Below are 54927 nucleotides of genomic sequence, written 5' to 3'. Positions count from 1 at the left end.
GCGAATCGCGCGAGCGTCCGGGCGGGGCTGGCACCGTGCAGGGCCTGCGTGCCCGAAAGGTCGAGAAAGGCCTCGTCGATGGAAAGCGGCTCCACCAGCGGGGTAAGCTGCTGCATCATGGCCCGCACCTGCCGGCCCGCCGTGCGGTATTTCTCCATGTTGGGCTTCAGCACCACCGCCTCGGGGCACAGGGCCAGCGCCTTGAACATGGGCATGGCCGAGCGCACGCCCTTGATGCGGGCGATGTAGCAGGCGGTGGAGACCACCCCGCGCTTGCCGCCGCCGATGATGAGCGGCACGTCGACAAGGCTCGGGTCATCGCGCTTTTCCACGGCGGCGAAGAAGGCGTCGCAATCCACATGGGCGACGCTGAGGGTGTCCAGCTCCCCATGGCGCACCAGGCGCGGGCTGCCGCAGGCCGGGCAGCGGTCGCCTTTTGGCGCGTCGGAAAGGCAATCGCGGCAGAAGCCCGGGGCGTTCATGACGGCTGTCCCGGACGGGCGGCTCGCGCCTTTCCTGATGTAGGGCGACTTGCGGTCACTCTGGCCATTCTTGATGTCGAGCGACCACAGGTGGCTCTCACCCTTGCTGATGTCGAGCGACCACAGGTCGCTCTCACCCTTGCTGATGTCGAGCGACCACAGGTCGCTCTCACCCTCGCTGATGTAGAGCGACCACAGGTCGCTCTACATGGGCCGGCGCACCGTGGCATCGGGGTCCGCCTGCGGGGCGAGGATTTCCAGCGCGCCCACCACGTGCCGGGGATCTAGCCCCTTCTCGGCGGCGAACGCCACCAGCATGGCCTCGTCGGAAACGAGGAAGGCCAGCACCCCGGCGCCGAAGCTGCGCCGGCCGGCGGCCTCGCGCAGGGTGGCCGGGGAGAGGCCGGTTTCGGCGAGGAATCGCACCAGCCGCTCGCCGTCGGCGGCGATGAAGGCGAGGGCGGAGGTGGCCACCTCCTGCGCCGCATCGCGCTGCGCCTTGAGGCCTCTTGGTTTGTCCTGAATAGGCATTTGCGCTTCCGCAAGGAATGAGGTCTAGGTGTCACCCCATTCCAGCACGTTCCGCGCGGGCTGCGAAGGGTGGACGGCGCAGGGCGGGTCCGGGGGATGGGGATGGCCAAGACGGTAATGATCGTGGAGGACAACGAGCTGAACATGAAGCTCTTCCACGATCTGCTTGAAGCCCACGGCTACCATACGGTGGAGACGCGCTCGGGAGTGGAGGCCGTGGAACTGGCCCGCGCCCACCGGCCCGACCTCATCATCATGGATATCCAGCTGCCGGAGATTTCCGGCCTCGACGTGACCCGCAAGCTGAAGGCCGACCCGGAGCTGAAAGCCATTCCCGTGGTGGCGGTGACCGCCTTCGCCATGAAGGGGGACGAGGAGCGCATCCGCGCCGGCGGGTGCGAGGCCTATCTCTCCAAGCCCATCTCGGTGGCGAAATTCCTCCAGACCGTGCGCCAGTTCGCCGGTGGCTGAAGCCGGAAAATGGTGAGCCGGCGGTCCACCGATTCGGCGGCTTTCGCTTTTGTCGCGATGTGCTAGTCTTCGATCTTCGGCGAGATACAGGCGGGAATGTCACGGTCGAACACGGCCGCTCAGATGGTGTTGTGCCAGCATGGCACCGCCATTCCCGCCATCAGAACAACCCTGCGGAGTGCTCAGGTCCGCCGCATCTCCTGGGTCCGTGGGGTTTGGCCGGTGGGTGAGCATGCGGGAGGCCTCCCCGCGTTCTCCCCACCGGCCAGCCTACCTTCCGCGCTCCATCCCAGTCATCGATCCACCCACCGGATTCGGTTGCGCGTCGGGCGGGGGCGTAACGGCCCCGCCCGGCCTGGCGCGCCATAGGAGTTGGGCGCCTTGCGGCGCGGCCCTGCGCCTAAAGAAAAGGGCGCCTCGCGGCGCCCTGGTCGGTCGAAATGAAGCCTGTTGCGCGAGGCGATCAGGTCCGGCGGCACAAACGGGCGCTAAGCCCGGCGCCGCCTGGAATCACTTGATCTTGGTCTCGCGGAATTCCACGTGCTTGCGCACCACCGGGTCGTACTTCTTGAGCACGATCTTGTCGGTCTTGGTGCGGGAGTTCTTCTTGGTCACATAGAACACGCCCGTGTCCGCGCTGGACAGGAGCTTGATCTTGATGGTTGCAGCCTTGGCCATGTCTTGATCCCTGGGTGCCGCGTGCGGCGCGCGACCGTCTGGTTTGCGAAAACCGTGAGGTTGCGAAAAGAAAAACGGACGCGCTGCCGGTCCCGGCGGCTCGTGGGGGCGGAAACTCTCCCACGACGCCCGAAATGTCAAGGCCGGGGCGGGGAACCCGTTCCCGGCCCGGTGTCCCACTCTTCCCTCAGCGCGCGCGCAGGGCGAGCCGGCTTGCGACCACGGCCGCATACATGGCGAGCATGCCGCAGATGACGAAGGCGAAGCCATAGGGGTTGTAGAGCCGCATACCGAGCCCCGCCACCGGTGGGCCGACGATGAGGCCCACCGAATACAGCATCACGAAGGCCGCATTGGCTGCCGCGAGGTCCGCGCCGTGGAATCGCTCGCCCAGATGCGCCAGCCCCACGGTGTAGAGCGAGCCCACGATGCCGGTGGCCAGGAAGATCATGGCCAGGAACAGCGGGCTGGAGACCGCCACGAACGGCAGGGTCAGCGCCCCCGCCGAACCCACCAGCGAGCACACCAGCAGCAGGATGCGCCGGTCCACCTTGTCGCTGATGAGGCCGATGGGGATCTGGAACGCCACGTTGCCCAGCACCGCCGCCGTCAGCAGCAGCGAGGCATTGGTCTCGGTCAGCCCAAGGCGCAGGCCGTAGAGCGGCAGGAAGGTCATCACCGCCGTCTCGATGGCGCCGAACACCAGAGCGGCCAGCACTGCCGAAGGCGAGCGGCGCACGAAGGTGAGCACGCCGTGATGGTCGTCATTGTGGATGCGGGGGGTGATTCCCCGCGCCAGCAGGATGGGAATGGCGCCAAGGCACAGCACTGCCGCCCCCGCGAGGTAGGGCGCCCAGCCCGAGGCGCCGAGCACGCTCAGGATGGCCGGGCCCAGCGCCGCCCCCAGCGACAGGGCGGTAGCATAGACGCCCATGATCAGCCCGCGCCGGTTGGGCGGCGCCAAAGCGTTGATCCAGAACTCGCTCACCGCGAACAGGATGCACAGCGCCGCGCCGAAGGTGAAGCGCAGCGGAAACCACATGAGGAAGGACGGCGCCGCCTTGAAGCCCACCAGGCTGGCGGCGGCCAGCGCGATGGCGCCCACCAGCAGCGCCCGCAGCCCCGCCTTGCGCACCAGCATGGGCACGAACGGCGCGGTGATGATGGTCGCCACCCCGGCCACCGCCGTGTTCACGCCGATCCAGGTGCTGGAGATGCCGCGCACCTCCAGTTCCAGCGCCAGCAACGGAATGGAGAGGCTGATGCCGACGCCGACGACGGTGATGGCGGAGATGGCGGCCGCAATGGAGGCCGCGCGGCTCATGTGGCCCAGCGGCCTGTCGGGTGCGTGCATAAGATCGGGATCAATCAAGCAGGGAGCGGACGAACTGCCCACGGTGCATGGCATAGAAGGGCACCGGCAGGCGCGGGCTCGATCCGGCCTCGATGCGCTGGGCCAGTTCCTCCAGCACCACGCGGGTGACGGTGGGCAGCTCCTGCGCGGCGGTTTCCGCGAAGGTAAGCCAGGCCAGCTCCACCAGCTCGGACTCCTCGCCCACGAGGCCGGCCACCTCGTCGCACACGGCGCGGGCGTCGGCGGCGAAGAAGCGGGTGTCGAAGCGCTTGGGCCGGCGCGGCGGGGTGATGGCCCGCGCCACATAGGTGAGGGCGCCGAGATCGGGAAACACCCCGCGCTCCTCGAACACGCGCCAGTCATCGGAGGGGGCCTCGGGGGCGCCAAGGTCCTTGGTGCCCACCAGAAGGCCGGTCTCCTCATACATCTCGCGGATGGCGGCGGCGGCAAGGCCGCGGGCGCGGGAGAGGGTGGGGCGCTGCACCTTGGTCATGAGGCGCCGCTCGCTGTCGGCATCGAGCACGCCATAGACCGGCATGGTCCGGTCGGCCTTCTCCAGCCGTCCGCCGGGAAAGACGAAGACGCCGGGCATGAATTTCAGCTTGGGGTGGCGCCGGCCCATGAGCACGCGGGGCTTCTTGCCCTTGTGGTCGATGAGGATGAGGGTGGCGGCGTCGCGCGGGCGGACGTTGGGCCAATCCTGGCGGCGCTCGGCCTGGGTCAGCCGCGTGGCGAAGTCGGTCATTGCGCGTCAGTGCTCATGAGGCGTGCTTTTGGAGCGTGCTTTCAGGGCCTGCTCTTTGGGGCCTGCTTTTGGGGGCGTCAATGCTGCCGGTGCCTCAGCGGATGGGCCGGACGGCGCGCACCACGGGCACCACCCCGTCGGGCGGTCCTTCCCGCTCGGCGCTCCCGGGGTCGAAACCGTGCATGCGCAGGGCCCATTGCAGGTTCACCAGCATGCCCTTGAGCGGTGGCAGCAGGCACAGGCACAGGGCCAGCGTCAGCGGCAGCCACAGGACGAGGTGCACCCACACTTCGGGCCGGTAAATCTCCTCCACCAGCACCATCAGCGGCACCACGATATGGCCCACCAGCAGGATGGTGGCATAGGGCGGGGCATCGTCGGCGCGGTGGTGATACAGCTCCTCGCCGCAGTCCGGGCAGTAGGGCGAAACCTTGAGATAGCTGGAGAACAGGCGGCCGGCGCCGCAGGCGGGGCACAGGCCGCGCGCGCCGTACAGCAGCGCGTCGGGAACCGAGCGGGGCGGCAGCGGCGGCGCGGGAGGATCTTGAGGCGCACGGTCCTGAGGCGCACGGTCCTGGGGCGCACGATCCCGCGCATCGCCCGGGCCGGAGCCGGCGAGCTTGGTCGTTACCGTCATGGTCGCAGGCGTGGTCACCGTCGAACCCCTCCAGCCTCCCGTCGCGAACTAAGGGCGCGACCGCCCCTTTCCCTGCGGGCCTTTTCCCGGATGGCCGCTACCGGCGGTCCGTCCGGCCGGACCTTGCCGGGAACCGCCCTTCGGCGCGCCGGATTTGGGTCCGTCGCCCTTGGCGCCACCCCGCCGGAGCGGGCCGGGACGCCCGCGCGGTCCCTTTACATAGGAGCCTTCCGTCAGAAGCTCAAACCGCAGCGCGCCGGCCACCGGCGCCGCCTCCACCAGCTTCACCTCCACCCGGTCGCCGATGCGGTGCATTTCCCCGGTCCGGTCGCCAACCAGGGCCTGCCGGGTTTCGTCGTAGCGGTAGTAATCCTGCCCCAGGGTTGAGGCCGGAATGAAGCCGTCCGCGCCGGTGACATCGAGCGCGACGAAGAGTCCCGCCTTGGTGGCCCCGGTGATGCGGGCGTTGAAGGTGGCGCCGATCTGGTCGGCCAGATGATGGGCGATGAGCCGGTCCACCGTCTCCCGTTCCGCCGCCATGGCGCGCCGCTCGGTGACGGAGATGGCGGCCGCCACTTCGCCCAGCGTCGCGGTGGTGGCGTCCTGCGGCAGGCCGTCCGAGCCGAAATCCATGGCGCGCACCAGGCCGCGATGCACCACCAGATCCGCATAGCGGCGGATCGGCGAGGTGAAATGGGCGTAGCGGCGCAGGTTCAGGCCGAAATGGCCGTAATTCTCCGAGGCATATTCCGCCTGGCTCTGGCTGCGCAGGATCACCTGGTTGACCAGCGGGGCGGCGTCCGTGTCCTTCACCTGCGCCAGGATGCGGTTGAAGTGCGACGGCCGCACCTGGTCGATCTTCGCCAGGGCGATGTCCAGGGTCTTCAGGAATTCCCGCAGGTTGGAGAGCTTCTCCAGCGTGGGGCCGTCATGGACGCGGTAGACGAGGGGGGTCTTCTTCTCCTCCAGCGTCTCGGCGGCGGCCACGTTGGCGAGGATCATGAACTCCTCGATGAGCCGGTGGGCGTCGAGCCGCTCCGGCACCACCACGCGGTCCACCGTGCCATCCGCCTTCAGCACGATCTTGCGCTCGGGCAGGTCGAGGTCGAGGGGCTGGCGGGCGTCGCGGGCGGTCTTCACGCAGGCATAGGCGGCATAAAGCGGCTTCAGCACGCCATCGAGCAGCGGGTCGGTGATGGCGTCGGTGCGGCCCTCGATGGCGTTCTGGGCCTGGGCATAGGCCAGCTTGCCCGCCGAGCGCATGAGGATGCGGTGGAAGCTGTGGTGGCGCTTCCTGCCGTCCGCGCCGATCACCATGCGCACCGCCAGCGCCGGGCGGTCCTCCTTCGGGCGCAGGGAGCACAGGTCGTTGGAGATGCGCTCCGGCAGCATGGGCACCACGCGGTCGGGGAAATACACCGAATTGCCGCGGATCAGCGCCTCGCGATCCAGCGGCGAGCCGGGGCGCACATAGGCCGCCACGTCGGCGATGGCCACGGTGACGATGAAGCCGCCTTCGTTGGCCGGATCGTCGTCGGCCACGGCGTGGACTGCGTCGTCATGGTCCTTGGCGTCGGGCGGGTCGATGGTGACAAGCGGCACATCGCGCCAGTCCTCGCGGCCGCGCGGGGTGACGGGCTTTGCCGCCTCGGCCTCCTTCAGCACCGCCTCGGGGAAGACGTGGGGAATGGCGTGGGCGTGCAGCGCGATCAGGCTCACCGCCTTCTCGGAGCTGAGCGACCCCAGCTTCTCCTTCACCCGCGCGGTGGGCAGGCCGAACACCCGCTGGCGCATCAATTCGATGGTGACGAGGTCGCCGTCCTTCGCCTCGTGCTCGGCGCCGGGGGGCACCTGAAGCTCGCGGCCCAGCTGCTTCTTGTCGATGGGGATGATGCGCCCGCCGCCTTCCCCGCCCGGCGCGGCGCGGAAGATGCCGATGGTCTGCTTGCGCGCCTTCTCCAGCACCTTGATGACGCGGCCCACATGGGCCACCCCATGCTCGATGGAGCCTTCCACGATGCGCAGCAGCACCCGGTCGGCAAGGCCGGGGGCCGGGCCGACGGCGCGGCGCGGCACCTGCACCAGGATGGGCGGGGCATCGCCCTGGGCCTCGGTATCCCATTCCACCGGCACGGCGATCAGCTCGCCGTCGGCGTCGCGGGAGACGATGTCGGCCAGCACCACGCCGGGCAGGGCGCCGGGCACATGCAGGCGGCGCCGGCTGCGCTCCACGGTGCCGGTCTCGGAGAGGTCGCGCAACAGGCTCTTCAGCTCGATCTTCTGCGCCGCGTTGAGGCCGAAGGCGCGGGCAATCTCGCGCTTGCCCACCTCGCCGCTCTGGGTGGCGATGAAGGCCAGCACCTGTTCTTTCGTGGGCATCTCGCCGGTGGCGTGGCGGGCGACCACCAGGGCCTCCACCCGCGCATGCTCGGCGGCCGCCTGCTTGCGCGAGGCGCGGGATTTACCCGCGCGCGCCTTGGGCGGGCGGGTGGCGGAGGGGGAAGAGGGGGGCTTGGTGGGGCGCTTGGGCAAATGGTCCGTCCGGTTTCCCGCGACGCTACCCGGAACCGGAGCCGCGGGCTAGAGCGCGCGCCGATCGCTGAAGCGGTCGGCCGTCCCTATCTGGCTTCTGAGGTCTGGCGCCGGTGGCGTCATGGCGGTCATACGCCGCCGCCCGCGAGCGCCCCCGGCGGATGACGCCCCACCGGCATCACCCTATTGCGCCACCGCCGATTTGTAGACGAAGCCGCGCTTGTCTCCGGCCGAGACCTCGCACCAGGACTTGCAGGAATAGAGGGTCACCTTGGTGCCTTCGTCCAGCGTGCCGATGGCGGAGGCCGAACGCTTGGGCCCGGAGCGGAGCGTCACAGCGGAGCGGATGCGGGCGGAGCGGCCGTCGTCATCGGGGGCGGCTTTGGCGGCATCGGCCGAAGCCACGGTGGCGGCGCGCGGCTTGGCCTTGGGCGCGCCGGTGGCCGGCGCGGTATCGGATACGGTCTGGGTGGCGCCCTCGGGCAGACTGGCCTCGTCGCCCGCCTCGTCGCCGTTGACCGGTTCGAGGAAGGCGGGGCGGGCGAAATCGGCGGCGGTGGGGGCCAGCTCCCCTGGGGCGGGGTTGGCGGATGACACCTGAAGCGCATCGGCACGGCCCGGCTGCGCGGGTGTGGTGGATGGCGCGGGCGCGCCGAGAATGGAGGCCACCTTGTTGGAAATCTGCGCGTGCCCCCCGTCCGGCCCGCGATCAATGGTCTTGACGGTGGCGGCCTTGGACGGGCGGGTTTCGCTGGCGGCCTTCAGGCCGTTGGCGGCCGCGGTATTGGCCGTGGTGGAAGAAGCAGCGGCTGTGAGGGAGCTGGCCGCGGGAGCGCCGGCCGGGGCGGCGGCGCCATCGGCCGGAGGGTTGGGGGCCATGGAATGGTAGGCGACCACGCCGCCCATGCCCAGGATGAGCACGGAAGCGGAAAGGGCCAGGGCCCGCCAGAGCAGGAGTCCGTCGCTTGCCCTGCGGCGGGGTGGGCGGCCACGGTAGCTGGAACCGATACGGGGGCGGGCCGTATCCCGCCGATCATTGGGAACGTCGAAGCTGCCCTCCGGGCCATAGTCCCGGAAGGTGTCTTCCATACCGCCGGAGCGGCGCTGGGCGCGTCCAAGGCCAGCCATATATTTACCTCCTGCCAAGCCGTCTGCGCCGGAAGAGGCAGAGGCTCGAGGATCCAGTTCTTTGGGCCTGTCGACCGCGCGCGGGACGGTGCGCTTTCAGAGGGGATCGCCCTGCGATGGCCCTCGAACCCTACCGACCCGTTTCAAACCGATGGTGCGCGGACCGCAGCCTTCTTCCTCCCTCGTTCCGGCAAGACCGCCCCTAAGGCGGCTTCTGAAATGGCGAACCAAAAAGGTCTTATCCGAACAATGGCGTCCCTGCAAAGCGTACCGCCTGCAAGGATCGGAGAGCGTGGCGGCAAAATACGGCCGATATGTGCCCATGCGGTACCCGGGGGAAACACTTAGGCTCTGCTGGCGGGACGCTGGGGCGATGGGCCGCCGCCGGCGACCATCCTGCAATACGGGTACGCGGCGGACTGCTAAGCTCCGATACCTTCAGGGAGCGCCTGCCATGTTCGACCCGACGACTTTGACCGGCATCCATACCTACATCAGCCTGTTCGCCATCGCCGCCGGCATCGCCGTGGTGGCGGGCCTCTTGCGCGGCCTCGACCGGCCGACCACGGCGGCCACCTTCCTCGCCCTCGCCTTCCTCACCAGCGCGACTGGTTTCCTGTTTCCCTTCAATGGGGTCCTGCCGTCCCACGTGGTCGGGGCGGTGGCCATCCTCGTGCTCCTGCCGGCGATTTTCGCGCGCTATGGCGCCGGGCTGCGCGGGCGCTGGCATGGCATCTATGCGGGCACGGCGGTGGCGAGCCTGTATTTCCTGGTGTTCGTGGCGGTGGCCCAGGCCTTCGCCAAGGTGCCGGCGCTCCATGCCCTGGCGCCGACCCCGGGCGCCCCCGCCTTCGCGGTGGCCCAGGGGCTGGTGCTGCTCGTTTTCATCGGCCTCGGCATCGCCGCCGTGCGGGCGCGGCCGGCTTGATCCTATTTGCCAGAGCTTACTTGCCGGGCGCGCGCCACCAGGTCTCCGGCAGGGTGCCGTAGAGGGAGGCGCGCCGCGGGCGTTCGATCCGGGTCCAGCGGGCGAGCCATTGGCCCGGCGTGTGGAACAGCGGCACCCCATAGGCGCCCGACACCAGCACCCGGTCGAGGGCGCGGGCGGCGGAGACGTAGTCGTCCTCGTCGCGGGCCGCCAGCAAGGCGGCGATGGCGGCATCGATGGCGGGGGATTTCGCTCCCATATAATTGCGCGAGCCTGGCGTGTCGGCGGCTGCGGAGCCGAAATAGAACGCCTGCTCATTACCGGGGGACAGCGACTGGCCCCAGGCATAGGGCATCATGTCGAAGTCGTAGGCGCCCCGCCGGGCATCGAACTGAACTGCATCCACGTACCGCACATGCGCGGCGATGCCCGCCCTCTTGAGCTGGCTCTGATAGGCGAGGGCGAGGCGCTCCATCTCGCGGGTGGTCACCATGATCTCGAAGGCGAAGGGCCGTCCGGTCTCCCGGTTCACCAGCGCCCCCTGCCGCAGCATCCACCCCGCCTTGTCGAGAAGCTGGAGCGCGGCCTTCAAGCGCTCCCGGTCGCGGCCGGAGCCGTCGGAGACCGGCGGACGGAAGGTGCCGGCCAGCACATCCGGCACCACGGCATCGGGAAAGGGGTCGAGCAGGGCCCGCTCGCGGGCGTCGGCCGGCATTCCCGAACTTGAAAGCACCGAACCTTCGAAATAGCTCGCCGTCCGCCGGTAGAGGCCGTGGTAGAAATTCGTGTCCAGCCACTCGAAATCGAACAGCTCGATGAGGGCGTGGCGGACGCGGCGATCGGCGAACAGCGGGCGGCGCGTATTGAACACGAAGGCCGAGTAAGGCTTTGGCGTTCCAGTGGGTATCAGCTCCTTGACCACCTCCCCCGAGCGCGCGGCGGGAAAGTCGTAGCCGGTCTCCCAGCGGCCGGGGTCGGACTCGAACCGGGCGTCGATGAGCCCCTTCTTGAAGGCCTCGAACTCGGTGTTGGCGTCCCTGAAGTAGAAGTAGCGGATCCTGTCGAAGTTATAGAGACCTCGGTTGAACGCCAGGGTGCGTCCCCAATAGTCCGGGTTGCGCTCCAGCGTCACCGACGCACCCGCATCCACCGCCCCGACCCGGTACGGACCGGAGCCGGTAAGGGGCGTGAGCGTGGTCTCCTCGAAGTGGTCGCGGTCGATGCTGGCCTGTTTGAACACCGGCATGAGGCCCATGATCAGCGGCAGTTCCGGGTCGGGCTCGGTGAAGGCGAAGCGGACCGTGTGGGCATCCGGCGCTTCGGCCTTGGAGATTTTTCCGTAATAAAGCCGGTGGTTTGGCCGGCCCATGTCGCGCATGAGGGCGAACGAGAACAGCACGTCTTCGGCGGTGACGGGGCTGCCGTCGGAGAAGCGGGCGGCGGGATCGAGGGCGAAGGCGACAAAGCTGCGCTCGGCATCGGTGGTCACGCTCTGTGCCAGCAGCGGGTAGAGCGTGAACGGCTCGTCGAGGGAGCGCGCCATCAGGCTCTCGATCACGTTGTTGCGCATAAAGAGCGGAGCGGAACCCTTGACGATAAAGGGGTTGAGGCTGTCGAAGGTGCCGAGCAGCGACAGGTCCAGGTGCCCGCCCTTGGGGGCGCTCGGGTCGGCATAGGGCAGGGCGGCGAAGTGCGCCGGCAGGTCCGGCAGGCCGCGCATGGCGATGGCCGGCGCCCGGTCCAGCGGCTGCGCGGACACCTGCGCAGGCGCAGCCAGAAGCAGGAGCGCGAGAAGCCAGCTTCTGGCCCCTCTCCCCCTCCCGGGACCGCTCCGGTGCCATCGCGAACGCTGGCTCAAACCGCTCCTCATGACGTATTCCCAGCTTGCCGCCCCAGCTTGCCGCTGCTGGCTGCACCGCCAACATGCACGCCGGCCCGTTCACGAATCGTATGGATCGAACCAGTCTTCTCGTGGTACCGCCGCGGCACATTTGACTGTTCAAGCCAGCCTTTCGGCCGTGTGTTGGCCTTATTCCTCGGCAAGGTAGCACACGCTGTCCCGACGCTAGGAATGGGTGCGGGCGCGCATGTTCCCCGTGCGGCTGCGGCCCGTCACCTTCTCGCCTCAATTGGGCTTGAGAGAGCCGGGGTCCGAGAGAGGGGGGTGCGGCGCCCCGGCCCTAGCGCATGCGCGGCCGGAGCCCCGGCGGCTCAGACCACAAGAAAGGCCACGATGACCATGACCAAATTCAACGCGCGGCTCACGGCCGGGGTTGCCGCCACGCTGCTCGCTGTGGCGTTCGCCGGCCCGGCCTTTTCCCAGACCCCGCCAGCTCAGCCCGCGCCTGCGGCCAAGCCTGCGGCCAAGCCCGCCGCTCCCGCGGCCAAGCCCGCCGCTCCGGCCGCCCAGGCGCCTGTTGCCGCGCCCCAGCAGGGCCAGGCTGGCCCCGGCCAGCCCCAGGGCGAAGCCGACGTGAAGTTCTCCGCCTCCCCGTGGCAGAAGATCTGCCAGGAGATCCCGGAGCGGAAGAAGCAGGTGTGCGTGCTCACCCAGGTGCTGGGCGTCGAGAATCAGGCCATCGCCAAGGTCGACATCGTCGAGATGCAGGATGAGCCTAAGAAGCGCATCAACATTTCCGTGCCCCTCGGCATGCGCCTCCAGCCCGGCCTGCGCATCACCCTCGACAAGGACCCGGTGAACATCCCCTTCGTGCTGTGCCAGCCCATCCAGGGCGGCGGCGCCACCTGCATCGGCGACCTCGAAGTCGACGGCAGCTTCATCGCCAAGTTCCGCAAGGCCAATGCCGTGTACCTGCAGATGGTGAACGGTACTGGCCGCACCCTCAGCCTGCCCATCTCCAATGCCGATTTCGGCAAGGCCTATGACGGCCCCGGCATGGACGCCAAGGTGGCCATGGAGCAGGAGCGCAAGCGCATGGAAGAAGCGCGCGCCGCAGCCCAGCAGCAGGAAGAGCAGGGCAAGGCCGCTCTCCTGAAGAAGGGTCAGGAGCTCGAGCGCGCCAAGGCGCAGGGCGCCCAGTGATCCTGAGGCAGTAATTCAGGGCGGCGCGCCGCCCTGCCAGCGTTCAATAAAAAGGGCCGGCATGAAGATGCCGGCCCTTTTTCATGTCCGCAGCCCGCGTGGCCTGTCCCTTTCGCGGATCCGATTTCAGTTGATGAGGTCGCGCCGCACCCGCCAGCCGCCGGCACCGTCGTCGGTCAGGGCCTCGTTCACCTTGGGATGGCGCACCGGCTCCTCGGAGAAGTCCCGTTCCAGGTTCTGCTCGGAGACATAGGCAACATATTCGCTGTCCGCATTCTCGGCGAGCAGGTGGTAGAAGGGCTGGTCCTTGTGGGGGCGGATCTCCTCGGGGATGGAGAGCCACCATTCCTCGGTGTTGTCGAACACCGGGTCCACATCGAAAACGACGCCGCGGAACGGGAAGTGCTTGTGCCTCACAACCTCTCCGATCCGGAACTTGCCCTCTCGCATGGGGGAGCGGAAATCTGTCGCGACGCCGGAAAGCGGCCCAGCTGCTGCACCTTCAGGCACCGCAGCCACGCCTTTGCTCTCGCTCGTTCCGCTCTTGGACTCAAGCACCGCAGCGCCGGCCTTGGACTCGGATGCCGACGCGATGCTGTTGCCATCCGGCGCAGGCGCGCCGGTGGCGGGTTTCGCGCGCGCTTTGTCGTGACTGCCCATGTCCCGCCTCTTCACTGTGCCGTCGCGATTGACCTTCCGTAACGGCAATGTACTGCAAGGTTAATCAATTCTGTCACAGTCCGTAGGCTTTGCCCATTTCCGGATCCTTGGCTGCGACAATACGGGCAAGGTCGACGATCACCTTAGCCTGCTTCCAGGTTGCGTCGTCCTGCATCTTGCCGTCGATCATCACCGCGCCGGCGCCGTCGGGCATGGCTTCCAGGATCTTGAGGGCGAAGGCCACCTCACCCGGATCCGGCGAGAACACGCGCTTGGCGATGTCGATCTGGGTGGGGTGCAGCGACCAGGCGCCGACGCAGCCCTGCAGGAAGGCGTTGCGGAACTGGCTCTCGCAGGCCGCGAGGTCGGAGAAGTCGCCGAACGGGCCATAGAAAGGCTTGATGCCGTTGGCGGCGCAGGCGTCCACCATCTTGCCGACGGTGTAGTGCCACAGGTCCTGCTGGTAGCCGGCGCGCGGCGTGTCGCCGTCGGCGTCCGCAAGCACCTTGTAGTCCGGATGGCCGCCGCCGACGCGGGTGGTCTTCATGGCGCGGGAGGCGGCAAGGTCCGCCGGTCCGAGACTCATGCCGTGCATGCGGGGAGAGGCGCTGGCGATTTCCTCCACGTTCTTGACGCCTTCGGCGGTCTCCAGGATGGCGTGGATGAGGATCGGCTTGCCGATGGCGTGCTTGGCTTCCAGCTGAGCGAGCAACTGGTCGAGATAGTGCACGTCCCAGGCGCCCTCCACCTTGGGCAGCATGATCACGTCCAGCTTGCCGCCGATCTCGCTGACGATCTCCACGATGTCGTCCAGCACCCAGGGGCTGTTGAGACAATTAATGCGGGTCCACAGGCCGGTGGAGCCGAAATCGGTGGCCTTGGCCATCTCGATGAAACCCCGGCGGGCGGCTTCCTTGGCGTCGGAGGGGATGGCGTCCTCAAGGTTGCCGAGCACCACATCCACCTGCTTGGCGATGTCCGGCACCTTGTTGCGCATCTTCTCCAGATGCGGCGGAACGAAATGAATCATACGCTCAAGCTGCACCGGCAGCTCGCGGTAAGGTGCGGGCGCGCCGATGGCCAGCGGCTTGAAGAATTGGCGTGGCAGCTTCATCTGTCCCCCCATGGATCCGGCGGCACGGCTTCGTGCCTGGGCCGCCAACCTGTTGAATGCAATGCAGCATAGGTGGCGTGCCGGTGCAACACGACTTCATGGCAGGACGATCGGACGGCGCGCACGGTGGGGAAGTTCGTCGCGGGCGTCGATCGCCGTCCCGGCGGGATGTGCTGCTCGGACTCGCGGGTCTTGCCGTGGCGACCGGTCCGGCGGCGGCGCGCGATTTCTGGGGTGAGGGGCTGGCCGACCAGCCGTCCGACTTCCTGTTCGGCTACGGCACGCTCATCAGCGAGCCATCGCGGACCTCCACGTCGCGACGACGGGTCGTGGCGGTTCCGGCGCGGGTGTCGGCGCGGTTCGGCCTGGTGCGGGGCTTCGTCGCCCGTGGCGGGGCGCGGTCCGGGGCCGGCTTCACCGCACTGGGGCTGCGCCGCCCGCGCGAGGGGGAGGTGCCGTCTTCCATCAACGGCGTGGTCTTCCCCGTGCGCGACGCCGAGGAGATGGCCGCCTTTGACCGGCGCGAGGGCGGCTACCGGCGGGTCGAGGTGGAGCCGGCTCTTCTGGAGGCGGTGGGCTGGCAGGGCCTGCCGCGATCGGGCCGCGTGTGGATCTATGTGCCCAAAGGCGTGGAGATGGGCGTCGACCTGAGTGGGGAGGCGGGCGCGCCGGGCAACGGCGTCCCGCCCGACGCGGCCTTCCCGTTGGTCCAGTCCTATATCGACGTGGTGCTTCAAGGCGCGCTGGCGGAAGGCGCCGCCTTCGCGCGGGAGCTGATCGAGACCACGTTCGATTGGAACGAATTCTGGCTCGACGACCGGCCCACGCCCCGCCGTCCCTGGGCCGAGACCGAGCAGGCCGGCGCTATCGACCGGCTGCTGGCGGGTACGGAGCCGGCGGCGAGCCAGTTCCGCAACCGGCTCTATCCGGAACTCTATGCCGCGCGCCATCTGATGGATGCGACGGCGCCGCGATAGAGGCGGCGGCCTACGGCAGCAGCAGGGTGGACCCCGTGGTCTTGCGCGATTCGAGGTCCTTGTGGGCCTTCTGCACGTCTTTCAGCGCATAGGTCTGGTGGACCGGGATCTTCACCGCGCCGGTCAGCACCGCCTCGAACAGGTCGTTGGCGGTGGCGATCAGGTCATGGCGCTTGGCCACGAAGGTGGCGAGGGTCGGGCGGGTGGCGAACAGCGAACCCCTCTGCGAGAGCGCCAACAGGTCGAAATTCTTGATGGCGCCGGAGGCGTTGCCGAAGCTCACCCACAGGCCCAGCGGCTTCAGGCAGTCGAGGGAGGCGGGATAGGTCGCCTGTCCCACCCCGTCATAGACCACGTCGCACAGCTTGCCGGCGGTGATCTCCTTCACACGGTGCACGAAATCCTCGTCCCGGTAGAGAATCACCTCGTCGCAGCCGTGGGAGAGGGCCAGCTCGGCCTTGTCCTTGGAGCCCACGGTGCCGATGACGGTGGCGCCCAGGTGCTTGGCCCACTGGCACAGGATGAGCCCCACGCCACCGGCTGCCGCCTGCACCAGAATCACGTCGCCCGGCTTGATGTGATGGGTGCGGCGCACGAGATACTGCGCCGTCATGCCCTTCAGCATCATGGCGGCAGCGGTCTGGTCGTCGATGGAGGCGGGCAGGTGCAGCAGCACCGCGGCAGGCACGTTGCGCACCTCGGCATAGGCGCCGATGGCCATGGCATAGGCCACCCGGTCGCCGGGGTGGAAGTCGTTCACGTCCGGCCCCACGGCCTCCACCACGCCGGCGCCCTCGTTGCCGGGGATGAAGGGCAGGCTCGCCGCCTTGTAGAGGCCGGTGCGGAAATAGACGTCGATGAAGTTGAGGCCGATGGCGGTCTGGCGAATCTGCACCTCGCCGCGCCCGGGGGGAGGCACCTCGACCGCCTCATAGGCCAGCACCTCGGGACCGCCCGTCTGATGCACCCGAACCGCATGGACCATGACGCCAGACCCCTTTTTCGCCGCGACGCCGGGGATCATAGGCCGGCGTCCGGCGCCCGCAAGCACCCTCAGCGCCCGCCGGAGACCTTCAGGATGGCGCCGGTGGTGTAGCTCGCGGCGTCCGAGAGCAGGTGCAGCACCGCCTCGGCCACCTCGTCGGCGGTGCCGGCGCGGCCCATGGGTGTTGTGGGCACCAGCCGGTCCAGCCGGCCGGTGACGCCGCTGGTGTCGTGGATGTCGGTGGCGATGAGGCCCGGCGCCACCCCGTTCACCCTCACGCCCTCCCGCGCCAGCTCGCGGCCGAGGCCGACGGTGAAGCTGTCGATGGCGCCCTTGCTCGCGGCGTACCAGACATATTCGCCGGCAGAGCCCAGGATCGCCGCCATGGAGGAGATGTTGACAATGGCGCCGCCTTTCCCCCCGCGCGCCGTGGACATGCGCCTGACCGCCGCCTGGGCCACCAGCAGCGCGCCGGTGACGTTGAGGTCGATGACGCGGGCGATCTCGGCGGGATCAGCATCGGCAAAGGCCGAGGCGCGGCCGGTGATGCCGGCGTTGTTGACGAGATGGGTCACCGGGCCGAGGCGGGAGTCGGTCTCGGCGAACAGGTGGGCGATGTCGGCGGGGGCGGCCATGTCGCCCTTGATCACCGCCACCTCGGCACCGTGGGCGCGGGCGGCGGCCGCTGTGGCTTCCGCTGCGATGGCATCGCTGGTGTAGTTGAGCGCGATCCGGCCATAGCCCGCCTGGGCGGCCTTGATCACGCAGGCGGCGCCGATGCCCCGGCTGCCGCCCGTCACCACGAGGACCTTGTCGGTCATTGCTGCTCCTCCGCGTGCCGCGCAGCGATCCGCCGCCGGCGCCGGCCGGAGGCGGCGACGTTCAGCATCTCCACCATCACCGAGAAGGCCATGGCCGCATAGATATAGCCCTTCGGGATGTGGGCGCCGAAGCCGTCCGCCACCAGCGTGAAGCCGATGAGCACGAGGAAGGCCAGCGCCAGCATCTTGGTGGTGGGATGGGCGGCGATGAAGGCGGACAGCGGGCCCGAGGCGGCGAACATGATGGACACCGCGATAATCACCGCCAGCACCATGATGGCGAGATGCTCCGCCATGCCGATGGCGGTGAGGATGGAGTCCACCGAGAACACGAGGTCGAGCAGGATCACCTGCACCACCACCGCCATGAAGGCCCGCTGCGCGTAGGCCCCGGGGCCGTCGTCGGCCTCCGGCTCGTCCTCGCCCTCCAGCGCGCCGTGCATTTCCTGGGTGGCCTTGGCGATGAGGAAGGCGCCGCCGGCCATGAGGATGATGTCGCGCCAGGAGAAGTCGTGGCCGAAGGCGGAGAACAGGGTCTGCTGCAGGCCGATGAGCCAGGTGAGCGCGAACAGGAGGGCGATGCGCAGGATGAGCGCGGCGGAAAGCCCCACCTGCCGTGCCCGCAGCGCCTGGGCCGGGGGCAGCTTCTGCACCACCAGGGAGATGAACACCACATTGTCGATGCCGAGGATGATCTCCATGGCCGTGAGCGTCACGAGTGCCGCCCAGGCTTCCGGCGACGTAATCCAGTCCAGCATCCCATCCCCCAGCACTCAAGTCCGCGCCAGAATGGGGGAACTCGCGCGCACCGCAAGATGTCCGTCACCGATCAGCGCGCGAAAGGCGCCGCGCGTGCCGATGGGGCAACACGCCGCGCCGCGGGAACGCGCCCCCTCCTACGCCAAAGCCTTGCGGCATGGCATCTTGTGGCCCTGACTCGGGGCCGCGCGGCCTTTTCTCGGCCCCAAGCTGGTTTTAGTGTGCGCTGCGCCGGAGACACGGCGGGGAGGCTGCGATGGCGCAAGAAGACATCCACCACGGCGACACCCACCACCACGACGCTATCCACGAGGTGATCGTGGTGGGCGCGGGTCCGGCCGGGCTTGCCACCGCGCTCGGGCTAGCTGCGCGGGGTGTGCCCACGGCTCTGGTCACCGGTCCCGATCGCGGGGCCGACCACCGCACCACGGCGCTGCTGGAAGGCTCGGTGCGCATCCTCGAGGATTTCGGCCTGTGGGCGGATCTGGAGCCGCGCGCGGCGCCGCTGCGCGACATGCGCATCGCCGATGCGACGCGCCGCCTCGTGCGGGCGCCGGAAGTGACCTTCCGGTCCGCGGAGATCGGCCTATCCACCTTCGGCTACAACATCGAGAACGATGCCCTGCGCAACGGCCTGCTCGCCAAGGCCATGCAGCAGCCGAACCTTCACATCGCGCGCACCGCGCTGGAGCGCATCGACTTTGCGCCTGACGCCCTCACCCTGCATCTCGCCGACGGTTCCACCCTGCGCGGCCGCCTGGTGGTGGGGGCAGATGGACGCCAGTCGCGGGTACGGGCGGCGGCGGGCATCCAGATGCGCACCCGGTCTTATCCGCAGGTGGCCTTCACCGCCACCGTGCGCCATACCCGCTCGCATGAGGACACCTCCACCGAGTTTCACACGGAGAGTGGCCCCTTCACCCTGGTGCCGCTGACCGGGGATCGCTCGTCCATCGTCTGCGTGGTCACGGAGCGGGAGGCGATCCGCCTGCTCGGCCTCGACGACATGGCACTGGCGCGGGAACTGGAGGCGCGGGCCTCCTCCGTGCTCGGCCGCTTCGAGATGGAGGGCGGTCGCGGCGCCTTCCCGCTGGCGGCGGAGACGGCGGAGCGGCTGGTGGCGGACCGCATCGCCCTTATCAGCGAGGCCGCCCACATCATGCCGCCCATCGGGGCGCAGGGTCTCAACCTTGGCCTGCGCGACGCGGGGGCATTGGTGGCCTTCGTGGCGGATGCCTTCGCCGGGGGCGAGGATGTGGGCGGGGAGGCGCTGCTGTCGCGCTATTCGGCGGCGCGCCAGCGCGACGTGTTCGGGCGTATGCGGGCGGTGGACCTGCTGAACCGCTCGCTGCTCTCGGACCTGTTGCCGATCCAGGGTGTGCGCGGCTTCGGCCTCTATCTGCTCGACCGGGTGGGGCCGCTGCGGCGCACCCTGATGCGCCTCGGCATCGGCGACAAGGCAGCCTGAGGCTTTGGCCCTCGGTGCTCAGAACAGGCTGAGCGGGATGAGATGCCCGCGCAGCAGATAGAGCATGCCGGTCACCGTCACCACGGAGAACAGGGTGCCGAGGAGGACGGCGGCGGACGCCTCCTCCATGAACACATGGTACTGCCGCGCCAGCACGAACACGTTCAGCGCCGGCGGCAGCGCCGCCATCAACAGCAGCGTCTCGGTCCAGACCTGCGAGAACGGCCCGAACAGGCTGAGCGACACCAGCGCGATCATCGGGTGCAGCACCAGTTTCAGTACCAGAAGCGGCCCCAGCTCCACCGGCACGCGCTTCAGCGGCCGCAGCGCCACGGTGACGCCCAGCGCGAACAGCGCGCAGGGGGCGGCGGCATTGCGCAGGAAATCCAGCATGCGCGACAGCGGCTCGGGCTCGCGGAACTCCAGCGCCGCCGCCAGGACGCCCAGCATGGTCGCGATGTTGAAGGGGTGGGTGAACACCCGCTTGGCAATGAGGCCCAGGGTGTGGAGCAGGTTCTCGCCCCGTCCGCGCACGCTCATGAGCAGGGGCACGATGGTGAAGAACAACAGGCTGTCGCAGGCGAAGATGAGCGCCGCCGGCGTCGCAGCCGCCTGTCCGAGCGCGGCCAGCGTCAGGCCTGGCCCCATGTAGCCCACATTGGCATAGGCGCCGATGGTGACGGCGATGGCGGCCTCGCCCACATGCCCGCGCCGGAAGTAAAGGCCGATGCCGAGCGCGATGAGGGAGGTGGTCGCCGTGGACGCCACCACCGCCAGGATGAAGGCGGGGTTCGCCAACTCGTGGATCGGCGTCTGCGCGACGATGCGGTAGAACAGCGCCGGCAGCGCCACATAGATGACGAAGAAGGTCAGCCAGGCGAGCCCGCTCTCTGGCAGCCGAACCCGCCAGCCGCAGAAATAGCCGAGGAAGATCAGCCCGAAGAAGGGAAAGGCGAGGCCGAACAGGTCGCTCATGGCGGCGCGCTCACGGGTGCGGGCTCATTGTTGCAAGCTCTCGGGGCTGGCTCGCTGCAGGGCAGTGCGCTCGGCAGCGTCTGTGGCGGGAGGCGCCTGTGGCGCGTTGCCTCATCCATAATCGGCGGGCGCGGGGATGAAAAGCGGTAGCGGCGCGCGGTCAGCTTCATGCGTTGGTGCCCCGGCCGCCGCCATCGGTGTGGGCATGTACGAGGGTCAACGCCGTCGCGCCGCAGCGTTTTTCCGCGAACAAGCGCCATGAGCGCCTTGCGCGTGGCCCCCCTCGCCATGATATCAAGGATCAAACAAGGATAGGGCGGGCGCGCTGAACCTGCCCCGCCCGTGCTGCGACGGATCGTTCCCGGCCATGATGCGCCAATACGAACTTGTCGAGCGCGTTCGACGGTATAATCCCAACACCGACGAGGCGCTGCTCGACCGCGCCTATGTATATGCCATGCGCGCGCACGGCAGCCAGCTGCGCGCGTCCGGCGACCCCTATTTCTCCCATCCCCTCGAAGTCGCGGCGATCCTCACCGATCTCAAGCTGGACGATGCCACCATCGTCTCGGCGCTGCTGCACGACACCATCGAGGACACCAGCGCCACCAAGGCCGAGATCGAGCGCCTGTTCGGCCACCAGATCGCGACGCTGGTGGAGGGCCTCACCAAGATCAAGAAGCTCGACCTCGTCTCCAAGCAGGCCAAGCAGGCGGAAAACCTGCGCAAGCTGCTTTTGGCCATCGCCGACGATGTGCGGGTGCTGCTGGTCAAACTCGCCGACCGCCTCCACAACATGCGCACCCTGAAGTGGGTGCCGCCGGAGAAGCGCGATCGCGTCGCCCAGGAGACGCTGGACATCTACGCGCCGCTCGCCGCCCGCATGGGCATGCAAGACATGCGCGAGGAGCTGGAGGACCTGTCTTTCCGCCAGCTGTCGCCGGAGGCCTACGAATCCATCGCCGTCCGCGTGTCCGAGCTGCGCCAGGGCAATGGCGCCGTGGTGCAGGAGATCGAGCGCGAGCTGAAGGACGAGCTGGAACGGCGCGGCATCGCAGCCGAGGTGAAGGGGCGCGAGAAGCGGCCGTATTCGATCTGGGGCAAGATGGAGCGCAAGGCCATCGGCTTCGAGCAATTGTCGGATCTGTACGGCTTCCGCGTCATCGTCGGCTCGGTAGAGGACTGCTATCGCGCGCTGGGGGTGATCCACACCAAGTGGGCCATCGTGCCCGGCCGCTTCAAGGATTACATCTCCACGCCCAAGCCCAACGATTACCGCTCGCTCCACACCACCGTGGTCGGTCCGCGCCGGCAGCGCGTCGAGATGCAGATCCGCACCCGGGACATGGAGGAGATCGCCGAATACGGCATCGCCGCCCACGCCCTCTACAAGGATGCGTCCGGGGCACCGGGGGCCATGCTCTCCCACGAGAGCCGCGCCTATGCCTGGCTGCGCAAGACCATCGAGAATCTGTCTCAGGGCCTCTCGCCGGAGGAGTTCCTGGAGCATACCAAGCTCGAACTGTTCCACGACCAGGTGTTCTGCTTCACCCCGAAGGGGCGGCTGATCGCTCTACCGCGCAAGGCGACGCCCATCGATTTCGCCTATGCCGTGCATACCGACGTGGGCAACACGGCGGTGGGCTGCAAGATCAACGGCTCCATCGCCCCGCTGGTGTCGGAACTGAAGAATGGCGACGAGGTGGAGATCATCACCTCCAAGGCGCAGACGCCGCCCGGCGCGTGGGAGACCATCGCCGTCACCGGCAAGGCGCGGGCCGCCGTGCGCCGTGCGACCCGCACCGCCGTGCGCGCCCAATATGCCGGCCTTGGCCGCAAGATCGCCGAGCGGGCTTTTGCCAAGGCGGGCAAGGTGTTCTCGGAAGACGCCGTGGCCAAGGGCACCCCGCGTCTCGCCCGCACCGCCGCCGAGGACGTGTTCGCCGCGGTGGGCCGGGGCGAGATCAAGACCGAAGACCTGATCCGCGCGGTCTATCCCGACTGGCAGCCGCCGCGCGCCGACGATCGCACCGACCGGCAGATCAATGGCGAAGGCTGGTTCGAGCTGAAACGCGGCCACAACCTCAAGTTCAAGATCCCCGAGGGCGCCAAGCCCCGCGACGGGGCGGATACCGAGCGGCTCGACGCCATTCCCATCCGCGGCATCAACGGCGAGCTTCCGGTGCGGTTCGCGCCGGAGGGGGGCGCGGTGCCGGGGGATCGCATCGTCGGCATCCTGACGCCGGGGGAGGGGATCACCATCTATCCGATCCAGTCGCCCTCCCTGCAGAATTTCGAGGATGCGCCCGAGCGCTGGCTCGACGTGCGCTGGGACGTGGATGAACTGTCGGACGGTCGCTTTCCCGCCCGCATCATCGTGACCGCCCGCAACGCACCCGGCTCGCTGGCCCAGGTGGCAAGCGCCATCGGGGATCGCGGTGGCAATATCGACGGGCTCCAGATGCGGTCCCGCTCGGCGGACTTCCACGAGATGGTGATCGATGTCGAAGTGTTCGATTTGAGGCATCTCAATACCATCATGGCAGACCTGAAGGCCCGTGAGGTGGTGGCCCAGGTGGAGCGCGTGAACGGCTGACCTGCCGGCGCCGGCCGTACGCCAGGCGCCATCAGCTATAAGCCGCAGCGGAGCAGGAGCAGGGAGAATGGCGGTGCTGAAGCCGGTGCGGCTCGGAGTGAACGTCGATCACGTGGCGACGGTGCGCAACGCGCGCGGCGGTGCCCTTCCGGACCCGGTGCGTGCCGCCGTCCTCGCCAAGGCCGCCGGCGCCCATGGCATCACTGCCCACCTGCGGGAAGACCGCCGCCACATCCGCGACGCGGACATGGAGCGGCTGAAGGCTGAGGTCGACCTGCCGCTCAATTTCGAGATGGCGGCCACCGAGGAGATGGTGGCCATCGCTTGCCGCGTCCGCCCCAACGCCTGTTGCCTGGTGCCCGAGCGGCGCGAGGAGCGCACCACCGAGGGCGGGCTCGACGCTGCCGGCCAGCGGGCGGAGCTTGCGCCCCGCATCGCCCGGCTGAAGGCGGCGGGCATCCGCGTCTCCCTGTTCATCGCGGCGGATCCCGGGCAGATCGCTGCGGCGGCCGAGCTCAAGGCCGACATCGTGGAACTGCACACCGGCGCCTGGTGTGATTCCGTAACGGAATGTAGGCGCGCGGAGGCCGAGGCCGAGTTCGTGCGGCTGAAGGCGGGGGCGCGGCAGGCGGCGGGGCTGGGCCTGGAGGTCCATGCGGGCCACGGCCTCGACTATGCCACCGCCGAGCGCATCGCCGCCTTTCCGGAGATCGTGGAGCTGAACATCGGCCACTTCCTCATCGGCGAGGCCATTTTCGTCGGGCTCGACGCGGCCATCGTGCGCATGCGGGCGGCGATCGCGGTGGGGCGGGCGGCCGCCGGGGACGGCGCGGCGGCATGATCATCGGCATCGGCTCGGATTTCTCGGACGCCCGGCGCATCGCCCGCTCCATCGAGCGGTTCGGCGACCGCTTCCTCGACCGGGTCTTCACCCCAGAGGAGCGGGCCAAGGCGGACCGGCGCAAGATGCGCGCCGAAACCTACGCCAAGCGCTTTGCTGCCAAGGAAGCCTGCTCCAAGGCGCTGGGCACCGGCCTCAGCCACGGGGTGTTCTGGCGCGACATGGGGGTGGTGAACCTGCCGTCCGGCCAGCCCACGCTGGTGCTCACCGGGGGCGCCGCCCGTCGCCTCGCCGCGCTGGTGCCGGAGGGGTATGAGCCGCACATCCACCTGTCCCTCACCGACGAGGGACCGCTGACGGCGGCCTATGTGATCATATCGGCGGTACCCAAGACCCGCGTCTGACCCAGCGCGAGGCGTCAGCACGCGCGTTGCCGGGAGCCGGCGAAGCCTCTATAGGGGGCGATCAAGGGGCCGTGGCCCTGTGGATGCAGACGCGGATCCGGCGTCTCTCCTCAGTTTCGGCGCAGTTTCATCTACCCTGCGCCCCATCCGGGATTTTTTGGACAACAGATGACCGCGACCAGCGACTCCAAGAAGGACGGCGGTTTTCTCGAAACCGTCCGCGTGATCGTCCATGCGCTCCTGATCGCGCTGGTCATCCGGACCTTCCTGTTCCAGCCTTTCAACATCCCGTCCGGGTCCATGAAGGACACGCTGCTGATCGGAGACTATCTCTTCGTCTCCAAATACAGCTACGGCTATTCGCGCTTCTCGATTCCCTTCTCGCCCAACCTGTTCTCCGGCCGCATCTTCGGCTCGGAGCCCACGCGCGGCGACGTGGTGGTGTTCAAGCTGCCGCGCGACAACGAGACGGATTACATCAAGCGCGTCATCGGCATGCCCGGTGACAAGATCCAGATGATCGGCGGCCTGCTGCACATCAATGGCACGCCGGTGCAGCGCGAGCGCCTTTCCGACGTGTCCGAGGATGACGGCTCCGGCCGCAAGGTGCCCGTGAAGCGCTGGCGCGAGACGCTGCCCAACGGCGTCTCCTTCGAGACCCTCGATCTTGTCGACAATGGCTTTTATGATAACACACCCGTCTATGAGGTTCCGCTGGGCCACTACTTCATGATGGGCGATAATCGCGATAATTCGGCAGATAGCCGCGTTTTGAGCCAGGTCGGCTATGTTCCCTTCGAGAACCTCATCGGCAAGGCGCAGGTGATCTTCTTCTCGATCGATGAGGGTGCTTCCGCGTGGCAGGTTTGGACGTGGCCTTGGACGGTGCGATGGGATCGGCTGTTCTCTCGGGTACATTGAACGCAGTGGGCTCTGACCTCGCGTCCGTGGAGGAGCGGATCGGCTACCGCTTCCGCGACCAGTCGGTGCTGGAGCTTGCGCTCTCCCACATCAGCGCCGTGAAGGGCGACGCCCCGCGGCTGCGGTCCTACCAGCGCATGGAGTTCCTGGGCGATCACGTGCTCGGCTCCGTGGTGTCGCACATGCTCTATCTCGCCTTCCCGGAAGGCGAGGAGGGCGACCTCTCGCGCCGGCTCGCCGAGCTGGTGCGAGAGGAGGCCTGCGCCGAGGTGGCGCAGGACATGGATCTCGGCCCCTTCATCCGCCTCGGTCCCGGCGAGAGCCAGTCCGGCGCCCACAAGCGGCGGGCGATCCTCGCGGATGTGGCGGAAAGCGTGGTGGCGGCCGTATTCCTCGATGGCGGCTATGAGGCGGCCAACCAGGTGGTGGAGCGCTTCTGGCGCCCTCGTCTGGAGACGCCGCGCCGGCCCCTGCGCGATGCCAAGACGGTGTTGCAGGAGTGGGCGCAGGCTCGGGGCCTGCCGCCGCCCTCCTATCGCGAGGTGATCCGTTCCGGTCCCGATCACGCGCCCCGCTTCACGGTGGCCGTGGATCTTCCGGGCCTTAAGTCCGAACAGGCGGACGGGGCCTCAAAACAGAATGCGCAGAAGGCGGCAGCCGCCGCTTTCCTCGTCCGTGAGGGCGTGTGGAAAAAGGACGAGTCGTGATGGCACCGGCAGGGAAGGGGCCCAAAACCCCCAAGGACATGCTGGGCGAAAGCGGCCCGGATGAGAGCGGCCCCGGCAACGGGGCTCCGGCCAGGACCGACATGACTGCGGGCGAAGGGTCGCCGCAGGATGGCGCGCACGAGCTGTCCGAGCACGAGCTTCCTGAGGACGAGCTGCCCGACGGCGCCCTGTCCGACGAGGACTTCGACGACGAGGACGATGATTTCGACGAGGAGCACGACGCCGCGCCGCGCATCCTGCCGCCGCTGGAGGGGCCGACCCGCTGCGGCTTCGTCGCCCTGCTCGGTGCGCCAAACGCGGGCAAATCGACGCTGACCAACCAACTGGTGGGCACCAAGGTGTCCATCGTTTCCCACAAGGTGCAGACCACCCGTGCCATCGTGCGCGGCATCGCGCTGGACGGCGCGGCCCAGCTGGTGCTGGTGGACACGCCTGGCATCTTCTCTCCTAAGCGCCGCCTTGAGCGCGCCATGGTGTCCAGCGCCTGGACCCATGCCGCCGACGCCGACGTGATCGCCCTGCTGGTGGACGCCAAGCGCGGCATGGACGAGGACATCGAGGCCCTGCTCGCCCCGCTGTCGGAGATCCGCAAGCCGCGCGCTTTGATCCTCAACAAGATCGACATCATCCGCCGCGACACGCTGCTGGCGCTTGCCGCGCAGATCAACGAGAAGCTGGCGTTCGACCGGGTGTTCATGGTCTCCGCCCTCACCGGGGACGGCGTCGCCGACGTGCGTCGCTGGTTCGCCGAGCAGGTGCCGCTCAGCCCGTGGCTCTACCCGGAGGATCAGGTGTCGGATGCGCCCATGCGCATGCTGGCTGCGGAAATCACCCGGGAAAAGATGTTCCTGCGCCTCCACGACGAACTGCCCTACCGTTCCACGGTGGAAACCGAGAGCTGGAAGGAATTGCGCAACGGCTCCGTGCGCATCGAGCAGACCATCTATGTGGAGCGCGAAAGCCAGCGCAAGATCGTGCTGGGCAAGGGCGGCAACACCATCAAGACCATCTCCTCGGAATCCCGGGCGGAGATCGCCGGGATCATCGAGCAGCCGGTCCACCTGTTCCTGTTCGTGAAGGTGCGCGAGAGCTGGGCGGACGACCCCGAGCGTTATCGCGAGATGGGGCTCGAATTTCCCAGGGGCGGCTGAAGGTGAGCGGCGGAAAAGGGTAGCGAAGACGGGCGGCCAAGGCGGCCTTCCCCTCGCCGCTGTCGCTTCACGCCTCCGCGCCGAGGCCTTTCCGGGCCTTGTCCAGCTCCTCGGCATAGCGCCTCAGCACATGGGCCTCGCCCAACAGGCCCACGAGGCGGCGGGTGGCGGGGTCGTCCACCACGGCGAGATCCTCGGCCTGGGCGGCATCGAAGGCTAGCGCCGCCTCCTTCACGTTCATGGCCGGCAGCAGCATGTGGTCGCGATGGGTAGCGAGCCGGGAGGCGGCTTCGGCGGGATCGTGCTCGGCCGCGTGGGCCTCCACCACCCGCACCAGTCCGGCATAGGCACCTGCCCCGTCCACCAGCACCACCATCCGCCGTGCGCCCAGCGGGAAGGCCGTGCGCAGGGCGCCGATGGTGCCCTGCTCGGCGAAGGTGGCCATGTCAGTGCGCATCATGCGGGCGACGGTGAGTTCGCGCATCCAGCCCACGTCCTGCGCCCCGCGGATGCTCTCGCCGCGCAGGTGAAACCGCCACGTGGAGAAGGAGTAGCCGAACGTCTCCCGCACCGCGAGGGAGGTCACCACCGCCCCAGCCAGCACATAGCCGGACAAAGCGAGGTCTCGCGTCATCTCCAGCACCAGGAAGGTCATGGTAAGCGGCCCGCCGATGATGCCCACCGCCAGCGCCCCCATGCCGGCCACCGCGCAGACCGCCGGATCGAGCTGGAGCGACGGCCACAGCATGGCGAGCGCGCCGCCATAGAGCTTGCCCATGAGCGCTCCGAGAAACAGCGAGGCGAAGAACAGGCCGCCACGGAATCCCGAGCCGATGGACAGGGCGGAGGCGAGGATCTTCAGGCCGAAGATGATCGCCACCGAGAGCACCACCGGGCTGTCCACCTGCAGGTGCAGCGCGCCATGGCCATCGGAGAGCACCTGCGGGCTGTAGAGCGCCAGCGCACCGACGCCGAGGCCCGCCACCGCCGGCCGCAGCGGCGCGGGGATGCCGCTCTTGCCGAACAGCATTTCCACTCCGGTCACCAGGCGCATGATGAGGACGGCGCCCCCCGCCGCCAACAGCCCGAGCAGCGCGATGGGCAGGATGTCGAGGGGCTGGACCACCACGTCGAGGGGGATGTTCAGCGGGTCCACATGAACCCCGAGCAGCCGCGCCACCATCACCGCCGAGACGGTCGCCGCCAGCACCGGGGCGGCGGCGGGGATGGAGTAGCTGCCGATGATGATCTCGAAACCGTAGAAGGCCCCCATGAGCGGCGCGTCGAAAGCCGCGCCGATGCCCGCCGCCGCCCCCGCGCCCACCAGGATGCGCAAATCGTTGCGCCGCAGGCGGAACGACAGGCCGAGGCGCGAGGCGATGCCGGCGCCAATCTGCGAATAGCCCGCCTCCAGCCCCAGGGAGGCGCCGAAGCCGTTGGAGACCATGGTCTGCAGCGACACGATGATGCTGTCGGTCAATGACATACGCCCGCCGTGCAGCGCATTGGCCTCGATGGGGTCCACAAAGCTGCGTCGACGCCAGCGCTGCAGGGCAAGGGCGATGAGCCCCATGGCCAGTCCGCCGGCCACCGGGACGAGAACCATCCAGGGCGAGGCCAGTTCCGGCGTGGCGCTGAGCCGGTCGCCAGGGGCGAGCTGGAACAGCGCCTCGTGCATCCACTGGGTGATCTGGCTCATGGCGCTGGCCGCGAGCCCGGCGAGGGCCCCCATCACCGCCGCGATCACCACCAGTGCAACTTCCCGCTCGCGCACGCTGGCCCGGACGGAGGCGATGAGGCCGCCAAGGGCGGAAGCCGTCGCTCCGTTCCCGGCCGTCGCGGAATCCGCGGTCACCGGATCGGCGGGCGGGCTGGCCATCAGCTCAGCTGAACTTGTTGCTGCGCGGGAAGCCCTTGGGTGGCAGGCGGCCCGCCGAGGCGCGCTCGCCCTGCCATTCCAGCAGCTCCGTCACGGTCCAGGTGCGGCCGGAAGTATCCTCCCAGGTCAGGCCCGAGGCCATGGCGAAGGCCTTCAGGTCGGACAGGCCACCCTCGCGGTAGCGCTGGAGGCGCACGCCGCGCCCGCGGGTCATTTCCGGCACCTGGTTGAGCGGGAACAGCAGCAGCTTGCGGTTGTCGCCGATCACCGCCACCCAGTCGCCTTCCACGAAGCGCACCGCCAGCGCCGCGTCCGGCGGATCGGTGACGAGCACCTGCTTGCCCTTGCGGGTGTTGGCGAGGCAGTCGTCCTCGCCCACCACGAAGCCGCGCCCCTCCTTGGAGGCCAACAGCAGCTTGCGGCCGGGCTGATAAGCGAAGACGGAGACGATCTCCGCCTCCTGCTCCAGATCGATCATGAGGCGCACGGGCTCGCCGTGGCCGCGCCCGCCGGGCAGCTTGGCTGCCTCCAGCGTGTAGAAGCGGCCGTTGGAGGCGAATACCATGACCTTGGAGGTGGTCTCGGCGAAGAAGGCGTGGCCGAGGCTGTCGTCGCCCTTGAACTGGAGGTTGGACAGGTCCTGCACGTGGCCCTTCAGGGCGCGGATCCAGCCCTTGTCGGAGACCACGATGGTGACCGGCTCGCGCTCCACCAGCGCCTCGGTGAAGGCATCTTCGTGGAAGGTGGGGGGCGCCGCGAAGGTGGTGCGGCGCCTGCCGATGGCGGTCTCGGGGCCGTAGGTCTTGCGGGTCTCGCGGATTTCCTTGGCGATGTTCTTCCACTGCGCCGCCTCGGAGGCGACCAGCTTGTTGAGGCCGTCCTGCTCCTTGGTGAGGGCGTTGTGTTCCTTGCGGATCTCCATCTCCTCCAGCCGGCGCAGGGAGCGCAGGCGCATGTTGAGGATGGCTTCCGTCTGCACGTCGGTCAGCTCGAACGTGCGCATCAATTCCTGCTTGGGCTCGTCCTCCTCGCGGATGATACGGATCACCTCGTCGAGGTTGAGATAGGCGATGAGGTAGCCGCCCAGCACCTCCAGCCGGTGCGCGATCTGCTCCAGCCGATAGCGCGAGCGGCGCAGCAGCACGTCGCGGCGGTGGTCGAGCCATTCCCGGAGCGCTTCCGACAGGGACAGCACCTTGGGGACCTGCCCGCGCACCAGCACGTTCATGTTGAGCGGGATGCGGGCCTCAAGCTCGGTGAGCCTGAACAGGCTCTCCATGAGCACCTCGGCATCCACCGTGCGGGCGCGGGGCTCCAGCACCAGACGGATGTCCTCGGCGCTCTCGTCGCGCACGTCGGCGAGCAGGGGCAGCTTCTTGTCGGTGAGCAGCTCCGCGATCTTTTCCACGAGGCGGGACTTGGCGACGCCGTAGGGGATCTCGGTGACCACCACCACATAGGTGCCGCGCCCGGTCTCCTCCTTCTCCCAGCGCGCCCGCACGCGGAACGAGCCGCGTCCGGTGGCATAGGCCTCGGCCACGCCAACCGGATCCTCCACCAGCACGCCGCCGGTGGGGAAGTCCGGGCCGGGGACGAACTGGAGCAGGTCGAAGGCCGGAGCCTCCGGGTGGTCGATGAGGTGAAGGGCCGCGTCCAGCAGTTCGGCGGCATTGTGGGGCGGGATGGAGGTGGCCATGCCCACCGCGATGCCCTGCGAGCCATTGGCCAGCAGGTTCGGGAAAGCCGCCGGCAGCACCACGGGCTCTTCTTCCGAGCCGTCATAGGTCGGGCGGAAGTCCACCGCGTCCTCGTCGATGCCGTCCAGCAGCAGGCGGGCGGTCTCGGTGAGGCGAGCCTCGGTGTATCGCATGGCGGCGGCGTTATCGCCGTCCACGTTGCCGAAATTGCCCTGTCCATCCACCAGCGGGTAGCGCTGGGCGAAGTCCTGGGCGAGACGCACCAGCGCGTCATAGACCGACTGGTCGCCGTGGGGGTGGAACTTGCCGATCACGTCGCCCACCACGCGGGCGGACTTCTTGAAGCCCTGGCCGGGATCAAGCTTCAGCTGCCGCATGGCGTGGAGGATGCGCCGGTGAACCGGCTTCAGACCGTCGCGGGCGTCGGGCAGGGCGCGGTGCATGATGGTCGAGAGGGCATACGCCAGGTAGCGCTCTTCCAGCGCGTCCTTGAGCGTGACTTTCTCGATGTGCCCGTCGCCGGGCGGAAGTGTGCGCGTGGCCATGCCTGCCAGTACCGCGCGCGCGGGCAAGCGACAAGCCGCCTTTCAGCGCCGGCCCATCATCGATGCGTCCCACAAGCGCCGGATGAAAAGCGTGCCACCGCCCGAATGCTGAACAGAAGATGAATTCGCCACGGTACCCCTAGGTAAATCGTGGCAAAAATGCGCGTGGGAAGAGAGATCAACTGTTACTGAAAGACATGATATTCCAAGGATGGAACAAAATCCCGCCCCAGCGACGTTTCAGCATCATAAGGCCGGGCGGCGAGTACGCTCGTGCCATGAGGAGGTCCGAAAAATGAAGACGGCAGCTCTTGCGGCGGGAGGTATTGTCGCGTTGGCGCTTCTTGGTGCAGTGCCTTCGGCGTCGGCCGGAACACTGATGGGCAGCGGGTCCACCCTCGCAGGTCAAGCCCAGGCTCGGGCACAGGTGGAAGATGTGCGCTGGGTGCGGCGCTGCTGGCAGGAACGCCGCTGGTGGAACGGGCGCCCTCATTGGGTGACCAGATGCCGAAATGTGTGGGTCGGGCCGCGCCGCTGGTGACAGGCTTAGACCGGTGCCGTGCTGCGGCGCCAGGCTGAAACAAAGGCCGCGCGCGCATCGGAAAGGCCGAGCCCGCGCGGCTCAAGCACCCGGGTCAGGAGAAAGTGGCCGGTGAGGCGCAGCGCGTCTTCCACATCCCCGGCGGGCGGCGCGGTCCCTTCCACCAAAAAACGCGGCAGGGCGAACAGCCGGTCCGCATAAGGCGCGCCCGCCTCCCCGCAAACCGCCCGCCCGCTTTTGGGCGACACATAGACCAGGTTTTCCCGGCTCCCGGTGGCGGCGCAGGTTTCCAGCTCCAGCCCGAAACCCAGCTCCGCCAGCAAGGCCAGCTCGAAGCGGGCGAGAAGCCGGCCGGCCGACTCGCGGTCCTCGAAGGCATCGAGGATGGCGCCGAGGGTGAGGAAGAGGCCCTCGTGCGGATCGCGCTCCGGCAACAGGTGCAGCATCTGAGCCATGTGGGTGAAGCCGAAGGCGGCGTGGGGCGCGCGCATGAGAACCTCGGTTCGCACCACCGCCGGTTCCAGCGCATAATTGCCCATGTGTTCGTCGAGCCGCGCTCGCCAGGTGGCGCTCACGGTGTTGCCCGGCTGGAGCAGGGGAGCCTGCCGTCGCGAGGCACCACCGCGCACCATGCCGAGGTGGCGACCGCGCAGGCGGGTGAGCAATTCCACGATGGCATTGCCCTCGCCGTGCCGCCGCACTCCCAGCACGATGCCCTCGTCGGTCCATTCCACGGCACTGTCCGTCCGGCTCTGAACTTCGGGAAAAAGAGAGACACGTTCGCGCTCGCCTGCCATTCCGGCTGAACGACGCGGGCGCGTGCCGGCAATGAACGCTCTCCGGCGGGAAGACGCAACAGGGTGGCCTCGCCTTAAGACGGCGGAAACCCGAAACGGCGAGGATGCGGCCATGCAAAGCCGCTCGCGCCTTCAATCCATTCTCGCCACGCTCGCCCTCCACCTCGGTGCGGCGGCGCTCATCGGCTATTTCGCCTATCACGCCTACAATGGCGACCATGGGCTCGTGGCCAAGCGCAATTACGAGCAGGAGATGAAGGCACTGGAATCCGAGCTTGCCGGGCTCAAGGCCCAGCGCCAGGCGATGGAGAACAAGGTGTCCCTGCTTGCCCCCAGCCAGCTCGATCCGGACCTGCTGGACGAGGAAGCGCGGCGCCAGCTCAACTTCATAAATAGCAAGGACCTGGTGTTGCTTCGCAACAAATGAACTGAAAATAAGTTCATGATGTGAATGAACCATTTTTAGGTTCATTACAGCAAAATCAAGAGTTTGCAACATGTTGCAGCGCAGCACGGGAAAATTGGCACTTTGAAGGCATGGGGAGCTGAGCTAGGAAGGCGCAGTTCCAGCGCCTCCTGAGGATGCCGATGGCCAAAAAGCCTACTGCCCGTGTCGCCGATAGCTCGGCCCCGGCCCCCTTCACAAAAGACCAGGATCTTCTCGCCTATCGCGAGATGCTGCTCATCCGCCGCTTCGAGGAGAAGGCCGGCCAGATGTACGGCATGGGCCTCATCGGCGGCTTCTGCCACCTCTACATCGGCCAGGAGGCCGTGGTGGTGGGCATGCAGATGGCCATGAAGCCGGGTGACCAGGTCATTACCGGCTATCGCGACCACGGCCACATGCTGTCCACCGGCATGGCGGCGCGCGGCGTCATGGCCGAGCTCACGGGCCGCCGCGGCGGCCTGTCCAAGGGCAAGGGCGGCTCGATGCACATGTTCAGCATCGAGAAGCAGTTCTTCGGCGGTCACGGCATCGTCGGCGCCCAGGTCTCGCTCGGCACCGGCCTCGCCTTCGCCGACCGCTACCGCAATAACGGCGCGGTCTCCGTCACCTATTTCGGCGACGGCGCGGCCAACCAGGGCCAGGTCTACGAGAGCTTCAACATGGCCGAGCTGTGGAAGCTTCCGGTCGTGTACGTGATCGAGAACAACAAGTACGCCATGGGCACCTCGGTGTCCCGTGCCTCGGCGCAGCAGGACTTCTCCAAGCGCGGCACCTCCTTCAACATCCCCGGCGAGCAGGTGGATGGCATGGACGTGCAGGCGGTGAAGGCCGCCGGCGAGCGGGCGCTCGCCTTCGCCCGCGAGGGCAACGGCCCCTACATCCTTGAAATGCAGACCTACCGCTATCGCGGTCACTCCATGTCGGACCCGGCCAAGTACCGGTCCAAGGAGGAGGTCCAGAAGATGCGCACCGAGCACGACCCCATCGAGCAGGTCCGCAACCGTCTGCTGGAAACCCACGGGGCGACCGAGGACGAGCTGAAGAAGTTCGACGCCGAGGTCCGCGAGATCGTGAACGAGGCGGCGGACTTCGCCACCAACGATCCCGAGCCCGACGTGTCGGAGCTTTACACGGACATCCTGCGCTGAGCGGCGGGCTATGGCCGCGCTGTTCCATATCGTCGCTGGTCTCGCGCTTCTGGCGGCGCTGATCGCCTGGGCCGTCGCCGTGCGCGGCGGCCTGAAGGCCATCGCCGCCAACCGGGCGGCCGGGCAGGGGGGCGGCGCCGGCAGCTACGCCCTTCTCGCGTTCTGGCCCTTCGCCGTGCAGCGGCGTGGCCACGAGGCTGAAATCGACGCGGTGCGGACCGGCAAGGCGGCCATCGCCTTCTTCGTCTGCGTGACCATCGCGGTCGCAGCCATCTCCGCTTACACCAATCTCACCTTCAAGCACTCCGTGGCCCCGGCCGGCTCCTCGCCGGCCGCACCCGCGGGCGCGCCGAGCAAGAGCTGACAGCCATGGCCATCGAAGTCCTCATGCCGGCCCTGTCTCCCACCATGGAGAAGGGCAATCTCACCAAGTGGCTCAAGAAGGAAGGCGACACCGTCAAATCCGGTGACGTCCTCGCCGAGATCGAGACCGACAAGGCCACCATGGAGGTGGAGTCCATTGACGAAGGCATTCTCGGCCGCATCCTCGTCCCCGAGGGCGCCCAGGACGTGGCGGTGAACACTCCCATCGCCACCATCCTCGCCGACGGCGAAGATGCCAGCGCCGCCCCGGCTCCCGCCCCCAAGGCGGCCGAGAACGCCCCGGCCCCGGTTGCTGCTCCCGTTGTCGCCGCGCCTGCGGTGGTTGCGCCGGTGGTGGTGGCCCAGGCGGATCCCGAAGTGCCCGCCGGCACCGAGTTCGTCACCCAGACTGTGCGCGAGGCCCTGCGCGACGCCATGGCCGAGGAAATGCGCCGCGACGGCGATGTCTTCGTCATGGGCGAGGAAGTGGCCGAGTATCAGGGCGCCTACAAGATCACCCAGGGCCTGCTCCAGGAATTCGGCGAGCGCCGCGTGATCGACACCCCCATCACCGAGCACGGCTTTGCCGGCGTCGGCGTGGGTGCGGCCATGGCGGGCCTGAAGCCCATCGTGGAGTTCATGACCTTCAACTTCGCCATGCAGGCCATCGACCACATCATCAATTCGGCGGCGAAGACGCTCTATATGTCCGGCGGGCAGATGCACTGCTCCATCGTGTTCCGCGGCCCCAACGGCGCCGCCGCCCGCGTGGCCGCCCAGCACAGCCAGGACTACACCTCCTGGTATTCCAACGTGCCCGGCCTGAGGGTGATCGCGCCCTATACGGCGGCCGACGCCAAGGGCCTGCTGAAGGCCGCCATCCGCGACCCCAACCCGGTCATCTTCCTTGAGAACGAGATCCTCTACGGCCAGTCCTTCGAGGTGCCGAAGCTGGATGATTTCGTGCTGCCCATCGGCAAGGCGCGCATCGCCCGCAGCGGCAAGGACGTGACCCTGGTGTCCTTCTCCATCGGCATGACCTACGCGCTGAAGGCGGCGGACGAGCTGGCCAAGCAGGGCATCGAGGCGGAGGTCATCGACCTGCGCACCATCCGCCCCATGGACGTGGACACCATCATCGCCTCGGTGAAGAAGACCGGCCGCTGCGTGAGCGTGGAAGAGGGCTGGCCGCAGTCCGGCGTCGGCGCCGAGATCGTCGCCCAGCTCATGGACAAGGCGTTCGATTATCTCGACGCCCCGGTGCTGCGCGTGACGGGCAAGGACGTGCCCATGCCGTACGCCGCCAACCTCGAGAAGTTGGCCCTGCCGACGGTCGCCGATGTGATCGCGGCCGTGCACGCCGTGACCTATCGCTGAGGAGAGAGACCAATGCCCATCGAGATCCTGATGCCGGCCCTCTCCCCCACCATGGAGAAGGGCAACCTCGCCAAGTGGCTCAAGAAGGAAGGCGACACCGTCAAGTCCGGTGACGTGCTTGCCGAGATCGAGACCGACAAGGCGACCATGGAAGTCGAGTCCATCGACGAAGGCATCCTCGCCAAGATCCTGGTGCCGGAAGGCTCCCAGGACGTGCCGGTGAACCAGCTCATCGCCGTGCTCGCCGGCGAGGGCGAGGACGTGGCCGCCGCGGCCGCCGGCGCCGGCGGGGCCAAGCCCGCTGCCGCTGCCGCTCCTGCGGCTGCTGCTGTTGCTGCCGCACCTGCCGTTGAAGCGGCCGCCGCTGCGGCTCCTGCGCCTGCCGCTGCTCCCGCCGCCAACGGCCAGGGTGGCCGCGTGTTCGCCTCGCCGCTCGCCCGCCGGATCGCCAAGGACAAGGGCATCGACCTTGCCGCGCTCGCCGGTTCCGGCCCGCACGGACGCATCGTTGCGCGCGACCTGGAAGGCGCCAAGCCCGGTGCCAAGCCGGCAGCGACGCCCGCCGCTGCCGCTGCTCCCGCGCCCGCCACTGCTCCCGCTTCCAAGGCGGCTGTCGCCAGCGCCCCCGGCGCCGAGCAGGTCAAGGCCATGTTCGAGGCTGGCAGCTACGAGGAAGTGCAGCTCGACGGCATGCGCAAGACCATCGCGCGTCGCCTGGTCGAGAGCGAGCAGGTGACCCCCACCTTCTTCCTCACCGTGGACTGCGACCTCGACGACCTCATGGTCCTGCGAGAGCAGGTGAATGCCAACGCGGGCAAGGACAAGGACGGCAAGCCGACCTACCGTGTTTCGGTCAACGACTTCATCATCAAGGCCATGGCGCTGGCGCTCCAGAAGGTGCCCGCCGCCAATGCAGTGTGGGCCGAGGACCGCGTCCTGCGCATGAAGCACTCGGACGTGGGCGTGGCGGTGGCCATCGACGGCGGCCTCTATGCGCCCATCGTGAAGAAGGCGGAGCAGAAGACCCTCTCCACCATCTCCAACGAGATGCGCGACCTCGCCGGCCGCGCCCGCACCAAGAAGCTGAAGCCCGATGAATATTCCGGCGGCTCCACCTCGGTGTCGAACCTCGGCATGATGGGCATCCGGAACTTCACCGCCATCATCAACGCGCCGCAGTCTTCCATCCTCGCGGTGGGCGCCTCGGAGCAGCGCGCCGTGGTCCGCAATGGCGAGATCAAGGCGGTGATGCAGATGACCGTCACCATGACCTGCGACCACCGGGTGATGGATGGCGCCCTCGGCGCCGAACTGCTCAGCGCGTTCAAGGGCTTCATCGAGAAGCCCATGAGCATGCTGGTGTGATGCATGCTGGTGTGACGCATGCTGGCTTGAGCCGGCTGGCATGAGGCTTGTCCCGGGGCTGCGGCAGATCAAATCCTGCCGCAGCCGTCCGGTGTAGCTGCGGGGCAACGGTGTTTTCCGCCGTTGTACCAAGGAAGGTTGAGATCATGAGCCACACGCCCCACGAACTTGCCGCCGACTTCCCGGAATATGCCGAGAAGATTCAGGCGCTCAAGCTGTCTGACGCCCACTTCGCCAAGCTCAGCGAGGCCTATCATGAGGTGAACCGCCAGGTGCACCGCGCCGAGACCGACGTGGAGCCCACCGGCGACGCCGAAATCGAGGCTCTGCGCCGCGAGCGCGTGCGCCTGAAGGACGAACTCTTCGCCCTCCTGTCCAAGTGACCGGACTGGCATGACACCAACCGGAGCGCCTTTTGCGAGGCGCTCCGGCCGGCTCCGAAATCGGGAGCCGTCGAAAAGGACCCGCCCGGCGCCGGCCGAAGACCGGAGTCAATGCCATCATGGAGACGGGCAAGCCTGATGAAGCTGTACCTCGCCGGCCCCGAAGTGTTCCTCGACGACGCGCGCGAGATCGGCCGGCGCAAGGTTGAGCTGTGCACCCGCTTCGGCTTTACCGGACTTTATCCGCTGGACGGCGACCCGCTGCTGGATGTGGCGGCGGGGGCAGCGAGCCGCGCCATCTTCGCCGCCAATCTCGCGCTCATGCGCTCGGCCGACGCCCTCGTCGCCAATCTCACGCCGTTCCGCGGCATCAGCGCCGATCCAGGCACCGCGTTCGAGGTGGGTTTCGCCTTCGCGCTGGGCAAGCCGGTGGCGGCCTATTCCAACCTGCCAGGTGAACTGAAGCACCGCGCCCATTCCGCCATTGGCCCCGCCGGCGGCGCGGGTGATGCCGCCACGCTGCTGGCCGATGGCCTGCACGTGGAGGACTTCGGCCATTTCGACAATCTCATGCTGGCGGAAGCGCTCGCGGCCTCCCGGTTGCCGGTGATCCAGGCGCCGGCCCCGGCCGCCGACCCGTTCCGCGACCTCACCCAGTTCGAGCAGGCGCTCGCCCTCATGGCCGAGGCCCGGTCCGCCGGCCGCCTTGGCATGCCCCGATCCCCTTCCCATCCAGAACCCGCCGGACAGGCGCACGGCGAGGAGACCTTCCATGGCTGACAGTTACGACATCATCGTCATCGGCGGCGGGCCCGGCGGCTACGTGGCCGCCATCCGCGCCGCCCAGCTCGGCTTCAAGGTGGCCGTGGTGGAGAAAAGCCATCTCGGCGGCATCTGCCTCAACTGGGGCTGCATCCCCACCAAGGCGCTGCTGCGCTCGGCCGAGATCTACCACTACATGGAGCACGCCAAGGATTACGGCCTCTCCGCCGAGAAGATCGGCTTCGATGCGGCGGCTGTGGTCAAGCGCTCGCGCGGGGTCTCGGCCCAGCTGGCCGGCGGCGTCGCCTTCCTGCTCAACAAGAACAAGGTGGACGTGATCTGGGGCAAGGCGACCTTCACCGCCCCCGGCAAGATCAAGGTGGAAGCCGCCCAGAACCCGCCCAAGGGCGCCAAGGGCGGCGGCGATTACACCGCCAAGCACATCATCGTGGCCACCGGTGCCCGCCCGCGCGCGCTGCCCGGCCTTGAGCCCGACAAGAAGCTGATCTGGACCTATTTCGACGCCATGGTGCCGGAAAAGATGCCCAAGAGCCTGCTGGTGATGGGCTCGGGCGCCATCGGCATCGAGTTCGCCTCGTTCTATCGCACCATGGGCACCGAGGTGACCGTGGTGGAGGTGCTGCCGCAGATACTCCCCGTGGAGGACGAGGAGATCGCCGCCGTTGCCCGCAAGCGCTTCGAGAAGCTGGGCATGAAGATCCTGTCCGGGGCGAAGGTGACGGGCGTCACCAAGCATGCCGACAGCATCACCGCCCATGTGGAAGATTCCAAGGGCGCCAAGCACGACATCACGGTGGATCGCATGATTTCCGCCGTGGGCGTGGTGGGCAATGTGGAGGGACTGGGCCTTGAGGCCATCGGCGTGAAGATCGAGCGCGGCATCGTGGTGACCGACGGCTATGGCCGCACCAACGTGCCCGGCGTTTATGCCATCGGCGACATCGCCGGCCCGCCCATGCTGGCCCACAAGGCGGAGCACGAGGGCGTGATCTGCGTGGAGACCATCAAGGGCCTGCACACCCACCCCATGGACAAGAACAAGATCCCCGGCTGCACCTATTGCACGCCGCAGATCGCCTCCGTGGGCCTCACCGAGAAGAAGGCCAAGGAAGCCGGCCGCGAGATCAAGGTGGGCCGCTTCTCCTTCATCGGCAACGGCAAGGCCATCGCGCTCGGCGAGCCGGACGGCTTGGTGAAGACCATCTTCGACGCCAAGACCGGCGAACTGCTGGGTGCCCACATGGTGGGCGCGGAGGTGACCGAGCTGATCCAGGGCTTCGTGGTGGCCATGAACCTTGAGACCACCGAGGAAGACCTGATCCACACGGTATTCCCGCACCCGACCCTGTCGGAGATGATGCACGAGAGCGTCATGTCTGCGTATGGGCGGGCGATCCATTCGTGAGTGTGGGCGGGGAAGTGTTATCCTTCCCCGGTGCGGAGCTTGGCTGCCCCGAAGCCCTCTCCCGCCTGCGGGAGAGGGGAGGGTGGGGCAAATATGGCTTCGAATTCACTCTGCGAGAAGTCGAGCCTATGGCTGAAGAAAATGTAGATTATTCGAAAGTACGAGCCACGGTTTGGAGCGTCATTACATCAATAGGTTATCTGGCGCAGGTTGCGTGGGCTAATTGTCCTAGATGGGCGAAGTTTGGCCTAGTTGGGATGGTGCTGGGGTTTATGGCGTTTGGCCCGGCAGGTGCTGGAATTGCTGCTTTTGGTTCGGCCATTGGCGTGAAACTATTTGTTCTCACGGGCGTATTGGGCTCGGGTCTCAGCGGTTTTGTGAAAGCCAAAAAGTCAGATAAATCGTAACTATACTGCCTAAATCTCGGAGGTGCCATCTTGGACCAGCAGACCTATGCGTTCCTGAGCCAGCCGGGCGTCGGCTTTTTCTCGCTCATCATCATCGGCCTCATCGCCGGCTGGATCGCCGAGCGGGTGACGGCGAGCAACCACGGCCTGCTGACGAACCTTCTCGTCGGCGTCGCCGGCGCCTTCATCGGCGACAAGCTGGCCTCGGTGCTCAACGTGCCGGTGTTCGGCTTCTTCCGCACGCTGATCGCGGCCATCGTCGGCGCCATCCTGCTGCTCTGGATCTGGCGCGCGATCCGTTCGCGCTGAGGGAGGCCGACATGCTTGTTTCCATCCTTGTCGGCATCATCGCCGGTTTTCTCGCCGAAAAGCTCATGAAGTCCTCCGGCGGGCTCCTCACAAATCTCGTGGTGGGGCTTGTGGGCGGCATGCTGGGCGGCTGGGTGGCGAGCGGGCTCGGCCTCAACTACATCGGCGACGGCATGCTCGATCGCATCGTCATCTCCACCTGCGGGGCGGTGCTGCTGCTCGCCATCTGGCGGGCGGTGACCGGCAGGCGCCCGGCCTGAAAACGCATTGCCGCAGCGCGCGCCGCGTGGCTTCCGGCCAGCGGTGGCGCGGGGTATGGTGAATTGAAATCCAAGCTTGGCCCGGAGCCTCACCCGGGGCGGGCGTTGCCCGGCAAGGGCATTGCCCCGCGGGGCGTGCATCTTCCTGCCGGGGGTTGAGAGACGAAACGCATGGTCACGGTCATCGACACCCTCGCCCGCCCGCGCCACCCGGAGAAGGCCAACCGCCCGGAAACCGAGGTGCTGCGTAAGCCCGACTGGATCCGCGTGAAGGCGCCGGGTTCGGCCGGCTGGTCGCAGACTGCCGACATCGTGCGGGCCAACGGCCTGCACACCGTGTGCGAGGAGGCCGGCTGCCCCAATATCGGCGAGTGCTGGGAGAAAAAGCACGCCACCTTCATGATCATGGGCGACACCTGCACCCGCGCCTGCGCCTTCTGCAACGTGCGCACCGGCCTGCCCGAGGCGCTCGACCAAGGCGAGCCCCAGAAGGTGGGCGATGCGGTGGCCAAGCTCGGCCTCTCCCATGTGGTCATCACCTCCGTGGACCGGGACGACCTCGCCGACGGCGGCGCGGAGCACTTCGCCCGTACCATCGCCGCCATCCGCAAGGCGAGCCCCGGCACCACCATCGAGATCCTCACCCCGGACTTCCTGCGCAAGGAGGGGGCGCTGGAGGTGGTGGTGGCGGCCAAGCCCGACGTGTTCAACCACAATCTGGAGACGGTGCCGGCCAAGTATCTCTCGGTGCGGCCCGGCGCGCGCTATTTCCACTCCCTGCGCCTGCTGCAGAAGGTGAAGGAGCTGGACGGCTCCATCTTCACCAAGTCCGGCATCATGGTGGGCCTTGGCGAGGAGCGCCCCGAAGTGCTCCAGCTGATGGACGACCTGCGCTCGGCGGAGGTGGATTTCATCACCATCGGCCAGTATCTCCAGCCCACACGCAAGCACCACAAGGTGGAACGCTTCGTGACGCCGGACGAGTTCAAGGCCTATGAGACGGTGGCCTATGCCAAGGGCTTCCTGATGGTTTCTGCGAGCCCTCTGACCCGCTCCTCCCACCATGCGGGCGCGGATTTCGAGAAGCTGCGTGCGGCCCGGGCGGCGCGCCTCGGCCGGGCCTGATCGTGCCATCCTTCTCCAACGCCCGGCAGGTGAGGCACGGGGCGCGGGACATGTTCGACCTCGTGGCCGACGTGGAGCGCTATCCCGAGTTCGTGCCCCTGTGCCAATCGCTGCGGGTGAAGCGGCGCATGAAGTCCGATGAGGGCGTGGAGATCCTGGTGGCGGACATGACCGTCGCCTACAAGCTGATCCGCGAGACCTTCACCTCGCGGGTGACGCTGGACCGGCCGCGCCTCACCATCCATGTGGAATATCTCGACGGCCCCTTCAGCCGGCTCGACAACCGCTGGGAATTCATCGGGCGCGGCGAGGACGCGAGCGAGGTGAAGTTCTTCATCTCCTACGAATTCCGCTCGCGCACCCTGGCCATGCTCATGGGCGCCATGTTCGAGGCCGCCTTCCGCCGCTTCGCCGATGCCTTCGAGGCCCGGGCGGACCAAGTCTACGGCACGGTGGGGTAGGGCGTCTCAGCCCTCCACCGGTCCGCCCGTCTCCTTCCAGGCCTTGAAGCCGCCGCCCACATGGGCCACCGGCTTCAGCCCCATGTTCTGCGCCGTGGCCGCCGACAGGGCCGAGCGCCAGCCCCCCGCGCACAGGAAAATGAAGGCCCGGTCCTCCCCGAAGGGCGGCTTGAAATAGGGGCTTTCGGGGTCGATCCAGAATTCCAGCATGCCGCGCGGACAGTGGAAGGCGCCGGGGATGCGTCCTTCGCGCTCAAGCTCGCGCGGGTCGCGCACGTCCACCAGCAGCGCGCCGTCGGCGATTTGGCGCTGGGCGTCCTGCGGCGTCAGCGTTTCGACTTGGGCGTTGGCTTCATCGAGGAGCAGCTTGAAGCCTCTGGTGATGATCTGGGGCATGGCCTCTCCTCCGGTGCGATGGACCGATCCATGCGGGGAGGAGGGACAGGAGCGGAAGCCCTGTCAAGCCGGCCCCGCTCCGCAGGTCTGCCTTCCGCTGCGGGCGTGCGCTCGGCCCGGCGCAATTGTCTCGACGGGCAGGGCGGGTTATGAGTCGGAAAAGGAGGCAGCGCACAATCGTCGGGCATGATGATAAAATAAGCGCGCCAACCAGACAGAGGGGTTCAGCGGCGGATGGAAGTGTTCCTCCAGCAGCTCATCAACGGGTTGACCCTCGGGTCGATCTACGGATTGATCGCCATCGGCTACACGATGGTGTTCGGCATCATCGGAATGGTGAACTTCGCCCACGGCGACGTGTTCATGGTGAGCGCCTTCATCGGCCTCATCTGCGTGCTGCTGCTCACTACCGTGATCGGGATGAGCTCCATCTTCCTCATCCTCGCCATCACGCTGGTTGTGGCCATGGTGTTCACGGGGCTGGTGAGCTGGGCCATCGAGCGGGTGGCCTACCGGCCCTTGCGGGGCTCCTTCCGCCTTGCGCCCATGATCTCCGCCATCGGCATGTCCATCCTGCTCTCCAATTTCGTGCAGGTGGCCCAGGGCCCGCGCAACAAGCCGCTCCCGCCCATGGTGCCCGACGTGTTCGTGGTGATGGAGCGCAACGGCTACGAGGTCACCCTCGCCTACAAGCAGATCATCATCATGGTGGTCACCGCGACCCTGCTCGCCGGCTTCTGGTGGCTGGTGCAGAAGACCTCGCTCGGCCGCGCCCAGCGTGCCTGCGAGCAGGACCGCAAGATGGCGGCGCTCCTGGGCGTGAACGTGGACCGCACCATCTCGCTCACCTTCGTTATCGGCGCCGCGCTCGCCGCCGTGGCCGGGGTCATGTACCTCATGTATTACGGCGTCGTGAACTTCGCTGACGGCTTCGTGCCGGGCGTGAAGGCCTTCACGGCCGCGGTGCTGGGGGGCATCGGCTCGCTGCCGGGGGCGGTGCTGGGCGGGCTGCTCATCGGCCTCATCGAGACCCTCTGGTCAGCCTATTTCTCCATCGAATACAAGGATGTGGCGGCGTTCTCCATCCTTGTAGTCACGCTCATCTTCCTGCCCCAGGGCCTGCTCGGCCGGCCGGAAGTGGAGAAGGTCTGATGGTGCAGCCGCCCGTCGCCGACCTGAAGCCTGAAGCCTTGCCCAACAGCGATCTTCCGGCCACCGGCCTGCCAGGCGCGCCGAGCCTTCCTCCACCGGTTCAGCACCAGGGAGCGTCCTCCGTCATCCGTGGCGCATTCACGGACGCGATCGTCAGCGGCCTTCTTACGGGCCTTTTGCTGCTGCCGCTGGTGGGGTTCCGCGCCACCGAATCCGGCAGCGGGCCGTTGGGCCTCACCTATCGCTTCGGCCTCGTGGCGGTGTTTGCCGGCATCGTCGCGGTGCTGCGGCTGGTGCTGAACCTCACCGTCTGGCGGCGCGGCCGCGAGGTGAAGGTAGGCGAGGGGCCGTCCGCCTTCGCCACCCTGGCGCTGAAGGCCGCGCCGGCGCTGAGGCCAGCCTTCTTCAGCTTCGCCATCGCCTATCCGTTCCTCGCCATTCTGCTGTCGGGAGGGCTCAGCCCCAGCCGCTACTGGGTGGACCTCGGCATCTATGTGCTCACCTACGTGATGCTGGGCTGGGGCCTCAATATCGTGGTGGGCCTCGCCGGGCTGCTGGATCTCGGTTACGTGGCCTTCTACGCGGTGGGCGCCTACACCTTCGCCCTGCTCTCCACCAGCGTGCCGGTGAACGATTTCTTCGCCGGTCATCTGGGGGAGGGGTTCTGGACCGCCTGGTCGTTCTGGCTGTGCCTGCCGGTTTCCGGGCTCCTGGCCGCCTTCTGGGGCGTCATCCTGGGCTTCCCGGTGCTGCGGCTGCGCGGGGATTATCTCGCCATCGTCACCCTGGCCTTCGGCGAGATCATCCGCCTGGTGCTCATCAACTGGGTGTCGCTGACCAATGGCGGGGCAGGCATCTCCTCCATCCCGCCCATTTCCTTCTTCGGTGTGCCCTTCAACGCCACCGACGAAGGCTTCGCGGCCAAGTACGGCCTCGACTTCGATTCCATGCACCGGATCATCTTCCTGTATTTCGTGATCCTGGCCCTGGCCGCGCTCACCGCGCTGGTGACCATCCGGCTGCGGCAGATGCCGGTGGGCCGGGCCTGGGAGGCGTTGCGTGAGGATGAGATCGCCTGCCGCTCGCTGGGCATCAACACCACCCTCACCAAGCTCACCGCCTTCGCCACCGGAGCCATGTTCGGGGGCTTTGCCGGGGCCTTCTTCGCGGTGCGGGTGCGCTTCGTCTCGCCCGAGAGCTTCACCTTCATGGAATCGGCGGTGATCCTCGCCATCGTGGTGCTCGGCGGCATGGGATCGCAGATGGGTGTGGCGGGGGCGGCCATCCTGCTCATCGGCGGCATGGAGATGCTGCGCAACCTGTCCTTCCTGAAGGCCGACTTCCTGTTCGGGCCGGATTTCGACCCCTCGCTCTACCGCATGCTCATCTTCGGTTTCGCCATGGTGGCGGTGATGGTGTGGCGCCCGCGCGGAATTGTTTCTTCGCGCCTGCCGACGATCTTTCTGAAGGAGCGCAAGGCGGTGTCCGCCACCCTCGTCAAGGAGGGCCACGGCTGATGGCGAGCCTTGATCCCGTGGCCGGCGCGAAGACGCCGATCCTCGCGGTGGACCACCTGTCCATGCGCTTCGGCGGCCTGATCGCCGTGAACGACGTGTCCTTCGTCGCCGCCCGCGGCGAGGTGACGGCGGTGATCGGCCCCAACGGCGCCGGCAAGACCACTGTGTTCAACTGCATCACCGGTTTCTACAAGCCCTCCGCCGGCCGCCTCGCCCTGTTCCACGGCGGCGCGGCAACACCTCAGGAACTCGACGCGGTGACAGCCTCGGGTCTGTCCTGGGGGCGGACGGGGGCGGGCTCGCTCTACCTGCTGGAGCGCTTGCCCGACCACAAGGTGGCGTCCTGGGCGCGGGTGGCCCGCACCTTCCAGAACATCCGCCTGTTCTCGGGCATGACCGTGCTGGAAAACCTGCTGGTGGCGCAGCACATGTCGCTGACCAGCGCAGGCTTGCTCAATCCCGCCGCCCTCCTCAATCTGCCGTCCTGGAAGCGCCAGCAGAAGGGGGCCATGGACAAGGCGCTGTACTGGCTGCACCAGATCGGCCTCATGGAACGCGCCGACGACCCGGCCGGCGATCTGCCCTATGGCGACCAGCGCCGTCTGGAGATCGCCCGCGCCATGTGCACCAACCCGGTGCTGCTCTGCCTCGACGAACCCGCCGCCGGCCTCAACCCACGGGAATCGGCGGCCCTCAACGAACTGCTCCTCTCCATCCGGCGCGACCATGACACCTCCATTCTGCTCATCGAGCACGACATGTCGGTGGTGATGGAGATTTCCGACCACGTGGTCGTGCTGGAATACGGCTGCAAGATCGCCGACGGCACGCCCCAGGAGGTCCGTACCGATCCCAAGGTCATCGCCTCCTATCTCGGCGTCGAGGAGGACGAGGCGGCCGTGGTGGAAGCGCAGGTGGGCGCATGAGCACAAAGACCATCGCCTCCGGCGCGGTCGAGGCCCAGTGGTTGCCGAAAGGCCAGCCGCTGCTGTCGGTCAGCGGCGTCACCGCCTATTACGGCAAGATCATCGCGCTCAAGGGCGTGGACATAACGGTGAACGAGGGGGAGATTGTCACCCTCATCGGTGCCAACGGGGCCGGCAAGTCCACGCTGATGATGACCATCTGCGGCAGTCCGCGGGCGCGCGACGGCCGCATCATCTTCGACGGGCACGACATCACCGGCCTGCCCACCCACGAGATCATGCGGCTCAACATCGCCCAGTCTCCCGAGGGGCGGCGCATCTTTCCGCGCATGAGCGTCTACGAGAACTTGCAGATGGGGGCCGCCATCACCGGCAATGCCCATTTCGCGGAAGACCTGGAGCGCATGTTCGAGATGTTCCCGCGCCTGAAGGAGCGCATCGACCAGCGCGGCGGCACCCTCTCCGGCGGCGAGCAGCAGATGCTCTCCATCGCCCGCGCGCTCATGAGCCGGCCGCGCCTGCTGCTGCTGGACGAGCCGTCGCTGGGCCTCGCGCCGCTGGTGGTGAAGCAGATCTTCGATGCCATCAAGCTCCTGAACGAGACCGAGGGCCTCACCGTGTTTCTGGTGGAGCAGAATGCCTACCACGCCCTCAAGCTGGCCCACCGAGGCTACGTGATGGTCAACGGGCGCGTCACCATGTCGGGCACCGGGGCCGAATTGCTGGCCCGGCCCGAGGTGCGCGCCGCCTATCTGGAGGGGGGCCGCTGATGGCGATGAATGTGGATCCGGGGCGCGCCTCGTCCCCGCTGCTCATCGGTCCTCTGGCGGTGATCGCCGTGCTGGTGGTGCTGCTTGTGATCTGGCCACGCGAGCTGATCGGCGCCTCGCTCGCTGATTTCCTGCTGGTCACGCTGTGCCTTGGCGGCGCTGCCGCGTGGCGCACCGGCAAGGCGGTGGCGCACGGCTGGGCGCCCTACCTGCAACTTGTGTTCTACTGCCTTCTGCTGGCCGGCGCGGTGCGCTTCTGCCACTTCGCCCTGTTCGAGGACGAGCTGTTCTCGATCGAGCCGTTCGCGGTGGAGTTCGTGCTGCTCACGGCCATCGCGACCCTGGGCTTCCGCGCCCATCGCAAGCGGCAGATGACCGTGCAGTATGGCTGGATGTACGAGCCGGCGGGGCGCCTCGCCTGGCGCTCCAAGACCCTCTGAAACCGGCAAGAGGCACCGGCGTGCCATCGACAGGCCGGGGAATTGCGGCACAATGCGCCGCGGAGTTTCACTGGGAGGCGGACCGGTGTTCCGCTCCCGGACGAAAGGGAGAGACCTGATGAAGAAGCTCTTGATGGCGTCGCTCGCTCTGGGCGCCAGCCTCCTGCTTGCGGCCGAGGCGCAGGCGCAGGTGAAGATGGGCGTCGGCGGTCCCATGACCGGCTCCAATGCCGCCTTCGGCGCCCAGCTGAAGACCGGCGCCGAGCAGGCCGTGGCCGACATCAACGCGGCCGGCGGCATCCTCGGCCAGAAGATCCAGCTCTCGGTTGGCGATGACGGCGGCAAGCCCGAGCAGGGCAAGTCGGCGGCCAATAAGTTCATCTCCGACGGCGTCAAGTTCGTGGTTGGCCACTTCAACTCCGGCGTGTCGATCCCGACCTCGCAGGATTATGAGGAGGCTGGCGTCCTCCAGATCAGCCCCGCCTCCACCAATCCGGCCTTCACCGAGCGCAAGATGTGGAATACGTTCCGCACCTGCGGCCGGGACGATCAGCAGGGCGCGGTGGCCGGCGCCTACATCGTCAAGAATTTCAAGGGCAAGAAGGTCGCCATCGTCCACGACAAGACCCCCTACGGCAAGGGCCTGGCGGACGAGACGCAGAAGACCATCAACAAGGGCGGCGTGAAGGAAGTCCTCTACGAGGGCATCAACACCGGCGAGAAGGACTATTCAGCCCTTGTCTCGAAGCTGAAGGCCAACGGCGTCGACCTGGTTTATTTCGGCGGACTGCATCCCGAGGCCGGCCTGCTGGTGCGCCAGATGCGCGACCAGGGCATGAAGAGCGTGCTGTTCTCCGGCGACGGCATCACCGACAAGGAGTTCTGGACCATCGCCGGCCCCGGCGCAGAAGGCACGCTGATGACCTTCGGCCCCGATCCGCGCAAGAACCCGGCGGCGAAGGACATCGTCGCCGCGTTCAAGGCCAAGGGCGTGGATCCGGAAGGCTATGTGCTCTACTCCTACGCCGCCGTTCAGGTGATGAAGCAGGCAGCCGAGGCGGCCAAGTCCCTCGACCCCAAGAAGGTTGCCGCCGAGATCCATTCCGGCAAAACCTTCAACACCGTGCTCGGTCCGCTCTCCTTCGACAAGAAGGGCGACATCACCAAGCTCGACTATGTGGTCTACGTCTGGAAGGACGGCGCCTACACCCAGCTCTGACCGGTTCACCCCGGCGACAGGAAGGCCCGCGCTTTGCGCGGGCCTTTTTGTTGCGTGATCCGAAAAGCCTTGCCTCGTCCTATTTCCGGAGGGCGTGGCCTGGCACGACATGTCGCGCCTGTCCCGAGATATTTACCGCGGCGGCCGGTTGACCCGCAGGAGAACAGCACGCAGTCTAGGTATATTGTCGACAGAAAGATCGGCGAATGCTGGCGCAGGCCGTCTCAGGCGGAATGAAGCCGGCGCATAAGCACACGCACGGGGGCCTCAGGCGTCCGGATGGGTGACAGGGAAGGGACGCGTCGCGGGAGTGCAGGTCTAACGCCTCTCTCACGCCTTGTATTCCGCCTCATGTTGTCACGACTGAAGCTCGATCCGTTTGTCGTCGCCCTCGCGCTCACCGTCTCCCTGGCCCTGCTGTGGCCGCAGCCCGGCATCACGGGCGGCGTGCTCCATGCCGATAAGGCCGCGAGCTGGGGCATCGCGGTGATCTTCTTCCTCTACGGCATCTCGCTGTCGCCGAAGCGGCTGCTGGAAAGCGCCGCCCGCTGGGAGCTGCATCTGATCGTGCAACTCGGCACATTCCTACTGTTTCCAGCGGTGGTGGTGACGGTGCTGGCCCTGATGGGCGACCGCTTGCCCGAGGCGGTGGCGACCGGGTTCTTCTTCCTCGCCGTCTTGCCGTCCACGGTCTCCTCGTCGGTGGCGATGACCTCGCTGGCGCGGGGCAACGTGCCGGTGGCCATCTTCAACGCCTCCATCTCCAGCCTCATCGGCGTGTTCGCCACGCCCGTGCTCATGGCCTGGTACCTGCACACAGTGGGTGGGGGGATGGATCTGGGCCCGGTGATCCTGAAGCTGATCATCCTGGTGATCCTGCCGCTGGCCGTGGGGCAGGCCGCCCGGCCGCTGCTGCTGAAGCTGGTGGAGCGCCATCGCCAGGTGGTGCGTATCGCCGACCGGGCGGTGATTCTGGCCATCGTCTACAATTCGTTCTGCGACAGCGTAGCCGCCGGCGTTTGGAAGGGGCAAAGCCCCGTGCTGCTGCTGGAGATTGTCGCCGGGGTGCTGTTGCTGTTCGCCGTGGTCTACCTGCTGATTGGGATCGCGTGCCGGGTCTTCGGTTTCTCCCGGCCCGATACCATCGCGGTGGTGTTCTGCGCGTCGAAGAAGTCGCTCGCAACCGGGCTGCCCATGGCACAGGTGATGTTCAACGGGTCGCCGGATCTGTCCCTGATCATCACGCCCATCATGCTCTACCACTTCCTCCAGCTGGTCATCGTCGGCATCATTGCCGGCCGCAGCGGAGCGCTGGAGGCGGAAGAGAGCGAGCCGTCCCTCGTCGCCGAGGAGCCCGGCCGAGCGCCGAAGGGGGCCGAGGGCTTCCTGCCTGAGCCGGCGTCCGGGCGGGTATCGACGTCGGCTTCGTGAGCGCTCGTCGCTCGCCACCGCGCCCCGGAGCAGCTATGCCACACCGGCGCGCGGCGGAAGGGCCTGCGCCGGTGTGAGGGCACGGAGGGGGCATATGGGCCGTTCCGGGGAAAGCCGCTTCGCCAAGTCGCGGGTCGACGCCCTGAGCGACGGCGTCTTCGCCTTCTCCATGACCCTATTGGTGCTCGACATCCGCCTGCCCGACGACCTCGTCGTCGCCAGCGCGGCGGATCTCGCCGCCCACCTCGTGTCGCTGTGGGACCGCACCCTCACCTATGTCATCAGCTTCTTTGTGCTGGGCGCCTTCTGGCGCAGCGGCATCGAGCTGCGTCCGAGCGGGGAGGACGCGGACCGCAGCGTGGTCCACCTCGTCCTGGTCATGCTGCTGTTCGTCACCGCGGTGCCGTTCTCGTCGGGGCTGGTGGGGCGCTACGGGCACTTCCTGCCCGCCATCCTCGTCTATGCCGCCAATATGGCAGTCCTCGGCGTTCTCACCATCGCCATGCGCTATCTCGACGTGAAGCCCGGCAAGCGCTCGCTCGCCGCCGCGGCGGGGGCTAGGCTGCCCACGTTCCTCGCCTCGGCCGTTTTGTCGGTGCTGATCGCCCTGGTGGCGCCGCGCTACGCCATGTACGCCTACCTGTTGAACTTTCTCACCCGGCTGCCGTTCTGGCCCGGGCGCGGTTTCGAGGGGCGGAGCTGAGCTTTTCCGCCGTCAAGCGGCCCTTGTCTCTTCCTCCACCGCCAGCTCAAAGGTGATGAGCACTGGATTGGCGCCCCGCACCAGCCGACCCTGGGTCATGGTGCCGGTGAGGCTAACGAGGGCGAGGTCGATCTGAGCCGTCAACGCGCCGGAGGCATCCAGCGCCACGGTGCCCGAGGTCACGAACACCTCGGTGGCGTAGTCGTCCACCGGCGGTGCATCGGTGAAACGCGCGCCGATGAGGCTGCCCACCCCGCCGCGCAACCGCCCGCCGGCAAAGCCGTGGCGACGACATAGCTCCTCCACCGCCGCACCGATCTCCACGTTTGGGCGGACACGCGCGAAGGCGATGCGCGGGCCGCCCTCAGCGGGCGCGATGCGGGCATGGGGGGTGAAGAGGGGAAAGTTGGTCTCGGCATCGAAATCGGCGGTGGTCTCCACCTCGGCGGCGCCATAGGCGCGGGCGCGGATGGGGGCGGCCACCACCGTCTCGTGGGGCATGATGTGGCCGCCGTGGCGGCTGCCGTCGGGCTCGGTCCAGAAGGCATGGCAATGGATGAAGGGCGTACTCTCCTTCCGCCCGAAGGTGACGTTGCCCCGATCAAGCCGCGTCTCGCCCGCGGGGGCGAAGGGCGCGCTGTACCAGGCGGCGTGGGTCGAATCGGACGATGCCGCCGGCATCACATAGGTGAAGGGGCCAAAGCTGCCGCCGGAGATTTCCACCTGCGCCGCGCCCATGCCCGCCGCGACGAGCGGACCGGTGATGGCGGCATTGAGCGTGAGGCCCGGTTCCAGCGTGAAGTCGAGCACCTGCAAGAGGCCCACGGCGCTCTCGATGCGCTCCTGCGGCGCCGGCCCCGGCTGTGCAATCCGGCGCATTTCCCCCATGGCGTCCTCCCTATCTGCCCTGTGCGATAGCACGTGAGGGAGGCGTCATCACCCCTCCGGCGGATAGAGATGGACGCCGCCGCAATTGTCGGAGACCGCGAGGCGCGTGCCGGCGGGCGCAAGGTGGCCCGGGGTCAGCGGCACCTTGCCGGCGCCGCCGGGAATGTCGAGCACGTATGTGGGCAGCGCGATACCCGAGAGCCGCCCGCGCAGGGCGCGCATCAGGTCTTGTCCCCGAGCGATGTCGAGACGGAAATGGGCGGTGCCGGGGGCAAGGTCGGGATGGTGCAGGTAATAGGGCTTCACCCGGCATTCCACCAGACTGCGGAACAGGGCGGCGAGGGTGTCCGCATCATCGTTCACCCCGCGCAGCAGCACCGACTGGGACAGGAGCGGAATGCCCGCGTCCGCTATGCGGGCGAGGGCCGCGCGGGCTGTGGTCGTCAGCTCGCGGGCATGGTTGACGTGCACTGCCACGTAGGAGGTGAGGCCCGGCGCCTTGAGCGCGGCAATGAAAGCATCGCTCACCCGCTCCGGCGCGGCGATGGGCACGCGGGTGTGAAAGCGGACGATCTTCACATGAGAAATGGCGGCAAGGCGGCCCATCACCTCGCCCATGCGGCGCGGCGAGAGCATGAAGGGGTCGCCGCCGGTGAGAATCACCTCCCAGATCTCGGGATGGGCGGCGAGATAAGCGAACGCCTGCTCCAGCGCCTCGGGCGACAGGGCAGCGGCCGCGCCCGGCCCCACCATCTCGCGGCGGAAGCAGAAGCGGCAATAGACGGCGCACACGCCCACGATCTTCAGGAGCGCCCGGTCCGGATAGCGGTGGACGATGCCCGGAACCGGGCTATGGGCATCATCGCCGATGGGGTCGGCCAGTTCCTCCGGCCGCACCTTGAGTTCGGCGGGATGGGGCACGAACTGTCGGGCAATGGGGTCGGATGGGTCGGTGCGGTCGATGGCGTCGGCGAGCGTCGGGGTCACCGCCACCGCATAACGCGAGGCCACGCGGGCCAGCGCCTCACGGTCGCGCGCCTCGGCAAGGCCGGCGGCGACGAGGTCGTCGCCCGAGCGCAGGGTGCCTTGATCGCGGGCGGGCAGAGGCAGAAGGTTTGGCAGCAGAAGGTTTGGCATGGGCGTTGGGGCACCTATATGGGATGCGTCCGGCCTTGCCAATTCACGAGCCCCGCCGGAAGGAGCAATGCCATGGACGTGACCGAAAGCGATGTTCTGGCTGCCGCCGAGCGCTGGCGCCGCGAGGGGCGGGGCGTCGCGCTCGCCACCGTGCTGGAAACCTGGGGCTCAGCCCCGCGCCCGGTGGGCAGCCGGCTCGTGATCGACGCCGAAGGGAATTTCCTCGGCTCCGTTTCCGGCGGTTGCGTGGAGGGCGCAGTGGTCGGCGAGGCGGCGGATGTGATCGCCTCCGGCGTGCCGCGCACTCTCGAATTCGGCGTCGCGGACGAGGCCGCCTGGAAGGTGGGCCTCTCCTGCGGCGGCAAGATCGCGGTGTTTGTAGAGCGTGTGGATTGAAAATGGTGGCCGGTGACGTGGCTCATCGTGCGTTATATTCATTGGGGAAGATGATGCCGCCGGCCCGTCCGGCCGCTCCCTCAGGGAGGATGCCCACCCATGCGCCTTGAGCTTCTGGCGGCCCTCAATGCGGAACGCGCCGCGCGCCGGGCCTGCGTGGTGGTGACGGAGCTGGCGAGCGGCGCCCAGCGCCTGGTTGGGAGCGATCAGGTGGATGCCGATCCGCTCGCCGGCTCTATCCATGAGGCGCTCGCCCTCCGGCGCAGCCGTCTGGTGGGGGAGGGGGAAAGGCGGGCCTTTCTCGCGGTGGAAGTGCCGCCGCCGCGCATGCTTGTCATCGGCGCGGTGCATATCTCTCAGGCGCTGGCACCCATGGCGCGTCTTGCCGGCTTCGACCTGACCATCATCGACCCGCGCACTGCCTTTGCCACGCCCGAGCGCTTCGGCGACGTGCCGGTGATCGCGGAATGGCCGGAGGTGGCCTTGCCGGCCTATGGCCTCGACCCCTTCACCGCCCTGGTCGCCTTGACCCATGACCCGAAGGTGGACGAACCGGCGCTGGTCGCTGGGCTGAAGGTGGGCTGTTTCTACGTCGGCGCGCTGGGCTCGCGCCGCACCCATGCCCGGCGGGTGGAGCGGCTTCAGGCGGCGGGGCTTTCGCCGGACCTCATCGGACGCATCCATGCGCCCATCGGCATCGACATCGGCGCCGCCAGCCCCGCCGAGATCGCCGTGGCGGTGCTGGCCGAGGTGATCCGCGCCCTGCGCTCCGGCGTGGCCCATGCGGAAGGAGTTGCGGCGTGAAGTTCGGCTCCCTGCCCTTGTCAGAGGCTGAAGGCGCCATCGCCGCCCATTCGGTGCGGCTCGATGGCGGTGCCATCAAGAAGGGCACGCGACTCGGTCCGCTGGAAATCGCGCGGCTCGAAGCCGCCGGCTTCCGCGAGGTGGTGGCGGCGCGCATGGAACCGGGCGACATGGCGGAAGACGCCGCCGCCCGGCTTCTGGCGGAAGCGGTGGCCGGTCCCCACGTGCGGGCGGATGCGGCCTTCACCGGCCGTGCCAATCTGTTCGCCGCCGCGGCGGGCGTGCTGCGGGTGTCGGAAGCGGCGCTCGACGCCTTCAATGACGTAGACGAAGCCATTACGCTTGCCACTCTGCGCGATTTTACGCCGGTGGCGGCGGGGGACATGGTGGGGACGGTGAAGATCATCCCCTATGCCGTGCCCGCCAGCCTCGTGGACGCGGCGCGGCGGACCTCGAATGGGCTGCTGGCGGTTGCCCCGTTCCGGTTGAAGCGCGTGGCGGTCATTTCCACCCTGCTGCCGGGCTTCGCCGACAAGGTGGTGGCCAAGACCCTCGCGGTCACCCGCGCCCGCCTCGCGCCCACCGGCGCCGAGATGGTTTCTGCCGACACCGTCGCCCACGATACGGCGGCGCTGGCGCAGGCCCTCGGGCGCGCGGCGCAGGAGGGGGCGGAGCTTGTCATCGTCTTCGGCGCCTCGGCCATCGCGGACCGCAACGATGTGATCCCCGCCGCCGTGGTCGCCGCCGGGGGAGAGGTGGTGCGGCTCGGCATGCCGGTGGATCCCGGCAACCTGCTGATGCTCGGCCGGCTCGGCGCCATGCCGGTGCTGGGCGCGCCCGGCTGCGCCCGCAGCCCGAAGGAGAACGGCTTCGATTTCGTGCTCATGCGCCTCCTCGCTGGCCTTGAGGTGACCGCCCGCGACATC

56 protein-coding genes (2 of these 56 cut by a window edge) are annotated in these 54927 nt (G+C 67.8%); 35 read left to right on the top strand and 21 right to left on the bottom strand.

Features of this window, described 5'->3' with window-relative positions; all coding sequences use genetic code 11:
* Together FBQ73_RS00815 and FBQ73_RS00810 are read right to left on the bottom strand one after the other, a co-directional pair.
* Positions 1-482, bottom strand: the beginning of a protein-coding gene (locus tag FBQ73_RS00815; RefSeq protein WP_138397627.1) for a DNA polymerase IV. It extends 802 nt beyond the left edge of the window; 482 of the gene's 1284 nt are visible here — the first part of the coding sequence; the start codon lies at positions 480-482; its stop codon lies off the left edge, out of view.
* A 204-nt stretch (positions 483-686) separates the two neighbouring features.
* Positions 687-1013 (bottom strand): DUF3572 domain-containing protein, encoded by a 327-nt coding sequence (locus FBQ73_RS00810; protein ID WP_138397626.1) that lies wholly within the window; start codon positions 1011-1013, stop codon positions 687-689.
* A 102-nt stretch (positions 1014-1115) separates the two neighbouring features.
* Between FBQ73_RS00810 and FBQ73_RS00805 the strand changes: the two genes are divergently transcribed.
* Positions 1116-1484: a response regulator gene (locus FBQ73_RS00805; RefSeq protein WP_138397625.1), complete on the top strand. Its 369-nt coding sequence runs from the start codon at positions 1116-1118 to the stop codon at positions 1482-1484.
* 510 nt (positions 1485-1994) lie between these two features.
* On the opposite strand, the gene rpmG is transcribed toward FBQ73_RS00805, so the two are convergent.
* The 6 genes from rpmG to FBQ73_RS23335 form a co-directional block, all read right to left on the bottom strand.
* Entirely contained in the window at positions 1995-2162 is a 168-nt protein-coding gene (rpmG, locus tag FBQ73_RS00800) for a 50S ribosomal protein L33 (RefSeq protein ID WP_012115832.1), read from the bottom strand.
* Between the two features lie 187 nt (positions 2163-2349).
* Positions 2350-3516 carry an MFS transporter gene (locus FBQ73_RS00795; protein WP_138397624.1) on the bottom strand — a complete coding sequence of 389 codons (1167 nt, stop codon included), beginning with the start codon at positions 3514-3516 and terminating at the stop codon, positions 2350-2352.
* A gap of 10 nt (positions 3517-3526) precedes the next feature.
* Complete coding sequence (locus FBQ73_RS00790; RefSeq protein ID WP_138397623.1) at positions 3527-4261, bottom strand: NUDIX hydrolase; 735 nt, start codon at positions 4259-4261, stop codon at positions 3527-3529.
* Between the two features lie 94 nt (positions 4262-4355).
* Positions 4356-4916, bottom strand: a complete 561-nt coding sequence (locus FBQ73_RS00785) for a DUF983 domain-containing protein (protein WP_246089492.1) — start codon at positions 4914-4916, stop codon at positions 4356-4358.
* A gap of 30 nt (positions 4917-4946) precedes the next feature.
* Positions 4947-7277, bottom strand: a complete 2331-nt coding sequence (gene rnr, locus FBQ73_RS00780; protein ID WP_138397671.1) for a ribonuclease R — start codon at positions 7275-7277, stop codon at positions 4947-4949.
* A 336-nt stretch (positions 7278-7613) separates the two neighbouring features.
* Entirely contained in the window at positions 7614-8558 is a 945-nt protein-coding gene (locus tag FBQ73_RS23335) for an SH3 domain-containing protein (protein ID WP_138397622.1), read from the bottom strand.
* Between the two features lie 454 nt (positions 8559-9012).
* Between FBQ73_RS23335 and FBQ73_RS00770 the strand changes: the two genes are divergently transcribed.
* Positions 9013-9486: a hypothetical protein gene (locus FBQ73_RS00770; protein ID WP_138397621.1), complete on the top strand. Its 474-nt coding sequence runs from the start codon at positions 9013-9015 to the stop codon at positions 9484-9486.
* Between the two features lie 16 nt (positions 9487-9502).
* Here the strand turns inward: FBQ73_RS00770 and FBQ73_RS00765 are convergent, their stop codons facing one another.
* Positions 9503-11356, bottom strand: a complete 1854-nt coding sequence (locus FBQ73_RS00765) for an extracellular solute-binding protein (protein ID WP_138397620.1) — start codon at positions 11354-11356, stop codon at positions 9503-9505.
* 363 nt (positions 11357-11719) lie between these two features.
* On the opposite strand from FBQ73_RS00765, the gene FBQ73_RS00755 reads away from it, so the two are divergent.
* Positions 11720-12529 carry an invasion associated locus B family protein gene (locus FBQ73_RS00755; protein WP_210236626.1) on the top strand — a complete coding sequence of 270 codons (810 nt, stop codon included), beginning with the start codon at positions 11720-11722 and terminating at the stop codon, positions 12527-12529.
* Between the two features lie 126 nt (positions 12530-12655).
* On the opposite strand, the gene hspQ is transcribed toward FBQ73_RS00755, so the two are convergent.
* Both hspQ and FBQ73_RS00745 read right to left on the bottom strand, forming a co-directional pair.
* Positions 12656-12979, bottom strand: coding sequence for a heat shock protein HspQ (gene hspQ, locus FBQ73_RS00750; protein WP_012115841.1), 324 nt, complete (start codon positions 12977-12979; stop codon positions 12656-12658).
* Between the two features lie 283 nt (positions 12980-13262).
* A complete protein-coding gene (locus tag FBQ73_RS00745) occupies positions 13263-14303 on the bottom strand; it encodes an HpcH/HpaI aldolase/citrate lyase family protein (RefSeq protein ID WP_138397617.1) in 1041 nt (346 codons plus the stop codon).
* 197 nt (positions 14304-14500) lie between these two features.
* Between FBQ73_RS00745 and FBQ73_RS00740 the strand changes: the two genes are divergently transcribed.
* Complete coding sequence (locus tag FBQ73_RS00740) at positions 14501-15280, top strand: gamma-glutamylcyclotransferase family protein (protein ID WP_138397616.1); 780 nt, start codon at positions 14501-14503, stop codon at positions 15278-15280.
* A gap of 10 nt (positions 15281-15290) precedes the next feature.
* Here the strand turns inward: FBQ73_RS00740 and FBQ73_RS00735 are convergent, their stop codons facing one another.
* The 3 genes from FBQ73_RS00735 to FBQ73_RS00725 all read right to left on the bottom strand — a co-directional run bounded on the left by FBQ73_RS00735 (position 15291) and on the right by FBQ73_RS00725 (position 17844).
* On the bottom strand, positions 15291-16265 hold the full coding sequence (locus FBQ73_RS00735; protein ID WP_138397615.1) for a quinone oxidoreductase family protein: 975 nt from the start codon (positions 16263-16265) through the stop codon (positions 15291-15293).
* A gap of 68 nt (positions 16266-16333) precedes the next feature.
* Positions 16334-17086: an SDR family oxidoreductase gene (locus FBQ73_RS00730; RefSeq protein ID WP_138397614.1), complete on the bottom strand. Its 753-nt coding sequence runs from the start codon at positions 17084-17086 to the stop codon at positions 16334-16336.
* Positions 17083-17844 carry a TerC family protein gene (locus FBQ73_RS00725; RefSeq protein ID WP_138397613.1) on the bottom strand — a complete coding sequence of 254 codons (762 nt, stop codon included), beginning with the start codon at positions 17842-17844 and terminating at the stop codon, positions 17083-17085. Before FBQ73_RS00725 ends, FBQ73_RS00730 begins: the two co-directional genes overlap by 4 nt.
* A 257-nt stretch (positions 17845-18101) precedes the next feature.
* Here FBQ73_RS00725 and FBQ73_RS00720 point away from each other — a divergent pair, with 257 nt between their 5' ends.
* On the top strand, positions 18102-19313 hold the full coding sequence (locus FBQ73_RS00720; RefSeq protein WP_138397612.1) for a UbiH/UbiF family hydroxylase: 1212 nt from the start codon (positions 18102-18104) through the stop codon (positions 19311-19313).
* Between the two features lie 18 nt (positions 19314-19331).
* Here FBQ73_RS00720 and FBQ73_RS00715 read toward each other — a convergent pair whose 3' ends face one another.
* A complete protein-coding gene (locus FBQ73_RS00715; RefSeq protein WP_138397611.1) occupies positions 19332-20288 on the bottom strand; it encodes an AEC family transporter in 957 nt (318 codons plus the stop codon).
* Positions 20289-20655: 367 nt separating this feature from the next.
* Here FBQ73_RS00715 and FBQ73_RS00710 point away from each other — a divergent pair, with 367 nt between their 5' ends.
* The 6 genes from FBQ73_RS00710 to era all read left to right on the top strand — a co-directional run bounded on the left by FBQ73_RS00710 (position 20656) and on the right by era (position 26929).
* Positions 20656-22884, top strand: a complete 2229-nt coding sequence (locus FBQ73_RS00710) for a RelA/SpoT family protein (protein ID WP_138397610.1) — start codon at positions 20656-20658, stop codon at positions 22882-22884.
* A 67-nt stretch (positions 22885-22951) separates the two neighbouring features.
* Positions 22952-23725, top strand: coding sequence for a pyridoxine 5'-phosphate synthase (locus FBQ73_RS00705; protein ID WP_138397609.1), 774 nt, complete (start codon positions 22952-22954; stop codon positions 23723-23725).
* A complete protein-coding gene (gene acpS / locus FBQ73_RS00700; RefSeq protein ID WP_138397608.1) occupies positions 23722-24129 on the top strand; it encodes a holo-ACP synthase in 408 nt (135 codons plus the stop codon). The genes FBQ73_RS00705 and acpS overlap by 4 nt, the downstream gene beginning before the upstream one ends.
* A gap of 168 nt (positions 24130-24297) precedes the next feature.
* Positions 24298-25050 carry a signal peptidase I gene (gene lepB / locus FBQ73_RS00695; protein ID WP_138397607.1) on the top strand — a complete coding sequence of 251 codons (753 nt, stop codon included), beginning with the start codon at positions 24298-24300 and terminating at the stop codon, positions 25048-25050.
* Positions 25051-25055: 5 nt separating this feature from the next.
* Complete coding sequence (gene rnc, locus FBQ73_RS00690) at positions 25056-25757, top strand: ribonuclease III (RefSeq protein WP_342780517.1); 702 nt, start codon at positions 25056-25058, stop codon at positions 25755-25757.
* A 143-nt stretch (positions 25758-25900) separates the two neighbouring features.
* Positions 25901-26929 carry a GTPase Era gene (gene era / locus FBQ73_RS00685; protein ID WP_392567210.1) on the top strand — a complete coding sequence of 343 codons (1029 nt, stop codon included), beginning with the start codon at positions 25901-25903 and terminating at the stop codon, positions 26927-26929.
* 67 nt (positions 26930-26996) lie between these two features.
* On the opposite strand, the gene FBQ73_RS00680 is transcribed toward era, so the two are convergent.
* The 3 genes from FBQ73_RS00680 to recO all read right to left on the bottom strand — a co-directional run bounded on the left by FBQ73_RS00680 (position 26997) and on the right by recO (position 32325).
* Complete coding sequence (locus tag FBQ73_RS00680; protein WP_138397605.1) at positions 26997-28808, bottom strand: chloride channel protein; 1812 nt, start codon at positions 28806-28808, stop codon at positions 26997-26999.
* 4 nt (positions 28809-28812) lie between these two features.
* Positions 28813-31050 carry a DNA topoisomerase IV subunit A gene (parC, locus tag FBQ73_RS00675; protein ID WP_138397604.1) on the bottom strand — a complete coding sequence of 746 codons (2238 nt, stop codon included), beginning with the start codon at positions 31048-31050 and terminating at the stop codon, positions 28813-28815.
* Between the two features lie 546 nt (positions 31051-31596).
* Positions 31597-32325: a DNA repair protein RecO gene (gene recO, locus FBQ73_RS00670; RefSeq protein WP_138397603.1), complete on the bottom strand. Its 729-nt coding sequence runs from the start codon at positions 32323-32325 to the stop codon at positions 31597-31599.
* A gap of 175 nt (positions 32326-32500) precedes the next feature.
* Between recO and FBQ73_RS00665 the strand changes: the two genes are divergently transcribed.
* The 13 genes from FBQ73_RS00665 to FBQ73_RS00605 all read left to right on the top strand — a co-directional run bounded on the left by FBQ73_RS00665 (position 32501) and on the right by FBQ73_RS00605 (position 42222).
* On the top strand, positions 32501-32815 hold the full coding sequence (locus FBQ73_RS00665) for an FtsB family cell division protein (protein ID WP_138397602.1): 315 nt from the start codon (positions 32501-32503) through the stop codon (positions 32813-32815).
* Positions 32816-32976: 161 nt separating this feature from the next.
* Positions 32977-33984, top strand: a complete 1008-nt coding sequence (gene pdhA, locus FBQ73_RS00660) for a pyruvate dehydrogenase (acetyl-transferring) E1 component subunit alpha (RefSeq protein ID WP_138397601.1) — start codon at positions 32977-32979, stop codon at positions 33982-33984.
* Between the two features lie 10 nt (positions 33985-33994).
* Complete coding sequence (locus tag FBQ73_RS00655) at positions 33995-34348, top strand: hypothetical protein (protein ID WP_138397600.1); 354 nt, start codon at positions 33995-33997, stop codon at positions 34346-34348.
* Positions 34349-34353: 5 nt separating this feature from the next.
* Positions 34354-35724, top strand: a complete 1371-nt coding sequence (locus FBQ73_RS00650; RefSeq protein ID WP_138397599.1) for a pyruvate dehydrogenase complex E1 component subunit beta — start codon at positions 34354-34356, stop codon at positions 35722-35724.
* A 12-nt stretch (positions 35725-35736) separates the two neighbouring features.
* The gene (locus FBQ73_RS00645) at positions 35737-37089 is read left to right on the top strand and encodes a pyruvate dehydrogenase complex dihydrolipoamide acetyltransferase (protein ID WP_138397598.1); all 1353 of its coding nucleotides are present in this window, start codon (positions 35737-35739) and stop codon (positions 37087-37089) included.
* 146 nt (positions 37090-37235) lie between these two features.
* Positions 37236-37472 carry a YdcH family protein gene (locus FBQ73_RS00640; RefSeq protein WP_138397597.1) on the top strand — a complete coding sequence of 79 codons (237 nt, stop codon included), beginning with the start codon at positions 37236-37238 and terminating at the stop codon, positions 37470-37472.
* A 138-nt stretch (positions 37473-37610) separates the two neighbouring features.
* Complete coding sequence (locus tag FBQ73_RS00635) at positions 37611-38252, top strand: nucleoside 2-deoxyribosyltransferase (protein WP_138397596.1); 642 nt, start codon at positions 37611-37613, stop codon at positions 38250-38252.
* Entirely contained in the window at positions 38245-39660 is a 1416-nt protein-coding gene (gene lpdA / locus FBQ73_RS00630; protein ID WP_138397595.1) for a dihydrolipoyl dehydrogenase, read from the top strand. Before FBQ73_RS00635 ends, lpdA begins: the two co-directional genes overlap by 8 nt.
* A gap of 128 nt (positions 39661-39788) precedes the next feature.
* Entirely contained in the window at positions 39789-40067 is a 279-nt protein-coding gene (locus FBQ73_RS00625; RefSeq protein ID WP_138397594.1) for a hypothetical protein, read from the top strand.
* 30 nt (positions 40068-40097) lie between these two features.
* Positions 40098-40376 carry a GlsB/YeaQ/YmgE family stress response membrane protein gene (locus tag FBQ73_RS00620; protein ID WP_138397593.1) on the top strand — a complete coding sequence of 93 codons (279 nt, stop codon included), beginning with the start codon at positions 40098-40100 and terminating at the stop codon, positions 40374-40376.
* 11 nt (positions 40377-40387) lie between these two features.
* Complete coding sequence (locus FBQ73_RS00615) at positions 40388-40636, top strand: GlsB/YeaQ/YmgE family stress response membrane protein (RefSeq protein WP_138397592.1); 249 nt, start codon at positions 40388-40390, stop codon at positions 40634-40636.
* A gap of 171 nt (positions 40637-40807) precedes the next feature.
* Positions 40808-41761, top strand: coding sequence for a lipoyl synthase (gene lipA / locus FBQ73_RS00610; protein ID WP_138397591.1), 954 nt, complete (start codon positions 40808-40810; stop codon positions 41759-41761).
* Positions 41762-41763: 2 nt separating this feature from the next.
* The gene (locus FBQ73_RS00605; RefSeq protein ID WP_138397590.1) at positions 41764-42222 is read left to right on the top strand and encodes a type II toxin-antitoxin system RatA family toxin; all 459 of its coding nucleotides are present in this window, start codon (positions 41764-41766) and stop codon (positions 42220-42222) included.
* Between the two features lie 6 nt (positions 42223-42228).
* On the opposite strand, the gene FBQ73_RS00600 is transcribed toward FBQ73_RS00605, so the two are convergent.
* On the bottom strand, positions 42229-42618 hold the full coding sequence (locus tag FBQ73_RS00600; protein WP_138397589.1) for a rhodanese-like domain-containing protein: 390 nt from the start codon (positions 42616-42618) through the stop codon (positions 42229-42231).
* Positions 42619-42852: 234 nt separating this feature from the next.
* Here FBQ73_RS00600 and FBQ73_RS00595 point away from each other — a divergent pair, with 234 nt between their 5' ends.
* The 8 genes from FBQ73_RS00595 to FBQ73_RS00560 all read left to right on the top strand — a co-directional run bounded on the left by FBQ73_RS00595 (position 42853) and on the right by FBQ73_RS00560 (position 50776).
* A complete protein-coding gene (locus FBQ73_RS00595) occupies positions 42853-43770 on the top strand; it encodes an ABC transporter permease subunit (protein WP_138397588.1) in 918 nt (305 codons plus the stop codon).
* Positions 43770-45287: a high-affinity branched-chain amino acid ABC transporter permease LivM gene (livM, locus tag FBQ73_RS00590; RefSeq protein ID WP_246089491.1), complete on the top strand. Its 1518-nt coding sequence runs from the start codon at positions 43770-43772 to the stop codon at positions 45285-45287. The genes FBQ73_RS00595 and livM overlap by 1 nt, the downstream gene beginning before the upstream one ends.
* On the top strand, positions 45287-46213 hold the full coding sequence (locus FBQ73_RS00585; protein WP_138397587.1) for an ABC transporter ATP-binding protein: 927 nt from the start codon (positions 45287-45289) through the stop codon (positions 46211-46213). Before livM ends, FBQ73_RS00585 begins: the two co-directional genes overlap by 1 nt.
* Positions 46210-46983 carry an ABC transporter ATP-binding protein gene (locus FBQ73_RS00580; RefSeq protein WP_138397586.1) on the top strand — a complete coding sequence of 258 codons (774 nt, stop codon included), beginning with the start codon at positions 46210-46212 and terminating at the stop codon, positions 46981-46983. Before FBQ73_RS00585 ends, FBQ73_RS00580 begins: the two co-directional genes overlap by 4 nt.
* Positions 46983-47423: a DUF6867 family protein gene (locus FBQ73_RS00575; RefSeq protein WP_138397585.1), complete on the top strand. Its 441-nt coding sequence runs from the start codon at positions 46983-46985 to the stop codon at positions 47421-47423. Before FBQ73_RS00580 ends, FBQ73_RS00575 begins: the two co-directional genes overlap by 1 nt.
* Positions 47424-47541: 118 nt before the next feature.
* Entirely contained in the window at positions 47542-48642 is a 1101-nt protein-coding gene (locus FBQ73_RS00570; protein ID WP_138397584.1) for a branched-chain amino acid ABC transporter substrate-binding protein, read from the top strand.
* Positions 48643-48993: 351 nt separating this feature from the next.
* Positions 48994-50073 carry a bile acid:sodium symporter family protein gene (locus FBQ73_RS00565; protein WP_246089490.1) on the top strand — a complete coding sequence of 360 codons (1080 nt, stop codon included), beginning with the start codon at positions 48994-48996 and terminating at the stop codon, positions 50071-50073.
* A gap of 94 nt (positions 50074-50167) precedes the next feature.
* Positions 50168-50776 (top strand): TMEM175 family protein, encoded by a 609-nt coding sequence (locus FBQ73_RS00560; protein ID WP_138397583.1) that lies wholly within the window; start codon positions 50168-50170, stop codon positions 50774-50776.
* 12 nt (positions 50777-50788) lie between these two features.
* Here FBQ73_RS00560 and FBQ73_RS00555 read toward each other — a convergent pair whose 3' ends face one another.
* Positions 50789-51655, bottom strand: a complete 867-nt coding sequence (locus FBQ73_RS00555) for a PPC domain-containing DNA-binding protein (RefSeq protein ID WP_170218686.1) — start codon at positions 51653-51655, stop codon at positions 50789-50791.
* 57 nt (positions 51656-51712) lie between these two features.
* Positions 51713-52801 carry a lysine-2,3-aminomutase-like protein gene (locus tag FBQ73_RS00550; protein ID WP_138397581.1) on the bottom strand — a complete coding sequence of 363 codons (1089 nt, stop codon included), beginning with the start codon at positions 52799-52801 and terminating at the stop codon, positions 51713-51715.
* Positions 52802-52873: 72 nt separating this feature from the next.
* On the opposite strand from FBQ73_RS00550, the gene FBQ73_RS00545 reads away from it, so the two are divergent.
* The 3 genes from FBQ73_RS00545 to FBQ73_RS00535 all read left to right on the top strand — a co-directional run.
* Positions 52874-53197, top strand: a complete 324-nt coding sequence (locus FBQ73_RS00545) for an XdhC family protein (protein ID WP_041575970.1) — start codon at positions 52874-52876, stop codon at positions 53195-53197.
* A gap of 99 nt (positions 53198-53296) precedes the next feature.
* Positions 53297-54001 carry an XdhC family protein gene (locus tag FBQ73_RS00540; RefSeq protein ID WP_138397580.1) on the top strand — a complete coding sequence of 235 codons (705 nt, stop codon included), beginning with the start codon at positions 53297-53299 and terminating at the stop codon, positions 53999-54001.
* Positions 53998-54927, top strand: the 5' portion of a protein-coding gene (locus tag FBQ73_RS00535; protein ID WP_138397579.1) for an NTP transferase domain-containing protein. Its footprint extends 705 nt past the window's final position; only the first 930 of its 1635 coding nucleotides appear in the window; it begins with the start codon at positions 53998-54000; the stop codon falls past the right edge of the window. The genes FBQ73_RS00540 and FBQ73_RS00535 overlap by 4 nt, the downstream gene beginning before the upstream one ends.

This window comes from Xanthobacter autotrophicus (genome assembly GCF_005871085.1).
GTDB lineage: Bacteria > Pseudomonadota > Alphaproteobacteria > Rhizobiales > Xanthobacteraceae > Xanthobacter > Xanthobacter autotrophicus.
Note: the sequence above shows the minus strand (reverse complement) of the source record. Positions and strands in the feature narration are given on the sequence as shown.

Bases quoted from the DNA above. Each gene is read 5' to 3' on its own strand.
- FBQ73_RS00575 (WP_138397585.1), top strand. From the start codon at position 46,983: ATGGCGATGAATGTGGATCCGGGGCGCGCCTCGTCCCCGCTGCTCATC.
- FBQ73_RS00810 (WP_138397626.1), bottom strand. From the start codon at position 1,013: ATGCCTATTCAGGACAAACCAAGAGGCCTCAAGGCGCAGCGCGATGCG.
- acpS (WP_138397608.1), top strand. From the start codon at position 23,722: ATGATCATCGGCATCGGCTCGGATTTCTCGGACGCCCGGCGCATCGCC.
- FBQ73_RS00560 (WP_138397583.1), top strand. From the start codon at position 50,168: ATGGGCCGTTCCGGGGAAAGCCGCTTCGCCAAGTCGCGGGTCGACGCC.
- FBQ73_RS00585 (WP_138397587.1), top strand. From the start codon at position 45,287: ATGGCGAGCCTTGATCCCGTGGCCGGCGCGAAGACGCCGATCCTCGCG.
- FBQ73_RS00720 (WP_138397612.1), top strand. From the start codon at position 18,102: ATGGCGCAAGAAGACATCCACCACGGCGACACCCACCACCACGACGCT.
- FBQ73_RS00545 (WP_041575970.1), top strand. From the start codon at position 52,874: ATGGACGTGACCGAAAGCGATGTTCTGGCTGCCGCCGAGCGCTGGCGC.
- parC (WP_138397604.1), bottom strand. From the start codon at position 31,050: ATGGCCACGCGCACACTTCCGCCCGGCGACGGGCACATCGAGAAAGTC.
- rnr (WP_138397671.1), bottom strand. From the start codon at position 7,277: ATGCCCACGAAAGAACAGGTGCTGGCCTTCATCGCCACCCAGAGCGGC.
- FBQ73_RS00655 (WP_138397600.1), top strand. From the start codon at position 33,995: ATGGCCGCGCTGTTCCATATCGTCGCTGGTCTCGCGCTTCTGGCGGCG.
- FBQ73_RS00600 (WP_138397589.1), bottom strand. From the start codon at position 42,618: ATGCCCCAGATCATCACCAGAGGCTTCAAGCTGCTCCTCGATGAAGCC.
- FBQ73_RS00805 (WP_138397625.1), top strand. From the start codon at position 1,116: ATGGCCAAGACGGTAATGATCGTGGAGGACAACGAGCTGAACATGAAG.
- FBQ73_RS00710 (WP_138397610.1), top strand. From the start codon at position 20,656: ATGATGCGCCAATACGAACTTGTCGAGCGCGTTCGACGGTATAATCCC.
- FBQ73_RS00795 (WP_138397624.1), bottom strand. From the start codon at position 3,516: ATGCACGCACCCGACAGGCCGCTGGGCCACATGAGCCGCGCGGCCTCC.
- FBQ73_RS00570 (WP_138397584.1), top strand. From the start codon at position 47,542: ATGAAGAAGCTCTTGATGGCGTCGCTCGCTCTGGGCGCCAGCCTCCTG.
- FBQ73_RS00790 (WP_138397623.1), bottom strand. From the start codon at position 4,261: ATGACCGACTTCGCCACGCGGCTGACCCAGGCCGAGCGCCGCCAGGAT.
- FBQ73_RS00580 (WP_138397586.1), top strand. From the start codon at position 46,210: ATGAGCACAAAGACCATCGCCTCCGGCGCGGTCGAGGCCCAGTGGTTG.
- FBQ73_RS00540 (WP_138397580.1), top strand. From the start codon at position 53,297: ATGCGCCTTGAGCTTCTGGCGGCCCTCAATGCGGAACGCGCCGCGCGC.
- lepB (WP_138397607.1), top strand. From the start codon at position 24,298: ATGACCGCGACCAGCGACTCCAAGAAGGACGGCGGTTTTCTCGAAACC.
- FBQ73_RS00745 (WP_138397617.1), bottom strand. From the start codon at position 14,303: ATGAAGCTGCCACGCCAATTCTTCAAGCCGCTGGCCATCGGCGCGCCC.
- FBQ73_RS00595 (WP_138397588.1), top strand. From the start codon at position 42,853: ATGGAAGTGTTCCTCCAGCAGCTCATCAACGGGTTGACCCTCGGGTCG.
- FBQ73_RS23335 (WP_138397622.1), bottom strand. From the start codon at position 8,558: ATGGCTGGCCTTGGACGCGCCCAGCGCCGCTCCGGCGGTATGGAAGAC.
- hspQ (WP_012115841.1), bottom strand. From the start codon at position 12,979: ATGCGAGAGGGCAAGTTCCGGATCGGAGAGGTTGTGAGGCACAAGCAC.
- FBQ73_RS00715 (WP_138397611.1), bottom strand. From the start codon at position 20,288: ATGAGCGACCTGTTCGGCCTCGCCTTTCCCTTCTTCGGGCTGATCTTC.
- pdhA (WP_138397601.1), top strand. From the start codon at position 32,977: ATGGCCAAAAAGCCTACTGCCCGTGTCGCCGATAGCTCGGCCCCGGCC.
- FBQ73_RS00615 (WP_138397592.1), top strand. From the start codon at position 40,388: ATGCTTGTTTCCATCCTTGTCGGCATCATCGCCGGTTTTCTCGCCGAA.
- FBQ73_RS00635 (WP_138397596.1), top strand. From the start codon at position 37,611: ATGAAGCTGTACCTCGCCGGCCCCGAAGTGTTCCTCGACGACGCGCGC.
- FBQ73_RS00730 (WP_138397614.1), bottom strand. From the start codon at position 17,086: ATGACCGACAAGGTCCTCGTGGTGACGGGCGGCAGCCGGGGCATCGGC.
- FBQ73_RS00665 (WP_138397602.1), top strand. From the start codon at position 32,501: ATGCAAAGCCGCTCGCGCCTTCAATCCATTCTCGCCACGCTCGCCCTC.
- FBQ73_RS00555 (WP_170218686.1), bottom strand. From the start codon at position 51,655: ATGCGCCGGATTGCACAGCCGGGGCCGGCGCCGCAGGAGCGCATCGAG.
- lpdA (WP_138397595.1), top strand. From the start codon at position 38,245: ATGGCTGACAGTTACGACATCATCGTCATCGGCGGCGGGCCCGGCGGC.
- FBQ73_RS00565 (WP_246089490.1), top strand. From the start codon at position 48,994: ATGTTGTCACGACTGAAGCTCGATCCGTTTGTCGTCGCCCTCGCGCTC.
- FBQ73_RS00550 (WP_138397581.1), bottom strand. From the start codon at position 52,801: ATGCCAAACCTTCTGCTGCCAAACCTTCTGCCTCTGCCCGCCCGCGAT.
- FBQ73_RS00725 (WP_138397613.1), bottom strand. From the start codon at position 17,844: ATGCTGGACTGGATTACGTCGCCGGAAGCCTGGGCGGCACTCGTGACG.
- FBQ73_RS00765 (WP_138397620.1), bottom strand. From the start codon at position 11,356: ATGAGGAGCGGTTTGAGCCAGCGTTCGCGATGGCACCGGAGCGGTCCC.
- FBQ73_RS00770 (WP_138397621.1), top strand. From the start codon at position 9,013: ATGTTCGACCCGACGACTTTGACCGGCATCCATACCTACATCAGCCTG.
- FBQ73_RS00755 (WP_210236626.1), top strand. From the start codon at position 11,720: ATGACCATGACCAAATTCAACGCGCGGCTCACGGCCGGGGTTGCCGCC.
- FBQ73_RS00705 (WP_138397609.1), top strand. From the start codon at position 22,952: ATGGCGGTGCTGAAGCCGGTGCGGCTCGGAGTGAACGTCGATCACGTG.
- FBQ73_RS00680 (WP_138397605.1), bottom strand. From the start codon at position 28,808: ATGGCCAGCCCGCCCGCCGATCCGGTGACCGCGGATTCCGCGACGGCC.
- FBQ73_RS00640 (WP_138397597.1), top strand. From the start codon at position 37,236: ATGAGCCACACGCCCCACGAACTTGCCGCCGACTTCCCGGAATATGCC.
- livM (WP_246089491.1), top strand. From the start codon at position 43,770: ATGGTGCAGCCGCCCGTCGCCGACCTGAAGCCTGAAGCCTTGCCCAAC.
- FBQ73_RS00645 (WP_138397598.1), top strand. From the start codon at position 35,737: ATGCCCATCGAGATCCTGATGCCGGCCCTCTCCCCCACCATGGAGAAG.
- lipA (WP_138397591.1), top strand. From the start codon at position 40,808: ATGGTCACGGTCATCGACACCCTCGCCCGCCCGCGCCACCCGGAGAAG.
- FBQ73_RS00625 (WP_138397594.1), top strand. From the start codon at position 39,789: ATGGCTGAAGAAAATGTAGATTATTCGAAAGTACGAGCCACGGTTTGG.
- FBQ73_RS00735 (WP_138397615.1), bottom strand. From the start codon at position 16,265: ATGGTCCATGCGGTTCGGGTGCATCAGACGGGCGGTCCCGAGGTGCTG.
- rpmG (WP_012115832.1), bottom strand. From the start codon at position 2,162: ATGGCCAAGGCTGCAACCATCAAGATCAAGCTCCTGTCCAGCGCGGAC.
- FBQ73_RS00650 (WP_138397599.1), top strand. From the start codon at position 34,354: ATGGCCATCGAAGTCCTCATGCCGGCCCTGTCTCCCACCATGGAGAAG.